The organism is Psychrobacter sp. 1044 (assembly GCF_904846525.1).
Taxonomy (GTDB): Bacteria; Pseudomonadota; Gammaproteobacteria; order Pseudomonadales; family Moraxellaceae; genus Psychrobacter.
Map to the genome: position 1 here is coordinate 1 of NZ_CAJHAZ010000013.1, position 57,671 is coordinate 57,671.

Sequence of the window (57,671 nt, forward strand, 5' to 3'; positions counted from 1 at the left end):
GGCTCGTAATTATAAGTCTATGCTGTATCTAGCTTGTACTATGATTCATTGCAAACTGAATTAGGGACACGCCCTAGGCATATCTGGATATATTCCTTTATAAAATTATTTAAATATTAAGTTTTGGTTCTAATTGCCTAATACCCATTCATCGTTCACTTGATAAACTTTGAAATTGGTCTTGTTAGTGCGGCTCTCCCCCGCGATTGTCTGAGTGATATCAGCGGTACACATATAAGTATTGTCGCCCTCGACAGTGTCACAGTTGATATTCTCGACGCGTTCAAGCTTTGGCATCATACCCTCCATCATGCCGCTCATCGCCTTTGCCATCTCATCATTGCCTGCGTTCGCCATCGCATCGTCCATCATACTATTCGCTTGCTCGTATTGTGCCTCGATTAACGCTTCAACTGTGCTTTCAGAAGGTGCATTAGAGCATGCGACAAATAGCGGTGTTAGTAATGCTATGACTGCCAGTTTTTTCAGATTAATCATCTCAATCTCAATGTATCTATAATGTTACTTCACTATACAGAATTACTTCTAAATACCCAACTTAATTTTAGAATACAAGTTTAGATTTATGATGAATAGCTTTTATAATTTAATGAGATGAAGAAATTAACGTGCGGGGCATACTGACAGTACCTTCACGATACTGCTATGATGTGGTATTCAAAACCGTTGCGAGATAACTGTGTGGCAGGTGTACTTTTTTATATTACCGATTGGTCTGGGAATTATGACCTTGGCAGCAAGTTTGTTATTTTTGTTTGCTTATCTGATGTCTGATGATAATGCCACGCGCTTGCCCGCTTTTAACTGGTTCAAGCGCTTAATTATCGTGGCATTTATACTGCTAAGTGTTGGGCTGTTTATGACCTTTGGTCATTTTTGGGGTTAATAAAATCAGCCTTTAAACATTCAATATTCTTTAATGAACCATTTTTTCTAACTCCAATAATTCTAAATCTTCACGCTTTGGCTCACCATTATTGCCGTCATTTGGAAATGGCATTTTATTACCATTTAGCTCATAACCTCGGCGCTGATAGTAAGCCAACAGCTCAGGACGATGACTCAAAATGGACATGGTCAAACGCGCAGTATTTTTAGCTGCTGCTTGCCCATCTGACTGTAGATGACGAGTAGCAAAGGTTTCTGCCGCTTGCAAAATCACATTGCCAACGCCATGCCCCTGCAGCTCTGGATCTACCGCAAACATACCGATGTAGGCTTTGTTATTTGAGTCAGCATCGGTTTTGATATCGACAGCGATACAACCAAGTATCTCACCCGTTTCCTCTCCATCACGGTCGCCCGTTGTCGTTTTTGGATAGACAAAGTAATAGTGATTAGGGTCATTAATCACGGCAGCGAGCTCGGCTGACGTGGTTCGAATACCGCCAATTAAATCCGCCTCATTGGTCCAACCTGCGGTCTCGCGATAACAGCGATTTAATAATTGCTCAAGTGCACTAATATCATCGGCTTGCGCTTGTCGTAAAAACACAGACTCTCTATCCAAGTAGTTTTCATCATTCATATTATAATTTTTCCTTTCCTTGTTTGTATTAAAAAAACTGACCCAAATCGATAGGTCAGCCTTAATAGTAATATGTATCCATCTTGAGTGCTAGGGCGATAAAGCCTGTGCTTGATCGATAATATTAAATCCTGCCTTAAGCTGTGCACGCGTTGGCGCATGACCACGGCGGAGCAGCTCAGAAAAGGCAACCAATTCTTTATCACGCCCTAAAGTGCTAGCCGCACTAGCACGTGTGTCTTCCCCATCACCATCAAAGTAGTATTCGATATAATCTAATGTATCTGGCGATACCAAATAAGATATTATGATCGGGTGTCGCCGCATGTCCACTATAGCGTAGGCTTTTACCATATTGCATCGTCCAAAAGAAAGGGATGCGCGCGGCGAGCGAGCTGACACTATCATCATTTAATATCGCAGCCGCAGTCACTAAGCCATGTTGCAAGGCCACGCGCCAATGTTCAATGCGCATGCGCCCCATTTGCCCAGAAGCTTTTGCAATATCACCCAATGCATAAACCCCATCACGCAGCTGTAAATACTCATCCACTTGCACGCCATCTGGCGCGTTTACTTCTTCGAATAGTTCTATACGTGGTGCTACGCCAGTCCCCAAAATCACAATATCTGCATCAACTTGCTCACCATTCGCCAGCGTGACACCGCCCACTTGTGAAAAGGTTTGGTTTTCTTCTTCATTCTCAGACTGATTAACAACCCTTTTGACCTCAGCGATTTCATTGACCGTGGCATCAAAAACAAACTGAATGCCTTTTTCTTTATGCAGCTTGATCAGCGCATTACTGACGGTTTCGGAGACAATATTTCCCATGACGCGATGGTCTTGTCCGATGACCGTAATAGAAGCCGTCGTGCCTGCTTGTGCCAATGCGGAAGCGACTTCCATACCGATAAAGCCTGTACCAACAATCACCACACGCTGATCGTGACTGGCCGCTTTTATCAATTTGGCATCATCCATACTGCGCAGCGTATAAACGCCATCAAGCTCAGCCCCTTTAAAAGGCGGTATCTTTGGCTCAGCGCCTGTTGCAACCACTAAAAAATCAGCGGTTTGTCTGTCACTATGACCATTTTTATCTTTAATGATAATGGTACGTTCATTGGGCGATACTTCGCTGACAGTTTGATTCAAGCGCAAATTAATATCGTATTTGCTCGCCCAATCTGCGCCGCCTAGTAGAAGCTTCTCTTCAGGCATATTGCCCGCTAAAAACGCTTTGGACAATAATGAACGGTTATAAGGAGCTTTATCATCAGCACTAATCAAGGTGATTTTGCCGCCATAGCCAGTGTTACGAAGCTGATGCGCTGTCATAAAACCTGCTGCGCCGCCGCCCACGATGAGCGTATGCGTATCGATCAGCTTATCATTTGCAATCTTTTTGTCTATCTTCGCTGAAGTATTTACCGTCAAGCTGTCGCCATTATCGGTCACTTCATATTGAGTCAATCCTGCTATCGCTACTGGCTCTAACAGCGTGCCATCACGGCTATCAAAAGTCGCATGATGCCAAGGACAGACCACGCGATTGCCACAACGTAAGCCTGTGCCTAAATCTGCGCCTGCGTGCGGGCATTTGCCATCGAACGCCTGAAATTCATCGTCGTCGCGGGTAATCAAAATGATACTATCATCATCTTGCTTGTAAGATTTCATGCCGCCACTGGCAATATCAGCCTTATTAATAGTTACTGTATCAATCGTTGCATTGGTCATAAGTCTTCCTTAACAGTTATAATGGTTCCCTGAATCAAACGTGTTGAAAATAACCCTATTGCATCAGCCAGTTTCAACGAAAAATACCATTCTCGATACGTTTGTTTAAATGCTTTTTTAAAACGCTATCCATTGATAGTAACAAGACACTTTCGCACACGCTGTTTTTTTTGTATGTTTCCTGCGTTGCAAAACGTAATCGTTAACTGTTAATCCCTATGCTTACCTATTTTTTTAAATCTTATCCTCAAAATAAAAGATAACTTTATGACTTCTCGTGATGACATGACCGATATTAATGCTAGCCCTCAATCCGCTCTTGAAAACAATCAATTTGATAATGAGCAGTTTGATACGGCAAGTATCGATATTACCGTAGCGACGGATACTGCGCAGTTACCGCAGCCTCTTCAACCACCTGTGCAGCAAGCAACCTATAAAGCCCACGCAACAGACTTTATCGTTAATGAGCTATTGCCGCTCGAATTCACCGGTGAAGGTGAGCATTTATGGCTGCATATCCAAAAATTAGGGATGAATACCGCTTATCTTGCCAAACTGCTGTCAGAGTGGGCAGAGATTCCTCTGCGTGATGTTGGTTATTCAGGTCTTAAAGATCGCCATGCATTGACAACCCAGTGGTTTAGCTTGCGAATCCCAAAAAAACAACTGCCAGCTGCTGAGTTTGCACCAGTCGATATCGGAGCTGATGAATCGGTCACTATCCTCGACCAGCAATGGCACAACAAAAAGCTCAATCGCGGCACGCATCGCGCTAATCAATTCATCATTACCTTGCGTGATATCCAATTTGCTGATTTTGACACAGCATTGCCAGCACCTGAGCAATTATTGTCGGCGAAACAAGATGTCGAGCAGCATTTAGCAAGCATCGCTATAGCTGGCGTGCCCAATTATTTCGGCCCTCAGCGTTTTGGACGTAATGGCAATAATATTAGAGAAGCATTATCGCTGTTTGCGCTCCCACTACAGCAAAGTCGAGCACAACCCAAAAAGAGCAAACGCAAGCACGCGCCACGTGAGCAGAATACGATGGAGCTGTCTGCCGCACGTAGCTTAATTTTCAATGAGATATTGGCAGTACGAGTGCGTGATGGCAGCTGGAATACTGGGCTGGCAGGCGAAGTGTTTAACTTAGAGGGTTCAGGGTCAATATTTACTAGCGAAGCCATAGACGACACGTTGCGTTCACGCCTTGAGACGGGTGACATCCATCCCACTGCTGCATTATGGGGCAAGGATAATGATAAAGTCAGCGGCATGGCGGCAAATATTGAGAAAAATGTGACTCAGCAAAATCCGCTACTGGCTCGCTTAGCCGATGGCTTAGAGCAGCGCGATGTAAAAGCACAGCGCCGCGCGCTGCGCCTACCTATTGAAGCGCTGTCTTGGGAATGGCAGAATAAAGATAATGAACAGACATTGGTGCTCAGCTTTACGTTAACGACAGGTAGCTTTGCCACCAGTGTCTTGGCAAGCTTAGTAAAACAATTAATACACTAAAGCATAATTAAACCTTCGACTATGGCAGCCAGCTATATGCCATAGAGCGCCTCAATATTATTATTTTTTGCTGCCAACATCTCGTTGGCACTCACCACTTGATCACGGCCACAGCCTTTGGCTTCATACAAAGCCTTATCTGCCATACAAATTAAGCGCTGGCAAATATCGTGAGGTAGCTGCACTGCGGGAATTTTACGATTCACGCGTTTGCTACTATACGAGGGGATTCTCTGCGGTTTAGCAAGCGACTGCGATGCATCCTTTTTATTCAGAGTTTCGCAGGCTTGTTGTATACAATTACGCTCACCATGGGTCAGTGTATATAGCCCCAAGCTGGCAGTCACACTAAAGATTGTATCGTCATCGAGAATGATGACGTGTTTGGCGATAACGCGCCGTAATTGTTCAGCAATTATCATAGCTGTGTCGTGCTTCGTATCTGGCAACACAATCAAAAACTCCTCACCGCCATAGCGACTCACGATTGTTTCATCAGTTAAAGACTGCAAGAGCGTCTGTGCGACCTCTACCAATACTCGATCCCCGATCTCATGACCGTAACTGTCATTGACCTCTTTAAACCAATCCAAATCCAATAAAATAACGCTGATATCTTGATGGTCTTCTACTGACTTCAGCACCTGCTTCATTTGCATCATCCCGTAACGGCGACTTTTGAGTTGAGTTAGCTCATCTTGATTGGCATGCTGTAGAATTTCCTTTTTACTGTCATCCAATATTAGTAACAAAGTACGAAACATATAGATAATAAAAATAGCTTTTGGTAGCGCCATATAAATATGTGTAGAACGCCAAAAAAAAGCGGAAGATCGGCGCAATTGATCAACACTGTCCCAATTTAGTGTGCCATTTTGAAAAATAGAGGCAGAGATGGCATTTTCTATTGTCGTAATTTCACTGTAATTGATATAACTATAATAGGTATCAAGAGGAATGACCGTGAGCGTCATTTGACGCAGATTGGGTAAAGTAACGCCAAGATAAGGAATAAATGTGACTGCCAGAATGACGGCTGCGTGCCCTAAAAACGCTCTCCATACATAGCGCCGACGTATAAGCATCATCCCCAGTATCGCACCGCCGACTAAAGAGACGCCCGCGACCAAGCTACTATGTCCTAAAACTAAAATAACCATTGCAATATAGGCACTATAAACCGTAATTAGTATGCCTTGCCATTTATACAAATTGCTATTGGCTTTTTTGACAGGTGAAAAACGACTGGTCATCCATAATAAAAACAAAGCTACCAGTGTCACGCCGAACCATAGTGGATACAGCAGGGCTATATCGACATAGGTGTCATAAATATCGCGGCGCCACCAAACAAATAAACACCATAGCCAGTGTAAAGATACCTCCATCACCATAAATAAAGCCAGTAATGACGTTTTATCAGCAGCTTGCCACTCAAAAATTGCTTGAGATAGCTTGGTGTAGCCTAGATGAGATATCGATACAGCCATAGTAGGGCTACCGCAAATATTGAAAGTTATTAAGTCGACATTAAAACCATTAAATAAAAATCAAAAGCCTGAATCAACAATAATAAATGATATGACTTTTTACCTTATACCATTCCCAAAAACTTAAGTAGATAAGAATGCGAGTGTCGGTACTACATTTTTTAAACTAAATGGGAGTTAACATCGACGATTTCATTTTTAAAAATAAATCCCACTTATCTAGTGTGGCAATTTCTGTCGCAGTTATCAATCTATTTAGTGCCTTCATGCGTCAACATATGACGCATGATTTTTGGATAACCTGTCAATTGATATTTCAGCTGAGTTAACATTCAAAACTGTACTCAGCAATGAATTCTTGGCTACGAAAACATTGCAAAAGACTGCCAAACTCCCTGCTGCTCAGGGTTCATTGTCGGTACATCACCCAAACGACGCCACGGCATATTGCTACCATGAAAGTCACTGCCGATCGAGGCGACAAGATTGTGGGCAGCGATACTGCGATCGACCATTCTGCGAGTACTAACCGGTTCGCTATTCGACGGCAGCTCACAAGCATCGCCACCAAGACCAGCAAACTCTTCAATCAGTTTACGGACTCGTGTTGCTGAAAGCTGATAGCGCGTGGGATGCGCCAACACCGCCTTGCCACCACAAGCATGGATCAGCTCAATGCCATCAGCCATGCTCAGTGCATCAATCGCCACATAAGCAGGCTTATTATCTGCCAAATACTTATCAAAGGCTTTTTGTACTGTCTTGACTTCACCGCGCTCAAACAATACTTGACCAATATGCGCGCGCCCGACCGCTTGTGGATTGCCGCCAGCTTTATCAAGTACGGCTTGCCACAGCTCATCATAGTTAATATCCAATAGCGCGCTGAGTTTTTCAGTGATTCGCTGACCACGCGTGGCACGGCTATCCTGTAATTGCTGCAGCGTTGCATGCATTTTTTCGCGATCGGTAAAATCTAACCCCAGCACATGGATGATTTTATTGGTTGATTTATTTTTGCCATACCCACCAATAAGTGTGTGCTCACAGCTTATCTCGACCCCATTAATCAGCTGCATATCGCAGGCAATGGCAGCCTCACGCGCCTCATCAATTCCTGCCAGCGTATCGTGATCGGTCAATGCCAATACATTGACGCCGGCCGCATGGGCGCGCTGCACTACTTCCGTTGGTGCATAAGTACCATCAGAGCAAGTGCTGTGACAATGTAAATCGAATTTCATAAGAGAAGCCTTAGCATTAAAAATTAAAAGTGTAGAAAATAAAAAAATGAGCACATTGCCAATAAGCCGTTATATTTGGCAGTTGTCATGATTATGAGTCATAATCATGAGATATTGCTACGCAGGCCTGTGATATAGCATGATTATCGTGTTGATTGCTTTTTTTTGGCGCAGTAGACGTGTAAACTACCCCATACGTTTTTGTCGGACATCCCCTTTGCTATGAAAGCTTTATTAGACTTTATTCCCTTAATTGCCTTTTTCATTGCTGCTCGCTACAGCGGTATCTTAGCGGGGGCAGGTGCGTTGCTCATCGCCACTATCATTGTTTATGCCATTCATTTTATTCGCCAAAAAGGCACTTTTGATAAACAGCAATGGGTTGTCTTACTATTAACCATTTTGTTTTGTGGTGGTACTTTATTATTGCGTGATGATATCTATCTGCGTTGGAAGTCACCCATTATCAACGGTATCTTTGCACTAACACTTTTAGTCAGTGCTGCGATTAATAAGCCACTGATGCAATTGGCGATGAAAGATGTTTTTTTGCTGACGATGAGTGGCTGGAAAAAACTCACTCTCGCTTGGGCACTATTCTTCGCCTTTATGGGCATACTGCATTATATCACAGCGTTTACGATGTCAGATGAGGCATGGATTAACTTTAAAACTTACGGCTGGATTCCGATTATGTTGGTATTCGTCATCGCCCAGTTTGCCGTATTAAAAAAGCACCTCAACCCTGCGCTCACGGATAAAACCGTCAAATAATACTCAATTTATCATTTTCTATCATTTTATAATAAAGCCAATGCTATTTCTAAATGCCAATAGCGACAATCATTAATCGCAATTAGCTCAGGCGCATTAAGCAAAACACTTTAAATTAATCATAATTTTTATTAATCGAGGAAGTCTCATGTCCTTATTTGCCATTATTGGTCATGACGTGGCCAATAGCAGCGCACAACGTCAGATTACCCGCGCTGAACATGTCGAACGCTTGCAAGCTTTAGATCATGACAATCGACTGATTATCGCTGGTCCCACACCTATCGAGCATGGCAAAGGCGAGATGTCAGGCAGCTTAATTATTGCTGACTTTGACTCTGCAGAAGCAGCGCAATCATGGGCAAATGATGAGCCTTACTTACGTGATGGCGTGTACAGTCACGTAGATATCAAACCCTTTATCCATACATTGCCAAAAGCGGATGACAGCGCATCAGTTAAAGTAGCAAAATCGTGATTCAGTGCCTATCTTTGTTAAAAAGTCGCTCTTATCAGCGTAGCATTGTTAGTATGATTTTTATGGCTACTGTTTCAGCACAGGCTGCGCCGACGGTGACAGCTATCGATGTGGCTGATCCAACACTCACGACACCCGTGCCAGCTCAACCAATATCGACCGCTCAACCAACAAAAAACTCAGTGATGAATATCAGCGATACATTGGCGGCGCAATTACAACCATCTGATAAGGCGTTATCCGATGCCAATCAGCAGCTATTAAGCCGTAATGCACAGTTGCAGCGCGAGTTGAATGACTTGCAAACTCAAGTAAATGTTTTGGTCTACGAGAGCAAAGGTCAGCTTTTTTTATACGGTGCATTTACTGTGTTAATTAGCTTGCTAGTCGGTATTTTTGTTTCTTGGTTGGTGTTTGTCCGCCGTGAACGCTGGTAACTAGTACCACGCGCTTTTTATTGATTTATCTTATGTGACTGTCTATGTCTAAATCCATGTTCGAATCAAAAGATACTGATACCTCGTCGATATCCTCTAAAAACACTCAGTCATTAAGCATTCACTCATCAAATATCACCCCTGCCAAGATTGATTGGCAGATGGATGATACGGGTAATAAAGTGCCTGTATCGGGTGAGTTTGGTGATGTTTACTTCTCAAATGCTGATGGTTTAGCGGAATCGCGTCATGTGTTTTTGGCGCACAATCAATTGCCTGAACGACTGACCAATCTTGCACCAAAGCAATGCTTTACGGTTGCTGAATTGGGCTTTGGTACTGGACTGAATTTTCTCGCTACATGGCAGCTATGGCGACAGCTGCGAGATATACACCCTCAATTAGCAACTGCAAAACTGCATTTTATTACCACTGAAAAGTTCCCGATACCCCTTACCGACCTTACCCAAATACTTGCCTTATGGGGACAGCGCGCGCCTGAATTGACAACACTGATTGAGCTATTATTAGCGGCCTATCCGCCTCTTATTGCGGGCTGTCATCGTTTGAGTTTCTTTGATGATAATTTGACCGTTGATATATGGTTGGGTGACGCAGCTGAGAGCTTAGCCAAACTATCAAGTAACTCTTCTAGCTCGCATGCACCTTATGTTGACGCTTGGTTTTTAGATGGTTTTGCGCCCTCTTGCAATAGTACCTTGTGGGCGGATAGTATTTTTGCACAAATGCAGCGTTTATCACGCCCCAATACAACTGCCGCCACCTATAGCTGTGCCGGTATCGTCAAACGTGCGCTGCAAGATTGTGGCTTTCAGATCAAAAAAGTGAAAGGCTTTGGTCGTAAGAACGAAATGCTAACGGCGGTCATGCTAGATACCATAAATTTAACTGACAATAATAATGAAAACAATAGTAAAGACATAAATAGTAAAGACATCACCTTTTACAATAATGCTAGCACCGCCGCGCCCGACAACGATAGCCAATCAGCCAAACCCACTGACAACCTGCCCGCCCATAGCATTGTCATTGGCGCTGGCGTTTCGGGGCTATTAACGGCTTGGTCATTGGCCAATCGTGGTATTCAAGTGACTTTGCTAGATAAATCAGCACCGTTGGCAGGCGCATCAGGCAACCCTCGTGCCCTGCTTGCTCCCAAGATGACGCCCATTCATCATGTCGACGAACATTTACATACTATGGGCTATCTCTATAGCAGCAGGCTATATCGATGCTTAAATGTAGACGCTAAAAAATCAGCATTAGTGCCAATACTTGAACCAACGGGCGCTCTTGATCTGCTTATGAAAGCCAATATTGGCACAGAGCAAATCGCTGATTATCCCGATGAGATGGCCACCACACTATCCCATGAGCAGGCGCAAACTGTCAGCGGGTTAAAAACACAAGATTTATCAGAGAATTTGTATTTACCACAGTCTGGCTTGGTCAATCCACAAGCATTAAAAGATACTATCCTAATGCATCCGCTCATCCACTTTCAGCAAGTAGACGTTAAGAGTATTAGCGAAACAGAAGAAAGTATTTGTGTCGCAGGCAGTAATCAGGATAAGCAGACGATATCCATTAGCGCTGATAATGTGGTCATTTGCGCAGCTTTTGAGAGTCATCAACTGGACAAGCGTATTTTTGATTGTCGTAAAATTCGTGGTCAGCTTTCTTGGTTTACGCCCACAACCGAACAGCTCACCATATTACCCAAAATACCGCTTAAATACAGCGGTTACTGTGCGTTATTTACCGCGCAAACAGATGATGCACAATTGAACGATGTTGTAGAACAGCAATCTCAGTTTTTATTAGGCGCAAGCTTTATACGTAATGATACCGACATAGATATCCGCACAGAAGAGCATCAGATTAGCCGCGACAAACTAGTGACTGCCATTCCTGAGATGGACTCGATTATTCCAACAGATATTAGTTTGTGGCAAGGACGGGCGGGTATTCGCACGCAAACACCTGATTACCATCCTATCGTTGGCGTACTAGCAGATAGTAAACGAACTTGGGTAATGAGTGCCATGGGAGCTAAGGGATATGCCATCGCACCAATATGTGCTGAAGCATTAACAGATATGATGTTAGGAGCATTTACCCCCTTATCAACAGCGATGCTTGCGCGCCTGTCGCCAAATCGTACGCGTTTACAAACACCGCTTACTTGAGATTTTTAGTCAAAGGTTTAATCACTGCCTTCCATTCTAGATTTAACCGCACCAAAAAGTGATTTTCCAGTGTCAGAGTCGCGGGACTCTTGATGACCAATTTTAGTACTACTTTGAGTATCAGTCGTAATCATTGGGGCAGTTAAAGTCCGAATCTGTGCTTCGTCACGGGTGTTTTTTTGAATGGTCACTGCAGCAAATAAACTCATGGTAAATGCCATCATATAAAAGCCTTTTTCACTTAAGCTTAAACTTCCCGCATTCATCAAACCAATAGCGATTAGCGCAATGGATAATCCAAGAGCCGCCCAGCTGATTAGATAATACATATTGGTTGTTGGAATACCTTCACTACGATCACGAAGGGTTTTTTGCAAGCTAATTGCTGAATAAAGACCTAGCGCCAACACCGCTATATAATAGCCTTTTTCATTTAATAACATACTCTGTGCATTCCATAAGCCAAGTAAATACGCTAGGACACCCACCAACATCACCGCCCAAGAAGTCCCGACATAAGCAGTAGTTGGTTTATAAGCGGCTAGCTGACTCTTCGTAATCGTGTCATTATTCATCATCTTCCTTAATTAGAAATAGGCAAGCACTTAGTCGTAAAATATATAGTGGTAAGATACATAATAGCGAGATAAACAGTAGCGAGATACAACTTTTATCGACCACTATTTTGCCTTAACATAACACAAGCATGTTATATTGTAATCTAAAAAATTTTTTTAGATAAATAGCATTTTTTATGACAGAGCCTCGACATGTCTTTTTTTACCTTACTCATTTTGCTTAGCCTAATTGTTATCGTGCCCATATTTTTTGTGATGAAAGAAAAGTCTAAGCACACACAGATTGCGTCTATACAGCGGCATCAAGAATACTTGGCTTCTGCGAATCTTGTTGCTACCCAGTCTAAAGCAGATATGGCGGTAAACAACGAGGTAAATCATGAGCGAGCTAATGGGCTCAGCATGATTAATTTTTCAGCTCGACATCCTTTTATCAAGCTACTTTATGACGAGCAAGTACCTAAGGCGTTTCGAGTGACTATGGACAATATTGGACAACAATATGAGTCTACCCATCATGAAGAAATCACTGAATCACAGCTATTTACCCTCAATAAACTCATCACCACACGTGTTCCAGAATTGATGGGCGACTACCTTAGCCTCGATCAACATTATGCCAAAACAGTCATTATCGATACCGACAAACAAAATACCAGCTATGACATGGTATTAGATCAATTAGACTCGATTTTAGACTTTTCTCAAAAGCTCAATATCCAAAGCCAAAGTGGCGTTGTAGATAAGCTACTTGCCAGCCGTCGATACTTAGATGACGTGTATAAAGAAAGCGGTATGGCAGCCGACAATCTAAAACTGAAATAATAATGCGTGTAGATAGTAAGCAAGAAATTGATAGTAATAGCAAATGACGGTCATATTTGACTGTGAGGGATAAATAAGTCTACGTCGTTCACTATACTTTAAACAAAAACTCTGCCAATGGATAGCCGTATGATCATGAAAATCGATGCTCTTACAATTGCAAAATCAAAGCCCTATTTTCAGGCGATTTCTGCTATTTTTTTAAGTATCTCACTATTGAGTGCTTGCCAAAAAACACCAGAGCCTGAGACAGATAACGAAACAATCTCTGCAGCGGCGGTACAAAGCACACCCGTGACTACCAATATTAATGTTGATAAGACCGCTAATAATGGTGATGATATCGCAAATTCTGAAGTAAGTTCAGAACAAGATGTAAGCTTAACTGAGCTAGAAAATGACCTTGGTGCAACAGACTCGGTAGCAAACAATACTGCCATAGCACCAAATCCAGAACAAGCCATTAAAGGCGCGCAAATTACTGATGTCCGTTATAAAAATGCAGCTGGTGAATCACTCTCGGTCGTTTTTGAAACCTCAGCAGCAGGCGTACTCAACGCTATCGTTAGCCTACCTAATAAACCAAAAATGACACTAAGTGCACCAGAAGGTCAAGGCAATAACCCAACTTATCGATCAACCGATGGCAGCATCGAGCTGGTCAGTCATGCTGGTGGTGGTACTATCGACCTTGTCCAAAATAACAAAATCACTAGCTTTGATGCAGTCAGTGCCGAAGCAGAAGTCATCACTGAGTAATTGATTAAAAAATACAGCTTAGCACCTTTAAAAAGTTACATAAAAGAAATCTCTTAAGCATTAAAAAGGCGGCAAATATTTATGATATTTGCCGCCTTTTTAATGCTATTAACTTTTCTCTAGCCAAATCCAGTTACTTTGCCAAACAGACTAACCAGCCAACTGATTACTGCCCACAGTCCCCAACCAATCACTACAATAACGATCAATCCCAACAGATCAGGAATGTGCAAATACAGCCATGCAATGATAGGATTGTGCCAAAAAGCGCCAAAACGGCTACGCTGTTTGTCTTCTAGCGATTGATGTAAAAATGGTCGATCCATATGCATCGTTTCAGTAATGCCATATTCATCGTGCAGATGCTCATGCACGATGCCTAAAGTCTTACGACTGGGGCGAATAAAAATATCGAGCAGCGTGCCAATACCCGGTACGATACCAACGACCATATCAATGAGTGCCAGTCTGACCGCAGGCGTCATTTTATGCGCTGGCACACCTAGCTGACGCCCTAATACAAAAGCATAGCTGGTTAAAGCCAGTCCTGCTAAATCTCCTGCCAGCGGAATCGTCGAAAGCGCCGCATCTGCACCCATGCCTTGTTTGGTAAAAGGCACACGTACCAGCGAATCCATCGTATTAGCAAACTTAGCCAATTTACGCTCGGTGGCGATCACTTGTTCGCGTGTTAATCCGTGCTCAGCTAACTTTGCTTGATAATCGATAACAGGTGCATTGGCATCAGAAGATTTTTTCGCTTTTGACTTTGAGAGCTTTTTGAAGTTATCCATTAAAAGTCGTCCATAGGCAAGCGATTGCGATGAGAGCAAAGACGTAACGCCCTACCCATATATTGGCTAAAAACGCCTGAAAACAGGCTCTTGCATTACGAGTAGCACAAGCGCTATTTTGCTTAGCAAACATCATCGCCACTAACGCCAAGCCAAATACTGGCGTCAGGCCTAAGCTTGTCGGTGCAAAGTAATGCCAAATGGTCGCGCCCATAATAAGCAAAAACAATGTTTGTAGCAGCGAGATAATAATCACATCATAGCGACCAAATAATATCGCCGTTGATTTGACCCCAATTTTTAAATCATCCTCACGGTCAGCCATAGCATATTGGGTATCATAAGCCACGGTCCAACACATATAAGCAATAAACAACAACCAACACCAGATATCAGGCGCGCCTTGTATCGCCACATACGCCATCGGTATCGCCCAACCAAAAGCCGCTGCTAAAAACACTTGCGGCAAATGGGTAAAACGCTTCATAAATGGATAAATGAATGCCAATAACACTGCGCCAAGCGACCAGTAAAATACGGTTATCGGCAAAAAGAACAGCAAACTGGCACTGAGTAATACCAATACTAAAAAAGCAGCGATTGCTTCTTTAGCAGACAGACGCCCATCAGCTAATGGACGGCCTTTGGTGCGGGTCACATGACCATCGACCTTACGATCGGCAAAATCATTGATCGCGCAACCTGCCGCCCGCATAAAAATCGCGCCCAGCGCAAAAATCACCAACATCTTAAGACTTGGTAGACCTGCACTTGAACCTTGCTGTTGCGCTTGACCCATCGCCGCCAGCATTACGCCCCATAGCGTTGGCCATAATAATAGCTCAATACCTACTGGTTTATCAAAGCGCGTCAGCTGCAGGTAAGCTTGTAGTTTGTCGTTAAATGTCATGGCTTTTTATTATCATTAATAGAAGGTTTTTTTGTGCGTGTTTGCCTACTTTTTCGGCAGCTCTTATATGAAGTGCTATTACATTGAATTATTAATACATTGGCGAGCTACTGAATTTGCTGCCACAGTTTATTTGCTTCGATGAGCGACAGCTCAGGATATTGTTTACGTAAAGCTTTAATAGCAGGGATTTTGTCTTTTTGTGCGGCTTGTTGACGCAAAAATGCCACATAATCTTCAGGACGACTGAACTCTTTTAAACGAGCTTCTAGCCTTAATATTCGGGTGCGCAACATGATATTTATTAATAATAATCCTGCACCCATGATCCAAATAATTAACGTCGACATTCCCTGCTCCTAAATCCAATCACTCTAAATTTTACAAATATGAAGTTGCTAACTGCGCGCTCTAAGCTCAATAACTGAGTCAAATAACTTAGTTCAACAGCTAAGTTCAATCGCTAGGCGCATTTATTATGATGAGAAACGGCTATTAAACAAAATAACCATCAAAGCGTACGGCTTCGTTATGCCAGCTCTCACTTGGTTGTTGATGCGCAAGTAACGGCGCAAATTGCGGACGCTTAACGACCACGCGCCCCTGTATGTTTGTGTTCTGTCCCTTTTGACGGATGACTGCTTGCGCACTTTGTAGCAACTGTTCTTCTTGTTCTAGCGTTGGTGGGCTAGCCAATTGGTGTAAGGCTTGCATGTGCTTGCCCACTTTAGCGCCTTTACCCGTTTTGCTATCTTGATAACTGTCTTCCGGAAACATAGGATCCAGATAAACCACATCGATTAATTTCTTATCGATTTCTTTAGTGTCATCTATCGCATCCGCTGCTAGACTTGCAAAATAGCCAAGCGCATTGGTATTGATAATATGCAGACGGCTCATCAGCTTTTGCCAATTTGCTAGCCCACTCATACGCTGCTGCTCTACTAACAATAACAATGCCATTAAGGGCTGCTGCTCGAGCATAATGACCTGTGCACCCGTACTGGCTAATATCAAACTGTCATGACCAAAGCCTGCTGTGGCATCGATAACCTGACTGTCAGATGTGATTTTGACTGCTTGTAATAATAACTCAGACTTACGCCCCGCACTCACCACACGGCGTTGCAGCTTATCCCATTCTGGTGCAACGCTTAACCCATCGCTCAGCCATGATAGCTTGTTTTTTTCATCCAACAACAATATAGGTTGGGTAGCTATCTGGCTTAACTGCTGGCGACGTTTTTGACTAAGCTTATCGGTAAACAGCTCAAGGTGTAAAATAATGGGCAGCTGATGTGCAACTATCAACGCTTGTATATCTGCAACCTGACTATGCTGCGACTCGCTGACATAGTATAGTTGGCAGTGCATAATGTTACTACTCTCTTTGAACCCTTGGCGTGAAGCGGTCATCTCTACTTTCCTATTCGCGGCTTATAGACTCATCCCACAATCGGCTCTAGCCTGCCATTTGATAACCAAAACCCCAAGCCGCTATTAATACAATGATGCCAGTAATAATGCGTAACCACGCAAATATTTTAAAATCACGACGACTGACCCATTCTACTAGCAAACGGATACAGAGTAAGGCGACGATAAATGACACTACCGTACCTATACCTAATACCAGCCAATCCTCGCTATTGGTCAATACATCATGGTGCTTCAGCAAATCCAATAATGCCGCGCCCACGATGACTGGAATACCCAAAAAGAAAGAAAATTCAGCGGAAGCTTTACGTGAGACGCCGAGCCATAGCGCGCCGATAATTGTCGCGCCTGAGCGTGATGTTCCCGGTATCAATGCCAGACATTGCAGCAGACCAATCATCAACGCGGTTTTTAGACTGACGTCTTCTGCTTCTTGCGCAATAATCGTTTTAGGGCGATTTTCTACATAGAATATCAATAAGCCACCGATAATCAGCATAATTGCCACGACGATAGGATTAAATAAATATGATTTAATCTCATCGGCGAAGGTAAAACCAACGATCATCACCGGAATAGTCGCCACAATCAAGCTAAGTCCTAGCTGGCGTGGATTACTCATGCCTTCAGCTTTGCCTGTCAGCAGACCCATAAGCGCTTGCCATAGTCTGTCCCAGTAATCATAAATGACCGCTAAGATAGCGCCAAGCTGCACCACTACCACAAATAAATCGACTTTTTCTTTGGTCCAAAAGCCCATCAAATCCGCTGATAAAATCAAGTAGCCAGTGCTAGAGATGGGTAAAAATTCAGTGATACCTTCAACGATACCCATGATAACAGCTTGAATTAATAAAATGATATCCACGATGGCTTTCCTAAATATGGATCTATTGGCTAATAGCGTTTTAGAGTGTTTTTATATTTTATATAGCACTGATAATGGCTGGCATTAATATGATGGTTACGCCTTACCTTGTTCTTTAAGTGTTTTCCACGCTTGATTGCGCAGATACTTTGGTAACGCTTGCGAGGCTTCTGTGCCGCCTGTCTCCATAAATTGAGCAATACCAAGCTGCCCTATCACAGTAGCGTCAGGGTGAATATCTGCCTGAATGATCTGACCGTCATGTAATGTTAATAACGGCGCACCATTGCCAGCAATGGGAATATTAAGCACGGTCTGGCTGTCATAATCGAGCAACTGCTCGGTATCTTCGCCATTTTCTTGATTAACCGCCTGCATAAGGTTGTCTATTAGCACATATTGCCCAAAATACACTTGCTGCATACGCGCATCAAGGGCGCTATACACTTCGGTCACACCATATTTTTGATACGCCGCTTGCGCAATCGCTTGTAGGCTTGAGACTCCGACACAAGGAATATCATGGGCGACAGACAATGCTTGTACTACTGCCGTATTAATCCGTATGCCGCTAAAGGCACCAGGACCACGGTTAAATATCAAGGCTTGTAAATCAGCAAGGTTGAGCTTAGCCTCGGACAAAGCGACGTCAATCATCGGTAGAATTTGCTGGGTTTGCTGGCGTTTACCCGTATCCGTATGACTCGATAGCACTTGACCACTGGCATCTAAAATCGCGATCGAACACTGATCAAACACGGTATCCATTGCTAAAAACATCATAACCTCGGCCTATTGACTTAGCATTATAAAACAGCGCCTATCATAGCATTTAGGATAGGCAAATTTTATTAATTTATAAATTTTCACATTTAATCCATCAATATTTATGGGAACATGACAGGCATAAAAAACCCCAAAGTGACTTGCACCTTGGGGTTTTCATTAAGAATTCAATACTATAGCAATCTAAGCATCTATCAATTAAAAACGGGTTTTAAACTTTTTTGGCGCTTGATTCTGTATTTCCTGCATTTGTTTTTGCATCTCTTCGGTGCTTGGCATGTTGTTTGGATCCAAACCCATCTGCTTAGCCATTTGTTGTGGATTCACATCCTTGACGCCGCCTTGCTGACCGCCGCCACCAAATAAAGGACCGCCACCGCCGCCACCAGCACCGCCGCCACCCATCAACCCTTGCATCGATTTCATCATTTTACTGATGCCTTCAGGCTTGGAAATCATTTTCATCATTTTTGCCATTTGCTTGTGTTGTTTAAGCAAACGATTGACGTCTTGAATCTCACGTCCCGAACCTGCGGCAATACGGCGCTTACGGCTTGGGTTAATTTTATCAGGATTTTTGCGCTCAAATGGCGTCATCGAATTAATCAACGCTTCCATCTCACGTACTTTTTCTTCTGGCTTAGCGTCTTCGACCGCTTTTTGCATATCCGAGCCGCCCATACCTGGCATCTTATCTAAGAAGCCTGCCATGCCGCCCATGCTTTTCATTTGTTGGAATTGGGTCAATAGATCCTCAAGGTCGAAATCACCGCCCTTTTGCATCTTTTTAGCCATTTTTTCGGCTTTATCACGGTCGATTTTTTGTTCAACTTCTTCGACTAGGCTTAAGACGTCACCCATACCAAGAATACGCTGAGCGATACGTTCAGGATGGAAAAGCTCTAACGCGTCTAGTTTTTCACCGCGACCTAAAAACTTAATCGGTTTGCCAGTAATCGCACGTACAGAAAGTGCCGCACCGCCGCGCGCATCACCATCGGTCTTGGTTAAGATAACACCGGTTAATGGCAGCGCATCATTAAAGGCTTTGGCAGTATTTGCCGCATCCTGACCCGTCATCGCATCAACGACAAATAGCGTTTCAGAAGGATTGACCGCTGCAGTTAACGCCTTAATCTCAGCCATCATAGTCTCATCGATAGCCAGACGACCAGCGGTATCAATAATCAAAATATCTTGATATTGAATTTTAGCTTCTTCGATAGCACGCAGCGCGATGTCTATCGGGTTTTCGTCGCTACTTGAATTAACAAACTTGGCATTCACTTGACCTGCCACTTGCTCAAGCTGAGCAATCGCCGCTGGACGATAGACGTCAGCGGATACTAGCATCACCTTTTTCTTATGACGCTCTTGTAAAAACTTTGCCAATTTACCGGCCGTGGTGGTTTTACCTGCCCCTTGCAAACCAGCCAGTAAATAAACAACTGGTGGCTTACCCGTCATCTCAAGCTGCTGATTGGCACTGCCCATCATTTCGGTCAGCTCGTCATGGACGATTTTGACAAAGGCTTGCCCCGGTGCCAATTCTTTCAGCACTTCCGCGCCAAGCGCTTGCTCTTTGACGCGCTTTACAAAGTCACGGGTGACGGGTAGCGCGACGTCGGCTTCTAGTAGCGCCATACGCACTTCACGCAGGGTATCTTTGATGTTGTCTTCGGTCAACTGCCCAGTTCCTGCGATATTACGCAGGCTCGACGATAAGCGTTCTGTTAAGGTATCAAACATAAATAACTCTCAGTTAAAATAATTCTTGGTGAAAACAATATTTACTTAAAATAATGCTTACTTAAAACAATACTTAGCTAAAACTGGCTTCAGCTTAAATGGCGGATAAATATTATTAGGGAATACTGTAAAGTATTTAATCGTATCTTCATAAAAACAATGATAAAAAACAGTCTATTATCAACACTATAGCACCAAGAAGACGCCAAAATTATAATGATTTTGCAAATACAGCATTACCAAAGCTTGGCGCGACACTTTATGACTTATAGACAATCACTTTATAAGCTAGGCATATGAGCGCTTATTCAAGCAAACTTGGCCAAGCATTTATAAGGAATAAGCAAGTTGGTGCTCAATTGGCACCCATTTTATGATAAATTGGACGATTATTCTAATCATTCCGATAATACCACTTTAGCATTAAATTGAGCGGCTATTTTACGCTCAGTATGAGATGAGGCATTCTATCTGTGCACTTTGCATTCTTACTTGCTAGCCTAGCCTATATCTTAGTCAGCGCTTACCTTAGTTGGGCGCTGACTCGGGATAAGCCTATCCATAAAGGCATCAGTTTGGGATTATTGATGGTCGGCATGCTCGCGCATGCGGCGCTACTTTATCCTTATGTTGTGACACTTTACGGGCTAAACTTTAATCTTTTTAATATCATCAGCCTAATCAGCTTGTTCTTTTTGTTCTTCTATTTTTTATTTTGCTTGTATCGCCCCATTGTTAGTCTGGGCATACTGGCAGCGCCAACAGCATTGGTAGGGTTGACAATTGGCTATATTGGCCGTGCGCCTTATCAACCTATTACAAATATCAGTATTGGGCTTGAAGCTCATATATTACTGTCACTTGCCGCCTATTGTGTGCTGCTGATGGCAGCGGTGCAAGCGCTATTTTTGCGCCTACAAATACGCGAACTCAAGCACCACTCTATTCATCGTTTTTGGGTGAATAAACTACCGTCACTACAAAGTATGGAGAGTCTATTATTCGATATGCTATTGGTCGGTTTTGTCCTACTAAGTATCGCATTGGGCATTGGCTTTATCTATGTAGAGGATTTGATGGCGCAGCATATTGTGCATAAGACCGTATTTAGCCTGCTGTCTTGGTTATTGTTTGGGGCGCTACTAGTCGGTAATTGGCGTGCTGGATGGCGGGGCAAACGTGCCGCCAATATGACTATCTATGCTTTTATCCTATTAGCCATTGGCTTTGTGGGCAGCAAGTTTGTGTTAGAGATGCTGATATAAAATCAGCGCTGCAATAGCAATAGGTCCAGAAAAAAGCCGTGAGTATTAATGAATAATACTCACGGCTTTTTTAACCTTCTGTTAACGAGCACTTCTCAATTTGAAATCGCTCTAATTAAAGGCTAATTAAAAACCACGGTTTTATTACCCGCTACAATCACGCGGTTTTGTACATGCCAGTTCACGGCGCGTGCTAAGACATTGCGCTCGATATCACGACCAATAGCGCGCAGCTCGGTCACACCTTGACGGTGAGTGACTCGGTGTACATCTTGCTCAATGATAGGGCCTTGATCAAGCTCAGCGGTGACGTAATGCGCGGTAGCGCCGATGAGTTTCACACCTTTATCATAAGCCTGACGATAAGGGTCAGCCCCCACAAATGCAGGCAAAAATGAATGGTGAATATTAATAACTTGCATCGGCCAACGCTTGACAAAATCTGACGACAATATCTGCATATAACGCGCCAACACTAGCAAATCATTACCTTCCATCAACTCATGAATTTGCTCTTCTGCCTCTGATTTATTGTCTTTGGTCACTGGCACATGATGGAAAGTAATACCGAAGTTCTCTACCGATTGGCGTAAGTCTTCGTGATTACTAACGACAGAGGTAATCTCGCAATCAAGTAAACCTCGCTGATGCCGCCATAATAAATCCAACAATGCATGATCAAACTTTGATACTAAAATACCAACTTTCGTCTTAATCGCATTATCATGTAAACGCCAAGCCATGTTATGGCGCTTGGCTACCGTATGCGCAAAACTGGCTTCAAAATTCTCAATGATCTCGCTCAATCCTGCCAAAGCAAACTCTAAACGCATAAAATATTGACCACCCTCATGAGCAGTTGAATACTGATCGAGAGTGATAATATTAGCGCCATAGCGATGAATAAACTCAGATACCGCTTGCACGATACCGGCTTGGTCACGGCATTTAATCAATAGCGTGGCAGTATCGATTGTCGTCTTGTTAGGCAGGTTATTAGATAGTTTATGAGATGAGTTTTTTGCTGAAGTAATCGTTACAGTGTCTGACATAGTGCGCCCAATCAAAAAATGAAACTTGCTACTGACTTTCAATACGGTCATTAGCATAGGAAACCGACTATTCTAATCGCTTTTACCTAACTTTGCTGATTGAGTTGGTTGTATTTCGTTATTGAGATTATAAATACAAAAACCCCCAACGCGTGGTTGGGGGCTTACATTATAAAATATATAAACTAACTTTTAAAAAATTTGTACTGTGGTTGTTTTTGAAGTTGGCGCTGGTGTCGTAACTGATAACTTAATACTGTCACCACTTGCGCAGCCAGAAGTTGACACTGTGTATAGAATATCGTTACTACCTTCAAAGAAGTTTTGATTTGTAGTACCATCTACCCGATTTAGATTTACAAGTTTAGGTACTGTTATATTACCACTGCTAATTTCTGGCTCACAACTAACATCATTCTCTGTATTATCCTTAGCCGTAAGACTTAAAGCTGTTCCAGATGGCATAGATACAGTTCTGACGTTATTACCATACATCTCAAAAGATACAGCACCTGGTATTATTTTATAATTGTAGAAGGTCGGCGTATCATTAGCGAAACCCATGATAATTTGTTTACGTAATACTGTTGCCAATGCATTATCACATACAGTCGGAGTACTCATATTTTCAAGTACAAAATTTGGTAGGTTAGGTTGAGATAGAGTACTTGCAGCACAAGAGGCTTGTTTAGCATCCTGTGGGAGCGCTCCTCTTTTGTAAACAAATTCACCGGGATTATATTTCAGATCCTCATTGTCATCACGAAAGAAATTACCAATATTATCTAACAGACTATCTATGCCTGCCGTATAAACGTTATCCCCATTCAAATCTGAATACGCTTTATCACCTTCTACGTATGCAATTACACTAACTCGACCATTTGCAGGTCTCGGATTCTGCGAAGTAAATGTTACAGAACAATTTCCTCCAACTGTTGCGCAATTTGGAGTAATTGTACCACCCTCAGCCACAAAACTAACCACTGTACCATCGGGAACAAAGTTGCCTTGACGATCAGTCAAATAAACTGAAACACCTGAAGTATCAATAGCGTTATCAGCTAGAACATTTTTTTCAAGTGCTAGAGTAATGCCTTTCTGCGTAGGTCTACCTGTAGCAACGGCTATATTCTTAGCGGAAGCAGAGATAGTCTCATCTGCTTTTAGTGTGGCTTGAATCTCTACTGGTCCAGGAATGTTACCTGGATATAGGTTTACAGTAACCTTTCCTGATGAGTCGCTGTATAAGGTATCGGAATCTCTATTACCTAGTGAAATAAAATTAAAATCGACTGGCGATTTAATCAAATCAAGTATTACTTCTTGGTTAGCTGCTGGCACACCGTTAGAGTACACTGTAAATTCAATCTGACCAGAAGATGAAGAACCACTATCTTTTGCACCTAGTACCACTGATTCGCTGGTGGTGTATATAATATTACTAGCCTTTATAGCTTTAATATTAACTTCAACACTTTGAGAAGAAGATGTATTATTCGCTGTTACTGCAGTAATGGTTTGTTTATCTTCACATAAATTACCATTACTATCTATTGCCTTATAAGTTGCAGTAACATTGCCCTGATTTGAGGAAACAACACTGGCAGGATCAAATGAACCACAGGTGGCTGAAAAATTTACAGTAACATCATTCTGAAATTTGCCAGTACTAATATCTTTTGTCTGTAAAGTAACTACGGTTGATGCACCTGACTCTAAAACTGTTTCCCCTGTTTTTAAATTAATTAAACTAATATCAACAGCTTGTAAAGAGTAGTTATATTCAGCAGTAGTATCAGTCATATCCTCATATTTAGCTGTGGCAGATAAACTATAGCTACCAGTGTCATTAGGGGATAATGGCACTACAGAAGTTGTTGCAACTCCTTCAGCATTAGTCAATACTGCGCCGTTAGTTGTTCCAAACTTAACGCCTTCACCATTGAAGGTAACTAAAGCTCCACTAACTCCATTCCCTTGAGCATCGGTAACAGTTGCTTTTGCAGTTGCGCCTGACATTGAAAGAGTACGAGTTAGATTACCATTAGCGTCTAATAGTGACATAGGGCTGATCTTCAGCACATTTCCAATATCACCATTGCCTATACCACCATCACCCGTACCCGTACCCGGCTGCTCTACACCCAAATCAGGTGCAGGTGCAACAGAATCTACAGTATCACCGTCACCACCACCACATCCAGCTAGAGTTAGTGATATTGATAACGCCGTAAGCTGAAATAATTTAGAGGTAAAAGGTAATGAGCTATATGACATGTTTTGGACTCCGCGTCAGCAGTAATTTATTCGAGCAAATAAGCGAAAATCATTACACAGAATCATAATAGATTGGTAATGATACATAGATTTACATTAACACCCGTTGTATTAACAGATTGTATTAAATATATAACAGCAACTTTACTGACTTTTGTCATAACTTACAACTAAAAATTAATTTTTACTATTAAATAATCAACAACATAGCCAGTGAATTTCAGGGTATAATAGCCATCCTTTAGATCGACAATAATCATAAAAATATTTGAGTATTCATCACTTTTATGGTATAAATGTCGGCTTTAAAATTTTCTGAATTGGTAAGCTTGTTATTTGCCTTTAGATAACAGCAATATCAACTCAACATTCATATAGTTTTGTTTGGTGCAAAGCTGCCGCTTGCTGTGTCCATGCCGCAAAAACGTGCAACTTGCCCAGACTGGTATGAGAAAAACTCATACCTCATAGATTAGGAGTTCGCCATGTCTCGAGTTTGCCAAGTGACTGGAAAGCGCCCTATGGTGGGTAATAATGTTTCGCACGCAAACAACAAAACCCGTCGTCGCTTTCTACCAAACCTTCATAACCATCGTTTTTGGGTAGAGTCTGAAAATCGTTTTGTACGTCTACGTGTGTCTACCAAAGGTATGCGCACTATTGACAAACTTGGTATCGATAAAGTGTTAGCAGATATGCGCGCACAAGGTCAAAAAGTATAAGTTAAGACTGGCAGCTTAATATCTCGATAATTTTCGTCATTTAAGCTGCTTTTCTGCTGCATCTTATGTAGCTACTTAATATTTTATATCCGTACCTATCGTTTGAAGACCCCTCATTTACAGGAAAGCTATCATGAGAGATAAAATTAAATTAGTATCAACAGCTGGTACTGGGTATTACTACACCACTACTAAAAACAAACGCACTATGCCTGGCAAAATGGAAATGAAGAAATTCGATCCAAAAATTCGCCAGCACGTGATGTTTAAAGAAGCTAAAATCAAATAATTGCTATAATTTATAGAATATATTTTCATATATACTTTCTATAAATAAGTTATTTGAGAAAAAGGGTATATCAATTGATATACCCTTTTTTATGCTTACTACTTTTCATGATTATTATTTTAATTAACGACTACTGGCCATCCTAACAGCAACTCATCTCATCACTAACTATAGTGCGTCGGCTCTTTGTCATAAACATGCGCATGCCATTGGCTCATCTGCTTTTGCATAATCACCTGAATCGCGGCATGAATCATATGCTGACCTATTGCTTGGGTGTCACTACCGAGCAGCTCTTTCAGCTTTTCAGAAAAATCAATGGTCATCAGCGGCGCTTCGTCTTGTTCCGCGTCACGTAACAATAAGCGACCATCTTCTGCCTCTACCAACTCAAGGGTAGTCTCTTTGGCAAATCCTGCAAATTGATCCGTACTTTCGTTATCTACTTCTATATCATTATCGATATCGTATGGCATGAATTGCTTCCTCATTGTCCCGTCTAATACTTGCAAGAAAAATCACGCGTCGCAACATTATTGTTTTACAGTAATACGGGTAAAACTATCTTAGTCATACAATGGACGCTTTGGTCTTGAAATTCAAGGCTTGTCACATAAGTCTTCTACATAAAGGCTTTTTGGGTGTGCTATCACTGATAGTATTAGCGCCAGTAGCGTAATTTTGCCACAGTAAATAAGAAGGCAACAAACATACCGAGATAGTACATAAGCTTTAACTCTAATGTCGGATCTCGATATTTAAACGGTAAGGCTACAGTGGCGGTGGCGGTCGGAAATATCAACAGCATAAGCAGCCAGTTTTCGATGACATTGAGCCAGCCTTGTAAATCAGTACCGTTACGTAATGATGCCAGCCCTAGCAGCAAACAGGCGATAATTAAGCTCGTGAATAAGCCATTGGGTAGGTCTTTTGGATAGATGATATTGGCAATCTTGGTCGGTATGATTCTCATGTAAAATTCCAGTCACGCTTGCAGCGCGTGACTTAATAATTAAAAATTGTATAAAAACAGCCTATCATAAATATTGCAGTGCACTATTTACTAAACAGCTTTATCTCTGCTCATAAGACTCTAACTGTAAGTACCCATTAACCAAAGCATCGATATACAAGAGGTTAAATAACCCAAGCTAATGGCATTCCAGCTCTCTATATGCATGCCTTTAACTTTGTTAAGTATCTTCGAACCTAGCCAAAAAAACAGGGGAATGCCCAGCATAAATGCAGGCACAATGACCGCAGCATGACGTAATACTTCACCAGTATCATCACCCACCATTAGCCGAAAGCCATAACCCGCCAGACTTAGAACCAAGGCAAATACAGCCAAGCCAATAGTAATACCCTTTGGCACCAAGCTGCGTTGCTGTGTCTCATTCTGAATTGGCTGCTCAGTGCTTTGCTCTGACTCAGGTGATTCTGACGAATTGATTGAGTTTTTTGTGTCCATATTTCACCTTTACGTAACTTGCCATTATGCATCGTTATCCGTTATACAGCACATTTTGCTACTATTCTTTTATGACGAAAATGACTGATGAACGTATTTACCAGTCACATAAGACCGTGGTTATTCGTTACCATTAGCCAAAGCCAGCTCAGCACGCATAGCATCAATAGCCACTTTATAGTCATCTTGGCTAAAGATCGCCGACCCTGCCACAAACATATCAGCACCCGCTTCGGCAATGGCTCGGATATTACTGGCTTTGATACCGCCATCTACTTCTAATCTGATATCACGACCACTGGTGATGATGCGCTGACGGACTTGGCGCACTTTTTCTAACGTCCCTTCAATAAATGACTGACCGCCAAAACCTGGGTTGACGCTCATCAATAAAATTTGATCTACCTTGTCCATCACATAGTCTAAATAATGTAATGGCGTTGCTGGATTCAATACTAAACCACATTCAGCACCGCCATCTTTGATCAGTTGTAAAGAGCGATCAATATGCCCACTGGCTTCTGGATGAAAAGTGATAACACTCGCACCTGCTTCCAAAAACTGCTCAATCATGCCGTCAACTGGCGAGACCATCAAATGCACATCGATTGGTGCATCAATCCCATAATCACGTAGCGCCTTACAAATCATACTGCCAAAGGTGAGATTGGGTACATAATGGTTGTCCATTACATCAAAATGAATCACATCAGCACCTGATTCCAACACCCTTTCAACTTCTTCACCTAGACGTGCAAAATCAGCTGAGAGTATTGATGGGGCAATAAGATAAGGTTTAGAAGGAATAATCATAGTTGAGCTACCTGATTCTGTTGAAATAAAATACGAATAAAATAAAAAGAAACTAAGGACTGGCTTAAAAAACTGAGCCTTTAAAGCAATAATATTAAGAACTCAAACCACTAGCGCTGCTTATACTGGGTTTTGCAATAAGCACGACCGACATCGAAGCCTCGCTTAGCTTGATGTTTGGTCGTGCGATTACTGACACGCTGACGCCATAAGCGAAAAGATGACGGCTTTAGCGTTTGGCGCATCAGCTTAATCACGCCTGCTTCATTGAGACCATAGCTATGCTCTATCGCCGCAAACGGTGTTCTGTCCTCCCACGCCATTTCTATCACTCGTGAGACGTGCGCGTCATCTAGCACTTTATCACCCGACTCATTGACTACAGTTGCGATAAGCTCATCTGAACGTGTCTGTCTGTCATTTGATTCAGTACTAATATCAGCATGCTGATTATTTTTTAGAGCCGCGGTCATATCGGCTTGCATGGTCGCAAGCGATGACTGAACGGTTTGCTGCTTACAAGCCAAACCATCGGCTACTAATGCTGTCAGATTACTTACCATAAAACCTTACCTTTAAAGAGGCTTAACAGATATTCAGCCAACTTCTATTTTATATGAATCTATTTTATATCAATAAGTACGCTTGACTAAATAATCAGCGTAACTGTCTGTCAATTTATCGATCAGATCATCATTCTAATACTGGACTTAGCTCATTTGTGCCATATGCCAGTGATGTTCAATATGATCGTTAATCACCGTTTGAATAAAGTAGTAGCTATGATCGTGACCCGCCTGATAACGCAAGGTTAAGGGCTGATTGGCTTTGTCACAAGCGCGTTGTAATTTAGTGGTTTGTAGTTGACCCTCTGCTAAAAAATTGTCAGCCGCGCCTTGATCCACTAAGATACTTGCATACTGCTGCCCTGATTTTTCAATCATCTGTGCAGCATCTGCCTGCGCCCATCGTGACTTATCATCGCCGAAGTATTCTGTATAAGCAGCTTGCCCCCATGCCGACTCACTGGCCGCGCACACAGGCGATAAAGCTGAGACACTCACAAACTTGCCTGGAAACTTAAAGCCTAATAGTAATGCTCCGTGACCGCCCATCGAATGCCCTGTCACGCCGATACTATCAATAGGAAATTCTGAGCGTAACAAGTCATATAACTCATCAACGATGTAGCTTTGCATATTAAAATGCTCTGACCAAGGTGTTTGCGTCGCATCGACATAATAGCTGGCACCCTGACCGACAAAATAGCGGTCGTCGTTTGGCACATCGCTGTCATCACTACTTCGAGGTGATGTATCAGGCGCGATAAGTATCATGCCAAGCTCGCTACATTTTTGTTGAAAATGTGCTTTGTGGGTGACATTATCAGCATTGCAAGTGAGACCCGATAAATATAGAATCGCTGGACAACGGCGACCAGCAAGCGCTTCATCTGGCAGATAAATGCTAAAGGTCATCGGTGTTTTGGTCGATGATGATTGATGGCTATAGTAATGCTGCTCACCATCGAAACAGCGGTTGACGCTGATCTGCGTGATTTTTGAGTTGGTAGATAAACTGTGTTTATAAGAGTTGTTCATAAGCGATATCCTTTTTATCCAAAGTAAAGTACACGATGACTTATAAAAAGCATTGGTAAAGTAATACTAGTACTTCTCCAAACTCACTTAGTACTCAATCATTATACCATTCACAAGAATTAAAGTAGTAAGGAAAGCGAGTGTCAGTATTACAGATTCTAGACTGAACGAGCTTAATACGGCTCATCGTGATTTTTGGGTTGCGGGTTTACTGTTAATTGTTAGTTGTTAATTGGCAGTGATCGCAGTATTAGCCACTGGCTGACCAGAAGCACTATCCTCTGCGATATTAATGGCGATAGAATCACTGTCATTAATAATGCTGGCAACTGGTGGTCGGGTTTTATCAAACAATACTTGTTCGAATGCTGGCAAAGCAGTCTCCATCAGACTACCAATCACCATCTGCGGCTCTGAGGGTTCAAAACCCATCGCACTTTCACGCTCATTCACACGCAAACGGGCAGCTTTAAAAGCAGATTCAAAACTGGTATTGCCACGCAGGCTTTCAGCAAAAAACGCTTGCCCAAAATAGGTCATCTCAGCAGTATTGGTACAGCCAAACGATGCCTTATCCGCCGCTGATGCGGTAATCACCACCGTGGTTGGGGAGGCCAATTCATCGATAAATGAGCCTGAATAGCAAGCAGATACCACAATCACCCGCCAGCGAATACCTGAAGCGTCTAGCGCCTCCCGTAACCATGCGGCATCTAGATTCTCCATTGCTAATGGTGGATTTGCTAATTGAATGATATTTTCGTTGCCGTGTGAAGACAAGGTTAGGAATAACACATCTTCATCGGCATTCATCTGCTGACCAATTTTCTTTAATCCACGCAGAATGCTGGTTTTGGTAGCGATTGGCTCATCAAGCCAACTATAAGTATTGTTGATCAACGAGAGTGAATGTCCACTAGTACCAAAACGCACATCGAACAGCTCACGCACTTTATTAATCTCAGAGCGAAAGACATCTTGACCAGAGAAGCCTGCCACACCCATAAAATACCAGTCGGTCTTGCCCGAAGTGCTAGGATCGATACTATTTAATGCTTGCTGTAACAAACGAGGTTGCTCATATAATGCTGCTTCTGCTAAAACAGGCTCTACCGGAATCTGCTTAAATATAGGCTGGTCCGCGACATTACGCTGCCAAATCGTCAACAGTGCGACTGCACCTACCAATACAATGACCCGCTCCCACCACGGTATGCGTAGACGACGAGAAAAAATCCATAATAATGCCAACGTCTGCCATAAAAACAGCACCAAAAACAGTATGGGTAAAAGTGAATAGCTCCAATCTGGCAACCAACCATAACTGCCTAAAAACTGCACCAAACTTTGTAATAGTGCAGATAAGGTATCAGCCACTAACCACAATACCACAGGCACAAACACCAACGTTTGATTGCCAGAACGCCGTGCCAAAATAATGCCGCCCAATAAAATTATCATCGGCCAAATCAAGTAGCTGACCAACCCTTGCTCATTAAAGATACTGCCATTTTCCGCGGCCAACCAAGAAAAAAGCACGTTGCTACCGAGCGCTAAGAGTGCAAATACGGCAAACTGGATAAAGGTAGGTTTTACCCAAGAAAACGCGCGCGTCGACCCTACTAGCATCCACAAGGTTGCAATAATATTGGCAGCGAAATTGAGCGAAAAACGCTGAAGCGATACGGTTTTTAACGACGCAAGTGACAAAGACTTAAACCTCTAGCCAGTCGAGAAAAGAAAGTGAGTTGATGATGATTTTTGGTGTGGCAGCTACCTACGAAATGTCATTAATTCACATTTTTTATATAGCATATAGACATCAAGATTACATGCAATTCACAATGAGATAATTTTAAGAGACGAATAGCAAAGACTAAAAATATGACTAAACAGTTTAGCTCGCTAATATAACGCGATTGTAACGGATTGTCGGTCAAGAGGATAAGGCTGATTTGTAAAATTCGCTTAAATTTGGCTAAGAACATATAAAAAAGGAGGTCTTGAATCCAAGACCTCCTTTTATCTCAATAATGACTGTATCAGAGACTCACTACTATCTCATCAAAAGCTCATTCACACGTTTTAGATAAGCGGCTGGATCATCTAATTGACCGCCATCTGCTAGCAATGCTTGGTCAAAAATTACTTGCGCCAATTTATCAAAATCGACGTCAGATTGCTCGCTAATCTCTAACTTTTTAATCAATGGATGATCAGGGTTGACCTCTAATGTTGGCTTGCTTTCTGGCACATCTTGACCCATTTGCTTAAGCATCTGAATCATTTGTGGTGATAGCTCACCTTCCCCAACGACCAAGCAGGCAGGACTATCAACCAAACGCGTTGATACTTTAACGTCTTTGGCACGTTCGCCTAACGCCGCTTTAAGTTTATCAACGACTGGCTTCATGGTTTCTTGCGCTTTTTCAGCTTCCGCTTTTTCGGCTTCGTCTTGCAAATCGCCCAAATCAACGGCACCTTTAGCGATGTTTTGTAGCGGTGTCTCATCAAATGAGGTCAAGAAGTTCATCGCCCACTCATCAACACGACTAGTCATCAAAATAACTTCGATACCTTTCTTTTTAAACAGCTCAAGTTGTGGGCTATTTTTAGCAGCTGCTAGATTGTCAGCCGTTAGATAATAGATGGCTTTTTGACCCTCTTTCATACGCGCTTTATAGTCTTCAAAGCTGGTCGTCACACTATCCTGAGTACTGGTCGCATAGCGGAGCAATTTGGCAATACGTTCTTGATTGCCCATGTCTTCGCCAACGCCTTCTTTGATAACATCACCAAATTCAGCGTAGAACTGCGCGAATTTTTCTTGCTTATCACTGTCTTCACTGTTGGCAAGACTGGCTAGCAAAGTCAAAATGCGACGGGCGTTACCATCACGAATAGACTTCACATCACGCGACTCTTGTAATAGCTCGCGGCTCACGTTCAATGGCAAGTCTGCTGAATCAATGACCCCTTTGACGAAACGCAGGTACATTGGCAATAATTGCTCAGCTTCATCCATAATAAAGACGCGCTTCACGTATAGCTTTAGACCATGCTGCTGGTCACGAGTATACAAATCGACAGGGGCTTTTTTCGGAATATACAATAGCTGAGTATACTGAACACGACCTTCGACACGGTTATGCGTCCATGCTAGTGGCGCATCCATGTCATAGGTGATATTTTTATAAAAATCGATATACTCTTCATCTTCAATCTCAGATGCCGTACGTGTCCATAGCGCGCTGGCTTTATTGATAGTTTCCCATTCATCGGTCAATACCATCTCGCCGCTGGTTGGAGCGCTGTTTTCTTCAGAATCGTCGCCCTCTTCTTTGACATCTTCTTGCCAAACTTCTTTACGCATCTGAATCGGTAAGCTGATATGGTCTGAGTATTTATTAACCAACTGCTTAATTTTGCCACGGTCTAAATAGCTGTCTTCACCCTCACTATATTGCTCTTTTAAATGCAAAGTAATGACGGTGCCACGAGTTTCTTTCGTGATAGGTTCAACCGTAAAGCTACCGGTACCATCTGATACCCAGCGTACACCTTTATCCGCAGTCTCGCCCGCTTTGCGTGTTTCGACGCTAATCGTGTCAGCAACGATAAAACCTGAATAGAAGCCAACCCCAAACTGTCCGATTAATTGACCATCTTGCTTTTGTGATTCAGACAGCTTGTCTAAAAATGCTTTGGTACCGGACTTGGCAATTGTGCCTAAGTTTTCGATGGCATCGGCTTCATTCATGCCAATACCGTTGTCGGTAAAGGTAATGGTTTTGGCCTCTTCATCGACCGCAATGCGAATTTTTAGCTCACCATCGTCTTCATAAAGGCTGTCATCATTGGTCGCTTCAAAGCGCAATTTATCACAAGCATCAGAGGCGTTTGAAACCAGCTCACGCACAAAGATATCAGAATTAGAATAAAGCGAATGCGTGACCAAATGCAGCAGTTGCGCCACTTCCGCCTCAAAGGTATGTTTTTTTAATTCAGGGGTGCTTTTATTAACATTGATGCTATCAACTTTTTGGTTATCAACTGGGGTCTGTTCACTCATAAAAAACTCCTTTAATTTATGTCAAAAACGTATCATAAAATAGCAATCATTTGACTGTCTCTACTCAGCTACAAATTAAGCAGTTCAATTTCGAATATCGCTAAGCTGTTTATACTAATAGGGGCGCAGCAGAAAATTTCAAGCTGAAAAGCACAATTCAACAAAAACACCGCCCTAGTTTCCTAAGGCGGTGTCGTTATATCGATAATAGGTTTAGCAAGTATATTCAGCAAATAGATTTAGTAATACGTTTTTAGATAGACCTATCAACTATAAGCAGCTAGGCAAATGCAGCGCTGGATCTGACTCACGAGCATTCATCGCATCTTCAACCGTTAAGCCTAGTGCTTTGGCAACGCCTGCGCCATAAGCAGCATCACACCAGTTACAGTTGCGAATGTGGCGATACTGAATAAAGTCCGGCACACCAGCCATATTATTCGCTGTGTTTTCGAATAGCACTTGTTGTTGCTCAGCACTCATCAAATTAAACAATGCGCGAGGTTGGCTAAAATAATCGCTATCGTCTTCACGGAAGTCATAATGCGCCGCATAGCCGTCAATTTTTAATGGTGGCTCAGCATAATCAGGCTGCTCTTGCCACTGGCTAAAGCTGTTTGGTTCATAATGCGGGCGACTGCCATAGTTATCATCGACACGGCCTTGACCATCACGATGATTGCTCATCACAGGGCAACGCGGCTTATTTACCGGAATCTGTTGATGATTGACACCGACACGATAACGCTGAGCATCGGCATAGTTAACCAAGCGGTTTTGTAGCATTTTATCTGGTGAAACGCTGATACCCGGTACCAAATTACTTGGGGCAAATGCAGCTTGTTCCACATCAACAAAGTAGTTGTCAGAGTTTTTATTTAATTCAAACTCACCCACTTCAATCAGCGGATAATCCCCTTTTGGCCATACTTTGGTCAAGTCAAACGGATGATAAGGAACGGTATCCGCCTCAGCTTCTGGCATGATTTGCACATACATTTTCCATTTAGGAAAATCACCATTTTCGATGGCATCGTACAAGTCTTTTTGATGACTCTCACGATCAGAACCAACCACCTCTGCCGCTTCTGCATCGGTCAAGTTCTTAATGCCTTGTTGCGTACGGAAATGGAATTTTACCCAAAAACGTTCTTTGGCTTCGTTCCAAAAACTATACGTGTGCGAGCCAAAACCATGCATATTTCTGTACGAGGCTGGCAGACCGCGATCACTCATAACGATAGTAACTTGATGTAAGGCTTCAGGTAATAAAGTCCAAAAGTCCCAGTTGTTGGTCGCCGAACGCATATTGGTACGTGGATCACGTTTGACGGCTTTGTTTAGGTCTGGGAATTTGCGCGGATCACGTAAAAAGAACACAGGTGTATTATTTCCCACCATATCCCAGTTACCTTCTTCGGTGTAGAATTTCAAAGCAAATCCGCGAATGTCACGCTCGGCATCAGCTGCGCCGCGCTCACCTGCTACGGTACTAAAGCGCGCAAACATCTCAGTCTGCTTACCCACTTCGCTAAAAATATCCGCACGGGTATATTTAGTGATGTCATTGGTCACGGTAAAAGTACCAAATGCGCCAGAACCTTTGGCATGCATACGGCGCTCTGGAATCACTTCACGGACGAAATTTCCTAACTTTTCATTGAGCCAAACATCTTGCGCCAATAATGGGCCGCGTTTGCCTGCAGTCATGCTGTTTTGATTGTCTGCCACTGGTGCGCCATTGCCCATGGTCAATTGGGTCGGTGCGTAAGGACATTTTTTATCGCTCATATCGTTGTTTATGTCGTTGCTCATAGTCATACTCCTGTGAATAGCAAATGGATTAAAGTACAAAACCTATTCTGAATACGCTTCTATTAATAGTTCCAGAATAGTTGTCAGCTTGTTCGAAAAACGGTTTGTTTTTTTCATAGTAATGTCTAATGACAGTCATGTTCTGTGGTTAGATACTATTACAACCCATTACCATTGATTTGTATAATTAATTAATTACATGCTTTCGTTTTGTTTTTCATAACCACTTAACTTGTTTTCTACTCATCCAAATACTTTATTCCTTAGGATGATTGTTATTAACAACGATAAATATTAACAGTGCAACTACTCTCTATGAGCCTTGCTATCACTTTTTTAAAGCGAATTGACCATATTAAATAGAGCTTAATTAAATACCACAGAGCCATTAACGCGGCATCGGACGAATGGTCAAAATTTGCTCACTACGACCAAAAGGGCCATTGATGTCATGCAACACAGCGCTCGTTAAGCCAATGCCATCATTGCCATACTGCTGCACCGCTTCGATGCCAAGCCAGCGACCTTGCGGCGCGCGATGCATATGAATTTGCAAATCCGTATTGGGAAACATCCATTCTAATTCTGACAAGCCAAGCCCAAGTCGCGGCACAACGCCATTGGCCGTATCGACCATGCCCAATAGATGCACCAAGTCATCAGTTGGCTTGCCCTCGATCATATCCACATCGTTAGTAATCCAGACCATACCGCGTCCTGGGCGACGCTGCGTATCATCAGCGACCAAGCGCACACTCTCAATAAACCCGCCCGGCCAGCCTTTCATGTCTTCCCAGATGGGCAATTCTTCGGGCTTATGTACCGCTTTTTGGTCTTCAGTACCTGCAATCTCGCTGGTATCTTGGGTCATTAGACGCCATGCCCGCGCAATAATTGCATCACGACCGCGACTGCTCATGACTGCTTCAATCAGCTCAATGGTCTTGCCCGGACGAATACAACGCGTGGTAATGGTAAAGTCATCAAGCGGTATTAATCCTAAAATGTCTAGGCTAATGCGAGCGATACGCATGTTTTCTTGCGGCGCATAACCGTTGAGCTCAGCCGTGAGCAATCCTGTCGCTGGCGCCATATGCTGTTCATGCTCATTCCAAGCGCCTTGGGCATGCTTGGTTGGCTGATAATGTGCGACGTTGACGCCGTCTTCTCGCTGTTCGCGTTTGATAAAGTTATAATAAGCTGACATGACTGTCCTATGATTTATTTGATAAGCTCTTGTTGTTTTAACTTAAGAACCTGTCGACTCTTAATGACAAAAAATAATGCAACGACCATCGCGGCAATTAATACGCCATAAAAAACATTCTTTTCTCGCATAAAATGCAGAATATTACTGCCCAACACGAATCCCACCACCACGATGACAAACAAATTCACTTTCAATTGTTTGTTAACCTCAGCGAGAGTGGCTTCTGCCAATACAAATCCTTTTTTTTGCTTTTTCATTTTGCGTTACCTACTATACGTTACCTATTAGATGTCTTGTACAAAGCCTTATCTACTTACCCATTTGGGTGACTGGGATACGCAAGGCTTTAGGCAGACTGAAGGTGACATTTTCTTCGATCCCTGATAGCTCACTCGGTAAATCGCCACCCCAATCTTGCAGCTGCTGTAGCACTTCTTGAATCAGTACTTCGGGTGCTGATGCGCCAGCGGTGACGCCGATACTCTGCACACCATCCAACCAGCTTTTATCCATCTCACTGGCATTGTCGATTAAATACGCACGGCAATTCATCCGCTCAGCCAGCTCACGCAGACGATTAGAATTGGATGAATTGGGCGAGCCAACCACCAAGACCACCTCACAGCGACTGGCTAAGTCTTTTACCGCATCTTGGCGGTTTTGCGTGGCATAACAGATATCGTCTTTGCGCGGACCTTGGATACTAGGGAATTTTTCACGCAGTGCATCGATGACGCGCGCTGTGTCATCCATAGATAAGGTCGTTTGGGTAACAAATGCCAAACGTTCGGCATTTTGTACGCTCAATGCTGCCACATCGGCTTCGTTTTCAACCAAATGAATGTGACCGCCGTGGCGACGGTTAAAGCGCCCCATCGTGCCTTCCACTTCGGGATGTCCAGCGTGCCCAATCAATACCGCATCCATACCCTCTTGCGCAAATTTAGCGACTTCGATATGTACCTTAGTGACCAGCGGACAAGTGGCATCAAATACGGTCAAATCGCGGCGTTCAGCCTCATCTTCGACAGCTTTTGATACACCATGAGCAGAAAAAATAACGATAGAGCCATCTGGCACTTCATGAAGTTCTTCCACAAAGACTGCACCGCGATTGGCCAAATCAGAGACGACAAATTTATTATGCACCACCTCGTGACGGACATAAATGGGCGGTTCAAAACGTGTCAATGCTTCGTTCACAATCGCAATCGCGCGATCCACACCAGCACAAAATCCACGTGGATTGGCAAGATAAATTTGCATAAGAGGGCCTATCATTAGATAATTTATTATTAAAGCTTAAATACACAACATTACTGTCAAAAGCTTTAATTCAAAAATTGGGATGAATTCATTACGCTACTTTAGCATAATTTACTTTTATTGCCTTTGAAAATAGCACGGTACTAGAGGCTGTTTTAACTAGAAGCACACACATATTCATACGTTCAAAGTATTTATCCATAGTGGCAGCGTTAACTGCACTTAATGCACCAAAAATGTGATTTATACTAAGTCGCCCTATACCATCTTTACACCGCTTCGATGATAACGACTGGTCAAAGGCGGCTTTAATTAAAATAAAAACCACAAAAGCAGTTTATAATAGTGCATCGATGACAATGTCTATCGCCATAAATGATGGCGATTTTTCTTTTTACCAGTTTTGAATTGTTTACTAAAAAAGCTTTGGCTCTTTTACTCGCACAGATTTGACTAGCACACACTCCATTAGGACACATTGTATGACAGGTTCATTATTTATTATTACCGCCGCCTCAGGTACGGGCAAAACCTCACTGGTAAAGCAGCTACTTGCCACGACTAATGACTTAACCGTCAGCGTATCACACACCACGCGCACGCCACGTCCCGGCGAGATTGATGGTCACCATTATCATTTTACCGACGTCGAAAACTTTGTGACTGCCATCGGTGAAAACAAGTTTTTAGAACATGCTGAGGTCTTTGGTAATTACTATGGTACCTCGGAGCAAAGTGTGCGGACGCAGTTAGAAGCAGGCGTCGATGTTATTTTAGAGATTGATTGGCAGGGCGCACTACAAGTCAAAAAAATCTTTACTGACGCCATTATGATTTTTATTTTACCGCCAAGTATTGCCACTTTACGTCAGCGTCTATCGACGCGTGGGCAAGATACTATGGAGGTAATAGAGCAACGTCTGGCTGGCGCAGTGACTGAGATGGCGCAATATGTCCATTTTGATTTCGTGATTATTAATGACAATTTTGAGGTCGCTTTAACTGAGCTAAAAGCCATTATCGTGGCGGACAGGCAGACGCTTAAGCGTCAACAGCAGCGGTATCATCGCACCATCAGCAATTTACTTAGCAATAAAGTAGAAGAGTAAAGCAAGAACGAAATACTACTGTCAACTCAGTCGATGAGCGCTTATTAATAGATACGTTAATAGACACGTAAAAAGCAACTACGCGGCTGGGCAAAAAATGCTATAATGTCTCGCTATCCCCCTTTATATTTTGATATTATTTTTATTGAGTGGCGGGCAAGCTCCGTGACTAATAAAAACAACCGAGGTAGCTACATATGGCACGAGTGACGATTGAAGATTGTTTGGATAATGTTGATAATCGCTTTGAACTGATTTTAGTGGCAAGCAAACGTGCACGTCAATTGGCTAAAGGTATCGCTGAACCATTGGTTGATGTGGATAATGACAAGCCTACGGTATTGGCATTGCGTGAAATCGCTGCTGGTAAAATCACTCGCGATATCCTAAATCAGCCAGAGCACAACTTTGCCACCAGTTCATTAGATTTGGCACTGTCAGGCGATCATGGTTTTTAAGACACTGTATTATTAAGATACAGCATTGAAGGTTTGTCGTATGAAGCCTATAAAGCTAACCACTGCCTTATAAGACAAATCTACACAGTGATGACATATTGACGAGAGACCACAGCATAGGCTGTGGTTTTTTGGTTGTAATAGCTGGTTGCTGTGATATTGCTTTGATTGTTTTAGTCACCATTTATACCTGAAAAACTACCATTGAGTTAGAATTTCTAAATTTTTATAGCACCTGTTCGCTTAGCAGTTGACATTGAATGCGATTTACGATTAATTAGAGGATGGTCTACCTATTTTTATCTTTTTTCTCGAGATTTTTTATATTTATAGTATTCCAGCATTCATTCAGTCACCATTTACCCGATAGACAGTCAGGCAAACAGGTAATGGAAAATAGGATCGTTACTTTATGAGTCAAACCTTACCCAAACTCAGCCATCATTTAGTCGATGAGGCTCAATATAATTTACTGCGCTCAGTAGGTTACCTCACTGCTGCTGAACGCCGTGATATTATTGATGCCTGTGAGTTCGGTGATATTGCGCACATCAAAGATAAGCGTAAATCAGGAGAGCCTTATATCACCCACCCGATTGCGGTGGCCGAGATACTGGCAGGTTTTCGTTTGGATCGAGATACGATTATTGCAGCGATTTTGCATGATACGGTCGAAGACACCGAGGTTAGCGATGAGCAGATTGAGCAGCGCTATGGCAAAATAGTGGCGAGACTGGTCGACGGTGTGACTAAGCTAAAGTCGTCCTCACATAATAAACAGCAAAATAAAGCAGCCACCTTTCATAAAATTTTGACAGCCACCCTTGCTGACCCACGCGTATTGATTATTAAGCTTGCTGACCGCTTACATAATATGTCGACACTAGATGCGGTACGCCCGGAAAAACAACGCACTACAGCACAAGAAACGTTGGATTTTTATGTACCGTTTGCACGGCTGATGGGGCTTAATGATATTGCCGATTATATTGAGGTGCTCTGTTACCGTAACCTTGATTCTGACATGTACAACAAACTTTCTGACAAGCTACTACAGCACGGGCTTGGGCGTAACTTTCAAAGAGAGGCCATCCATCGCTACTTGAGTATTGTCCTCAATAATTTGGGGTTGAATGGTCTGGTCAAAGTTTTAGACAATCGCGTGGTCATCTACCGTCAGTTTTTTCGCAATCGCGGTGAAATCAATGCTCTACTCCGTCATTATGCCTTTGAGATTGTCCTCGATAATGTCGAAGCCTGTGACAAATTGGCCTATTACTTAATTAAAAAATACCAGATTGATGACTCTCATATCGCTGATAATATTCGTCGTCCGCTACCGGGTGGCAATCAATCACTCACGCTTATCTATGAGCGCGATAACGATGTCGTCAAAGTGACGATTTTGACCAAGCAAATGCAAAGCGCAGCGCGGCTTGGTGTCATCGGTGCAGAGCATGCCTCAGACGTTAGCCAATCGGTTATCCAAGCGTCATTACGCAATATGAAAGACTTAGTCGATGAAGACAGCTTAGATGAAAATAGCCCAGACTTTTCAGCGGCAGTCTCTACCATTAATGAGCTGATGGATTACCTACACTCCAGTAAAATCATCTGCTATAGTCCAAAGGGTCGCGCTTATGAGCTACCACAAGGCGCAACCGCGCTAGACTTTGCTTACGCTGTCGGACCGATGGTCGGCAATGTAGCCGTTGGCGCCAATATCGATGGTAAAAAAGCCAAACTTGGCACAGTCGTTAAGAATGGGCAGCTGGTTGAAATAGAAGTCAATAGCCACTCAGAACCAAAAGCAGAATGGCTGGGATTTGTCGTGACCAATAAAGCGCGTGAAGAGATTTTGCGTTGGTTTAAAGACTTGTCTCCTGCTGATAAGCAACACCATGGTCAACAAGCCTTAGATCGGGCGCTAAAAACCTATCAAAAAAGTCTCGATGACTTAACTGATAGTGATTGGAAAAATCTCACTGAATGGCGTGGCTTGACCGAAAAATCCGAACTATTTGAGCAAATAAGCTCTGGTACGTTACTACCACAGCTGGTGGTAACTCGCTTGTTTAGCGATGAAGTCAATGATTTACAAGCACAAGAACACAGCGATGATATGACCCAACCACAGCAGCTGATAGTCAATGCGTCTGGGGTTGAGCTTGATTTTGCCAATTGTTGTCATCCTATTTATGGTGATCCTATCGTCGGTCATTTGTCCCGTCACGGTCTGGTTGTTCATCGACACAAGTGCTTTTCACTTGACGATATTCGTAAAGACAATCCTTATCAGGTTATACAACTGCGCTGGCGTAATGACAAGGCTGTAAAACAAGGTGACGCTGGCGAACATGACATAAAAAATACCGGAAAGATTCGCTTTCCAGCCTATTTAAAACTATCTATTGCCCTCAGCGACGAACAGATTACTGAAGTCATCTATCATTTACGCCAACTAAATATAGGGGTAGAAAAAGTAGACGTGCGCAGTAGTGACACCATCATCCATATCATCGTTCGCAGTCGCAATCATCTAGCACAAGGCATTCGCGAGCTACGCTCCTTGCTAGGTTTTCCAAATATCATCAGGCTGTATCAGCTGTAGTGCTGGTAATAAGGTGTAGTGCACGTGATACATTGCCACCAACACTCACTCAATAGAACATTGAATAATGGATTTAGAAAATTTTAGAAAGACCTGAAATAATGATAAACTGTGTTTTTTGATTTTTAGCAAATAAACGTAGAGCGTGTCATCATTTGCACGGTGAAAAATGAAATGTAAATGATGAATAATGCGCCCTTACCTACCAAACCAGAAAAAGATAAAAAGGATATATAATATGACTCGTCAAACCATTCAAACTGATAAAGCACCTGCTGCCGTTGGTACTTATTCACAAGCCGTCAAAGTCGGTAACACCGTCTATATTTCAGGACAATTGGGTTTTGACCCTGATACCATGGAATTAAAAGAAGGTTTTAAAGCACAGGCTGAGCAAGTGTTCGAAAACATCAAAGCCATCTGTGAAGCGGCTGGTGGCAGCTTAAATGACGTAGTTAAATTTAACGTGTCATTGACTGATTTGAGTGATTTTGCGGCACTAAACGACGTGTTTGTTGCCAATTTGAGCGAGCCATATCCTGCCCGTGCAGCCGTCCAAGTAGCGGCGTTACCTAAAGGCGGTGTGGTCGAGATTGAGTCAATTTTATATATTGAGTAACTTAAGCCGTATCATCATATAAATGGTAAGGCTTAATACATAGACGTACTTAATTCTCAAGTCGTTACGTCAAAAAAGCTACTGCTAAAAGGTAAGGCCAGAGTAAGCCCAAATATCACTATTTGGGCTTACTGCTATTATTCTTATCAATATTACGATCTAGTTATCTAAAAGCTGGTTATCTAAAGTCCATTTACCTAAAAACTGTTTATCCAAAAACCATTTACCTGAAAACTAGGAACGCATTCTATGTTGGTACAAGTTGCTCTACCCGTGCCCCTTTATCGGGTATTTGACTATAGCGTACCAGCAGATATAAACAACTTATCAAGCCCTTCTTTACCCCCTATTGGCTGCCGTGTCGAAGTATCCTTTGGTCGTCAAACTTTAATCGGTATCGTCGTCGCTCATATTCCAGAAGCAAATAGCAGCGTGCCACTTAATAAGCTAAAACCTATCAATAAATGCTTGGATGCTGAGCCTATTTTAGAGACCAGTATGCTAAAGCTGGCACATTGGCTAGCGCGTTATTACCACTACCCGCTTGGTGACGTTTTAGCAGTCATGCTGCCAACTCTCGTTCGTCAAGGTAAGCCGCTGGATTTACTGATTACCCATTGGCGAATTTTGCCACATGTAAGCGACAATGACTTTCGTGCCAATGCCAAAAAACAAAAACAACAATTCGATATGCTTAAGCTGCATGGTGAGCGTGGCGCGAGTGAAGATGTTTTATTGCTAGAGGGCATGGAAAGGAGTTTTTTAAAGGCGCTCGAAGACAAAGGTTTAATCGAGCGCTATATTCAGACCATACAATCACCTGCGCCTGTTAAATTAGCAAAAATGCCCCTTGATCTCAATGACGAGCAAAAACTCGCCGTTACCGCCATTATTGCGGCTCATGAAGCCAATCGCTACACGGGGTTTTTATTAAATGGCATCACTGGTAGTGGCAAGACAGAAGTCTATCTGCAAGCGATGCAAGCCGTATTGGAAGCTGGCAAGCAGGTATTGATTTTAGTACCTGAGATTGGATTGACGCCGCAGACGCGCGCGCGTTTTGCCAGTCGCTTTGCCGCTCATATTGTCCTGCTACATTCTGGCATGAATAATACCCATCGCCTGCACGGCTGGCAAGACTGCCGTACCGGTCATGCTCAAATCATTATTGGCACGCGCTCAGCGGTGCTATATCCTTTTGCAGATCTGGGCTTAATTGTCGTGGATGAAGCGCATGATGGTTCTTATAAGCAGCAAGATACCTTGCGCTATCATGCCGCTGACGTCGCGCTGTATCGTGGACTACAAGCCAATATCCCTGTCGTACTCGGTACGGCGACGCCATCTCTTGAGCATTTAAAACTGGTCGATGACGGTAAGCTGGTGGAGTGCCAACTGCAAACTCGTCCCGGTAATGCGAAGCTTGCAACCATGCAGCTGATTGATGCGCGCCTGCAAAGTACTCATCAGCAAACGACGGACGACGGTGCGCGCTATGATACTGGGCTGACCGATGCGCTTATTGGGGCGATACGGCAAACGCTAGAAGCGGGCGATCAAGTATTAATATTTTTAAACCGTCGCGGCTATGCGCCAGTTTTGCTATGCGAAGCTTGCGGTTGGCAGGCAGATTGTCCGCGCTGCGACGCGCATTTAACCGTTCATTATAATAGCCATTCCCAACACAACGCTTATAGTAGCTCCTATTTAAAATGCCACCACTGCGACTGGCAAGCTTATATTCCAAAAGTTTGCCCTGATTGTGGCAGTCAAAATTTGGATGCCAAAGGGATGGGCACGACAAGGCTCAGCGAAAACCTGCATGCGATTTTTGCCAATCCGCAAACCAGCAAAGAGCTTTACCCCATTATCCAAATCGATCGCGATACCACCAGGCGTAAAGACAGCTGGGAGAATATCTATCAGCGTATCAATCAAGGCAATCCTGCCATCTTGGTTGGCACGCAGATGGTCGCCAAAGGTCATCATTTCCCCAATGTTACGCTTGTCTGCTTGCCAAACGCCGATCGTGGTTTCTTGTCCGCCGACTTTCGCTCGCCAGAACATACTGCGCAATTGATGATTCAGGTCGCAGGACGTGCCGGTCGCGGTGATAAATCTGGTCGTGTACTCATTCAAACGCTGCAACCAGATAATGAATTACTATTAAAACTGGTCAAAGACGGTTATTTGTCTTTTGCTCGCGAGCTATTGCAAGAGCGTAAAATGATGGGTTTACCGCCACACAGTCATGCTGCCCTGATACGCTGTGAGGGCAAAACCCTTGCTGCCACGACGCAAGCCCTTAAAGATGCCATTGCCATTCTACCAAATGGACATAATCTCGCCGTACTCGGGCCTATCGATGCACCAATGAGCAAAAAGAATAGCCGTTACCACGTACAACTGCTACTTTTAGGCAAAAATCGACAACAATTACACCATGTATTAAATCAATGGTGGCAGCCCGTATTGACCTTGCCAAGTACCAAGTGCCTTAAACTCACTTTGGATATCGACCCTGTTGGTTGGTAGCCGCCAATTACTAACCATCACTTTTTAACTCAGATTATTCTGTCCGCTACTAGGCCGTGTCCCTATTTAGAGGATAATCGATTGAACTGAGGATACGCCCTCAAGAACGTTATTCTAAATAGTAACCAATGGTTTACTGCCTAGATACAGCAAGCATTTATTAAATATGCTAAATTCTTTATATCTGGCTAGTCCGCGTACAGCAAGCCCAGCCTTATAAGCAATCAAATTTCCTCTTCTGTCATTCTGAGTGTTGTTATGAGTCAAAATAAATCAAACGCTGAACAAGGCAATCATTCTCATCAGAATGATACTGTTGATGTGGCTAACCATCTGCATAAAGATGATGAGAGCAACTACACTCATGACAATCAAGCCTCTCACGATCACGATGAACACTTAGAGCAAACAACAGCACCGCGAGATACCAAGGGCTATCAGCGTACTTTGCTGTTCAGCTTTATCATTATCACAGGCTATATGTTTATTGAAGCCATCGGTGGGTGGCTGACTGGCAGTTTGGCGCTATTATCTGATGCAGGTCACATGCTCAGTGATGCAATCGCACTTGGCGCGACGTTAATGGCATTTAAAATTGGAGAAAAAGCAGCCACTCATCAAAAGACGTTTGGTTATAAACGCTTTGAGATTTTAGTCGCAACAGTCAATGGTGCGACGCTAGTCATTATTGCGCTAATGATTTTTTATGAGGCGATTAAGCGCTTCAATTCACCGCCTGAAATTGCTACCCAAGGCATGCTTATCGTTGCTACTATCGGTATGTTCGTCAATATTTTGGTCGCTTGGCTGATGCATCGAGGCAGTCGTGGTGGAGATGCACATGGACACAGTCATGCTGGTAGTCATAAAGACAGTCTTGAAGACACTCAAGGAAAAAATGAGAGTAAAGCTCCAGTCAACCTTAATATGCAAAGTGCTTACCTGCATGTATTGAGTGACTTAATGGGTTCGGTTGCCGCTATTATTGCCGCGCTTTTGATGATGAGCTTCGGCTGGGTTTGGGCGGATGCAGCGGCCTCGGTGATTGTCGCGATACTGATATTATTTAGTGGTTATCGCGTCGTGCGTGATTCCGTACATATTTTGATGGAAGGCACACCAGAAGGTATATCCTTAGTGGATGTCGAAAAAAAACTGCTTACCCATCCGCAAGTACAAGAAGTCCATGATTTGCATGTTTGGAGTATTACCAGTGGTCTAAATGCCTTATCTTGTCACGCCGTTGTCGATGGTGAAATGAGTATTCATGAATCCAGCATATTGATTGCCAATTTAGAACAAAGCTTGCTTACGCTTGGTATCCATCATGCGACCATTCAGGTAGAAAGCGCATCACATCCGCAAACTGAGGCACATAGCGATGCGCTGGTCTGCGATATCTCAGAACAACAAACAGAGGGTAATAATCATATTGGTCACAACCACTAAGCATGAAACATGGAAAATCAGACTTTGAAAGTCAGAAATTAAACATTGAAAAGACCATTCTTTATTCAAATATCAATTTAAACGTTGCCTATGGTTGGCGACGTTTTATCAAGTGGTGGAAATCATAACGTCATATGCACCAAATTAGCCAAAGCGTTGTTATTGACCAAATACCCAACCCCAACGATAAGAATATGATTCGAATCCAAAAATCTCATGCGTCAGTCCTGATGTGCGTTACATAATCCTATGTCAAATAATCAGATGCCATATATAACGCAAGCAGCAACCAAAATCCAAATAACAGCGCCAGTCCTGCCCCGAAAACCCTTAAAATTATTTTGCTAAAAATCTTCAATAATCCGCGCAACTTACTATAAGTTGGCTAATCATCGTGCATGAATTTAACTTCTTATGCGCCGACATAAACAGGCTTTATTTTAAATAAGCTTATATCACGCCGATTTTTAGCATTGTAATAGCATGTTAAAAATGATGGGAAATTTAGCCTCGCCGCCATATTTTTCATATAAATTCTGTATACTTAAAGCTGAAACAACCAATTTACCATTAATGGATTATTTTCTGCCATGTCGAGACGCTCAGCTCCTTTTGTTGCTCCAAGCTACATTGATAACCCTATCTCAGCAGAGGGTAAAAAGCATGCCAAAGCATTGTTATCGACATTGCAAGAAGACATTGCTAGCTTTCGAGATGAGCAGTTTCCACCTGATATTTTGCGTCAAATTCGTGATATGCCAATTTATGAAGGCAATATCGCCGAAGTCCAAGCCTATCAGCAGCGTTGGCATAATCTGCTTGAGCGCGCCATGGCGTTTTATCCTGCGGCCAACCTACCGCCCGATCATCTGCCGCTACCAGCCAGCCTTGAGATACCGCAATTTATCTATCATGTGCAAAGGCTACATTTGACCAAGACCCGTGCAAAAGAATCAAAAAGCTTCGGTTCGGTCGGTGCGCTTACTGATAAGTGTGGTGACTATAGTGCTGATGAAATTGCGCGTATGAGTGCAGTATTTGATAATGATGATGAGGCGCGTTTGGTGGCGCATCGTGAATTTATTGATTTGCGCGCCTATGTATTTTGTCGTGATAGCAAGGGCGAGATGCTGGAGCCTGAACGCGTACGTTTTTATCGAACGGGTCTTATCGTCCATGCTCTGCCCGATTTAAAAATCGTAGACAGTCGCCAGACCCCGCGTAAACGCCGTAACGATGCTTATAACAATCCACTTGCCGATAATGGTGTGTGGAAGATTTATCGTAAAAAATAACGTATGCTAAGATTTTTTATTTTTACCATGCCCATATTGTACCGCTTATTTTATCATGATTGCTAAGGATTCCAGATGTTCGCTGCCGCCACCGGCTCACCAAATTTAATGTTACAAGCTACAATCTTCTTAGGAGCAGCCCTGCTCTTTGTACCCCTTGGTAAACGTTTTGGCATTGCGACGGTCTTAGGTTATCTCATTACAGGATTGATATTGGGGCCCAGTGGTCTGGACGTCGCAGGCGATGCTGAGAGCTTGTTGCACTTCTCTGAGTTTGGCGTGGTCATGCTGCTGTTCATTATCGGGCTTGAGCTGCAACCCTCACGATTATGGGCACTGCGGCGTTCGATATTTGTACTCGGTGGTTTGCAAGTCGGTCTGACTGGCACATTATTAATGGGGCTGTTACATCAAATTTTTGGCTTACAGCTCGATACTGCTTTTATCGTCGGTTTTGGCCTTGCCTTGTCGTCCACAGCTTTTGTACTACAAATACTGACGGAAAAACAGCAGCTTTCTAGCACCCACGGTCGTGAGGCGTTCACGATTTTATTATTCCAAGATATTGCGGTTATCCCTTTGCTAGCCGTCATTCCTTTCCTATCAGGGGTGCGCGAACAAAGTTATGATTTGATTTATTTTGGCAAAGTTTTTGCGGTTTTTGCTGGACTGATTTTTGCTAGTCGTTATGTCGTTCGTCCCTTCTTTAAGTTTGTAGCCTCTAGTGGCGCATCAGAACTGCTGACCGCCGTTGCGCTATTTATCGTGATGGGTGTATCGATTTTGATGGGTCAAATTGGTTTATCGATGGCATTAGGTGCTTTTTTAACAGGGGTACTACTCGCAGATTCTGAGTATCGCCATGAGCTAGAAGCCAGTATTGAGCCATTTAAAGGGTTGCTACTTGGCTTATTTTTTATGTCGGTCGGTATGCTGACTGATGTCAAACTTATCTTGGCAAAACCTATCTTTATCATCGGCTGTGCAATGGCATTGATGGCTATCAAATTTGGTGTCATTACCGCCATTGCAAAGATATCAGGCAATCGCTGGCCAACCAGCATCAGACTGGGTGTGACACTCGCTCAAGGTGGTGAATTTGCCTTTGTTTTATTCAGTGTCGCTACTGCTCAAAATGTCTTGCGACCTGAGCTTGCCAACACCCTGAACCTTATCGTCACTATCTCCATGGCGCTCACACCGCTGGCATTTTTGTTACTTGAGAAAATCGGTGAGCCGTTATTTGCCAAAAGCAAACCCAGCCGAGAATACGATGCCATTCCCGATCATGAACATCAAGTCATTATTGCTGGCTTTGGGCGCGTCGGTCAGATTATCGGTCGTGTACTACGCATGCATAACATCGAATTTACCGCCATTGAACGCTCAGCAAATCGTGTCGATTTCGTTCGTAAATTTGGTAACCAAGTCTATTACGGCGACCCAAAAAACCCTGAGATATTGCGCGCGGCTGGTATCAAAAAAGCCCGTGTGTTTATTTTGGCCATCGATGATTTAGAGCGCTCTATCACCACGGCTCAATACTTACGTAAAAACTATCCAGACTTGATTGTCTTGGCACGGGCACGTGACCGTCAGCATTATTATCGATTGCGTGAGGTCGGTGTGCGTCATATTTGGCGTGAGACTTACCTATCATCCTTGGATATGTCACGTGAGTCTCTACAACTGCTTGGCATCTCACCAGAAAAAGCGCGTGAGACGGTGCAAACTTTCCGTGATTACGACGATGACTTGATTGAACGTCAGCAAGCGATCTATGATGATGAAGCCAGCATGATTGAATCCGCACAATCAGCGATGGCAGAGCTAGAAAGCTTGTTTGATGAAGACATTGATAAAGCCCGAAAAATGGACTTAACGGATTTTTATGACGCGTTGAAAAGTAAAGCAACACCCGTTGATAAAAAGGACGACGTTGCAACTGACTCTAACACCTAAATATTTATATATTTTAAAGCGTGTTTGATGATTCACAAATAGGCACTGTCAGTGTCATCGTTAAATCATTCAACATGCCCTAATCAGGCATACAGCTTGCAGGTGCCAGATTTTTATTTAGCGAACTCGTACAGCTCCAACTATCGCTGTCTGGCACATGGTAAAAAACCAGTGTCTGTTGATTTAGATAGCGGATAGGGAACTGAACATTTTGTATGGTCGCAATGACTGCACAATCCGTTTCTACTATGCCAGCGGCCTTTTTATCGATATCAATTCGTATCTGCTGAGTGCCTGTATCGATAGGCAAATGAATCGGACATTGCCCTGTCTGTTGATAAATCAGTGCCACACGATTTTGTGCCGTTTTGGCTGTATCATACGCATCGAATAGCACTTCATTGGCTTTTGGCTTGGCAATAATTGGTAAAAACTGTATCTTAATAACCATTAAAGCAAAGGCAAAAATACCAAACCCCAATCCTAACCCAAATAAACTGACCCCACCTTCTCGGCGCAGATGCACCTTTTGCGCTGCTTCATCACGCGGATAATCATCGATAGCATCTGCAATCTCACGTCGCGCCATGCGGTAATAATACGCATCCGTCCAACGCGCCACCATGAACGACCAAAATAACCAAATGATCGCGGCAATGCCTATGCGTGTCGCCATCTGGTAAGCATCAGGGATGAAGGACATCGCCAAAAATTCAAACGCAACCAATACCAGTGCCACATTGAGCTGGATAAACGACCAGCCTGCTACGCTATAGACAATCGCATCCATATAGCGTTTGCGATAGAGGAGCCAAGGAAACGTCACAAAAAATGCTGCCCAATGCCATTTTGGCGACAGATAACCTTGCGCATCGAACTGCTCAAAGCGTTTTAGATAATAATGCTGGCTACGGTGACCGATAAACCATTTATCAAGTTGTGTACGCTTAGCAGGAGTCAGCTGTTCTTGATAAAAAGGGGGCGGCGAATCCGTCTCGATAAATAGCATAGATGACCCCTATTAACGATGAAGAAAAATTTAAATCCATTACTCACTTTATATGATAACGCCAAAACCGATGTGCAGAACAGTAAAACGACAGATAAATACCGCTAATTCAATGTAAAAGAGCGTCAAGGCAGCCGAATGCCAATCTATATGTGATACGTCAAACAAGATCAACACTTTCACTTTTTTATGCTGAATAAACGATAACAATATTAAAAAAGCATTGTCCGTTCACAGCTGTATAGATTTAACTTATAATAAGCGTACATCACCCATTTTATGAAGCCTTGTCAATCCTATGAGTCAACATCCTGATATTAATGATAACATCGATAGTACGAGTACTACTGATGAGCAAAAAGTCCTCAGTACTAACACCGAAAGCAATACTAATACTGACATTGAAGCCCGTATTAGTAATGAGAGTGAGCCTGAAGAAAGCAAACATCTACGTATCGTCAATACCTTTATGAAACGACGTACGCACATGAATAAAAATGCCGAACTGGCACTGACCGCGCCAGAATTTGCTGAGTATCTGGTCAATAACAGTTTCGGTGATGGCAATCTTGATAGTATTGACAATCTACGAACACTATTCGCTGATAGCCCTAACGGTAGTGAAGCACCGCTTACCTTAGAGATCGGTTTTGGACTGGGTGATTCGTTCATTGAGATGGCAGCAGCAGAACCTAGCCGCAATTTCGTTGGTATCGAAGTGCACGAACCAGGTATCGGTAAATGCGCCTATATGGCAGGTACTCAAGCACTAACCAATGTCAAAATCATCAACGGTGATGCCATCCAATTGCTCAAGCAACTACCAGAAAACCATATCGATCGTATCCAGCTTTACTTCCCTGACCCATGGCAAAAAAAACGCCATCACAAACGCCGCTTCGTCAGTGCTGAACGCATGGCGATTGTGACTCGTAGTCTAAAGCAAGGCGGCTGGTTCCATACCGCAACCGACTGGGAGCATTACGCCTTTTGGATGGTTGAAGTTTTAGACGGTTTTACTGGTTTAACCAATCAAGCAGGCGCAGGTAACTTCACCGACCGCCCTGACTTTCGTCCAATGACCAAATTTGAGCGCCGCGGTATAAATAGTGGACATGGCGTTTGGGATTTAATCTATATCAAAGACTAGATTTGGGTCACTTATCTTCGATGACTTCTGCATAGCGGCTAAATTATTTAGCCGCTTTTTTTGTGCTTGCAAATTATCTAATGACAATATTATTTGATTTTTTTCAGCTACAACCCTTAATAGACAAGCTATAAGTATTTTTATTAAAAATAATAAATTTTTTTTAATACGTGAAACATCGTCTATTTTCATAGAATTTTTAAATAAATAACGCTACATATAGCGGTAAAAAATATATTCCAGCGCCACACTCACAGGTCACCTACCTACTCAAACATTGATAGTATAAGGGATTCATGAGTTCTCCCCATAAGCTGTGGATAACCCTGTGCATAAGTACGCACTTGACAACAATTTCCCTAGATAGATCAAAGGATGAGGTAAAATCGTTCATTTTTTATACAATTTAAAAAACCTTTTAAATCAGCAGGTTAAACGGTATTTCATAATACTGTAATTTATTTTTAATATATTTTTAAATTAAATTAATCCTCACTGATGTTTCACAAAAGCTAAATTTAGACGCTTTATTTCTTGTGGACAACTTTTAATGCTATTGACAAAGGGCGACATTATCCTATCCAAAATTAGGATGTATTCAGCAACTAGACTACACAAGTTATCACTTATATACAATGCGACAGTTAGTGTCGTTTAGCATCATTGAATCCTCTATATGCTCCTTGGTTTTTGTTATAATCACCTTATCTAATCAACCGTACTTTAGAAAACAGTTAAGGCTCAACGAGCATAATGTTACCTACAAATTATATCTGTTGGCGCTAATTATGAACTTAATTTTACTTTTATCGTTATTTGATTTTACTGTATAGTAGAGTGATATATCCTATATTACTGTCTACACCATCGATACCCTAACCCATTCATCCTAGATAGACATTGAACGAACGCTGCTTATTATGTAGATAGCCATCAGCACTATTGAGCCGTTAACCTTCATAGCTACAAACATTTTATTTATCATACCAAATTTATAGTTTTAACCAATGATTGAAGACAAGGAATCCAGTATGGACGACAATAAAGCCAAAGCCCTTAAAGCAGCACTCGGTCAAATCGAAAAGCAGTTTGGTAAGAATACCATCATGCATTTAGGTGACGACTCAGCTATTATGGATGTCGATGTAGTATCAACAGGTTCTTTGGGTCTGGACATTGCACTTGGCATTGGTGGTCTACCAAAAGGCCGTATCGTAGAGATTTATGGTCCAGAAAGCTCAGGTAAAACGACCATGACGCTACAAGCTATTGCAGAATGTCAAAAACAGGGCGGCACCTGCGCCTTTATTGATGCTGAGCATGCACTAGATCCAGTTTATGCGCGCAAACTTGGCGTAAACACTGACGAGCTATTACTTTCTCAGCCTGATAATGGTGAGCAAGCACTTGAAATCACCGACATGTTGGTGCGCTCTGGTGCTATCGATATGATCGTCATTGACTCAGTTGCCGCCCTAACGCCGCGCGCAGAGATTGAAGGCGAGATGGGCGACTCACATATGGGTTTGCAAGCACGTCTGATGAGCCAAGCACTACGTAAAATCACAGGTAACGCCAAACGCTCTAACTGTATGGTGGTATTTATCAACCAAATTCGTATGAAAATTGGTGTGATGTTTGGTAGCCCTGAGACCACGACTGGTGGTAACGCACTGAAATTCTACGCCTCTGTACGTATGGATATCCGCCGTATCGGTGCGGTCAAAAATGGTGATGAAATCATCGGTAACCAAACCCGTGTCAAAGTTATCAAAAACAAAATGGCACCGCCTTTCCGCCAAGCAGAGTTTGAAATTACTTATGGTGAAGGTACTAACCATTTAGCCGAAGTGATTGACTTGGGTGTTGAAATTGGTGCAGTTGGCAAAGCAGGCTCTTGGTATAGCTATGGCGACGAAAAAATTGGTCAAGGTAAAGCCAATTCTGTGCTGTTCTTAAAAGAAAACCCTGCGATTGCGCAAGAAATCGAAGCCAAAATCCGTGAAGAAAAGCTTGGATCAAAGAAAGAGACCAAAGCCGAAGATAAAGCCAATGAAGCGTTGGTTTCTGACCCTGTACAATAACGGCGCAATGATTAACCGTTATCAATAATCATGACTTGTTATGAAAATTAAATTGTTATGAACATTAAAACCTTAGCTGAAATACTCGCTGAATCCGATGCCGATTCAGCGAGTAGTCCTACTATCAAATCAAAAAAACCGTCCAAATCTTCCAAACACTCTGAATCCTCCAAATTTTCTCAGCATTCCTATCAAGGCGATCCTAAAAAAACGGCTAAGACACGTAAGCATTCAACTTACTATCATGAAGACCATTCATTATCTGACGATGCTGACTTTTCAGTAGAATCCGTTGACGCACCCCCTTCTACCAGCAAAAAATCTCCTCGATCCAAAAAGCGTAAAAAACGCTTTCACCCAGCGGCTGACTTTAACCCTGAGCCTAATGATGTGCCCGCTTATCAACCACCAGCAGCACAAAGTATCAAAGAGATGCTAGCAGAGGTTAAACAAAATATTCATAGTGAACCAGATAATAGTGCGGCTACTGATGATGAATTTAACAAAGAATCACAGTATACAACCGATGCTGCCATTACGAACACTTCTGTGCATAGCACAGTCGACAGTCAGATGGATAACCTACCCGCTGCTCTTAAAGCCTATTTGCGCACGCCTGAACAACGACAAGCAGAAATAGATGAGGTCAAAGCCGAAAGTCGCTTGCGTTGGTTGGCGTTTTATTATTTATCGCGCCGTGAGTACGGCAAGGCTGAGCTTAAGCAAAAGCTTATTGATAAAGAGCAAGCCCCAGATAAAATTGATGCGCTACTTGATGAGTTTGAAGAAAAAGGCTACCAAAGTGATTATCGCACGACGCTCATGCTCATTCGTGAAAATATCCGTAAAGGTCGGGGACGCGGACGTATCAAGCAGGAGTTTTATCGTAAAAAAATTGCCCTGCCCAGTAATATCGATGAGTTAATCGATATGGCAAATGCAGAGTCAGAAGAGTTTAGGGAGTTTGTAGATGATAGCGCAGATAATCTGGTAGATGGTATCGATTGGCTCAAACTGGCGGTCACAGCGCGCACTAAAAAGTACGGCGATGACATCCCCACTGAACAAAAAGACAAAGCAAAGCAGCTACGGTTTTTGCAATATCGAGGCTTTCAGAGCGATATCTGTTTTGCCGCGCTCAATTATACTTTAGACACATTAGATGAGCGCTTTTAAGCCACCCTCACCTTTTTTAAAAACACCCATCTGCACATAAGACAATATGACTTGAGCGATCTATTAATAATAGCCGAGCACTTTCCACCAAATCAAACCAGCACCGATCCAGATGACCAAATTGACCACACTCATTATTGCGCCAATACTCCACCACTCTCTTAACGTCACATAGCCAGAGTTAAAAATGACTGGCGCAGTACCAGTTGCATAATGCGTAAGCGTCATCATGATATTGCCCGCTGCGGCTAAGATAAGTGCATATAACATCGGCGGTGCGCCCAAGCTTAAACCCACCGCATAAAATGCTGCAAATAGTGCAGTAATATGAGCCGTGGTACTAGCAAAGAAATAATGAATATATAAGTACACTAGGGTCAAAATAGTCACAGCGCCTATCCAGCCAAGCCCAGTCGTGCTAATCATCGATTCGATATTGCCAGAAAACCAGCTTATCAGTCCAAGCTTATTAAGATAAGCGGCCATCATAATAAGGGCGCCAAACCAAATAATGGTATCCCATGCTGACTTCTCTTTTAAAATATCGTCCCAAGTCAGTACCCCAGTCAATATTAAGGTCGTCAAACCAATAAATGCTGTGGTGGTAGCATCAACGCTATATTGCTCACCTAACATCAATACGGGAATATTCGCCCACAATAACAGCATCAGAGCAAATACTCCGAGCATGATTTTTTCTTGGCTACTTATTTTTCCCATTTCTGCCAAATTTTCCTTGGCAAAACCTTTTGCATCGGGCGTGATTTTAACATCAGGTGGATAAATTATATAAATGACTAACGGCATCACAAGCAGGCATAGCATACCAGGTACAAACATCGCCACTGCCCAAGTGGTCCATGACAGCTGAATATCACCGCCTGTGGCTTTATTCACTAAATCTACAACCAGAGGGTTGGGCGCAGTAGCCGTGATAAACATCCCAGAGGTAATAGGATTGGCGTGGTAGTTCACCATCGCCAAATAGCGACCAATTTTGTTTTGAGTGCCTTCTTCTGGCGTCGAATGAAAGCTTTGCGCGATAGACTTCATAATAGGATGAATAATACCGCCGCCACGCGCCGTATTAGAAGGCGTAATGGGTGCTATCATCAATTCAGCCGCAGTCAAAGAATAAGCCACGCCGATGGTTTTTTTACCAAAAATAGAAATAAAATAATAGGCAATACGTCGACCCAAACCCGTTTTTATCAAGCCACGCGATATCATGACTGCAATACCAATTAGCCAAATCAACGGACTTGAGTAGCTTGATAGTGCATCACTAATGGCTTGTGCTGGGCTATCACTAGTCACGCCTGTCAGTGCGACTAGGGTGACGGCAATGATAGCAATGGCGCCAATGGGTAATACTTTGCCGATGATGGCGACAATAGTGGCGATGAATAACGCCAGCATGTGCCATGCTTCAGGCGTAACGCCAGTAGGCACTGGTATCACAAACCAAATGATCAAGCCGACCAAAATGGCAACCGCTGCTTGAATAGGCTTAAATGGCATGATTAAGTATCCTTATAAATGCTTATACCATCACGCAGTCATATTATATAAAGGATCATCAAAGTAGCCACTGCGACAAAAGACTCAATGAATCATATGACCATCTTATAAGATTTATAGAATTATTTTTCTATTATTCACCATTTTTAACATATCTATTTAGAATAAAGAGTAAATATTCAGTAATTGAGCACCAATAGTAGGGTTAAACTAACAGCCATAAAAAAGAGCACGTTGGATAACGTACTCTTTTTTATAGTATTCACTTTGTGGCATTAACGATTGCGACTTTCTTTAAAAAATAAATTTATTTTAGCGCACCTAGTCGACTAGATAGTTGATTAATGATTTGATCAATCTCTTCATTGGCTTCAGATTCATTATCCAAATTACCACTTGGTGTCAGCTGATTCATTACTTCTGGCAGCAACTCAGCAAGACCTTGACGGACTTCTACGTCATTAGCACCAGTATGTGCTGCAACCTGCTGAATCTCATTGTCATCGAATAACTGACTGATATCATTTGGATCAAGATTGTCATTGTCTTGCTGGTTACTCATCCAAGAACGCGCTTGGTTTTCATAACCCATGCCTGTGATTTTCGATAATGCACCACTCAAGCCGCCATTGCGTTTGATCCAGCTTAGTACCATTGGCATAAGTGCAGCGATTAGCATAC

At 42.8% G+C, this 57,671-nt stretch carries 53 protein-coding genes (1 of these 53 running past the window's edge); 22 read left to right on the forward strand and 31 right to left on the reverse strand.

What is annotated here, in order from left to right; translation table 11 throughout:
* Positions 1-129: 129 nt before the first annotated feature.
* Complete coding sequence (locus JMX82_RS10115; RefSeq protein WP_201540452.1) at positions 130-498, reverse strand: hypothetical protein; 369 nt, start codon at positions 496-498, stop codon at positions 130-132.
* A gap of 247 nt (positions 499-745) precedes the next feature.
* Here JMX82_RS10115 and JMX82_RS10120 point away from each other — a divergent pair, with 247 nt between their 5' ends.
* Positions 746-907 carry a hypothetical protein gene (locus JMX82_RS10120; RefSeq protein WP_227676031.1) on the forward strand — a complete coding sequence of 54 codons (162 nt, stop codon included), beginning with the start codon at positions 746-748 and terminating at the stop codon, positions 905-907.
* Between the two features lie 30 nt (positions 908-937).
* On the opposite strand, the gene JMX82_RS10125 is transcribed toward JMX82_RS10120, so the two are convergent.
* The 3 genes from JMX82_RS10125 to JMX82_RS10130 all read right to left on the reverse strand — a co-directional run bounded on the left by JMX82_RS10125 (position 938) and on the right by JMX82_RS10130 (position 3,293).
* Positions 938-1,549 (reverse strand): GNAT family N-acetyltransferase, encoded by a 612-nt coding sequence (locus tag JMX82_RS10125; RefSeq protein ID WP_201540453.1) that lies wholly within the window; start codon positions 1,547-1,549, stop codon positions 938-940.
* A gap of 90 nt (positions 1,550-1,639) precedes the next feature.
* Positions 1,640-1,846: a hypothetical protein gene (locus tag JMX82_RS14260; protein WP_227676590.1), complete on the reverse strand. Its 207-nt coding sequence runs from the start codon at positions 1,844-1,846 to the stop codon at positions 1,640-1,642.
* A complete protein-coding gene (locus JMX82_RS10130) occupies positions 1,803-3,293 on the reverse strand; it encodes an FAD-dependent oxidoreductase (protein WP_227676594.1) in 1,491 nt (496 codons plus the stop codon). Before JMX82_RS10130 ends, JMX82_RS14260 begins: the two co-directional genes overlap by 44 nt.
* A gap of 267 nt (positions 3,294-3,560) precedes the next feature.
* Here JMX82_RS10130 and truD point away from each other — a divergent pair, with 267 nt between their 5' ends.
* The gene (gene truD, locus JMX82_RS10135; protein ID WP_227676596.1) at positions 3,561-4,817 is read left to right on the forward strand and encodes a tRNA pseudouridine(13) synthase TruD; all 1,257 of its coding nucleotides are present in this window, start codon (positions 3,561-3,563) and stop codon (positions 4,815-4,817) included.
* Positions 4,818-4,849: 32 nt separating this feature from the next.
* Here truD and JMX82_RS10140 read toward each other — a convergent pair whose 3' ends face one another.
* Positions 4,850-6,307 carry a sensor domain-containing diguanylate cyclase gene (locus JMX82_RS10140; RefSeq protein WP_201540454.1) on the reverse strand — a complete coding sequence of 486 codons (1,458 nt, stop codon included), beginning with the start codon at positions 6,305-6,307 and terminating at the stop codon, positions 4,850-4,852.
* Between the two features lie 362 nt (positions 6,308-6,669).
* Complete coding sequence (locus JMX82_RS10145; RefSeq protein ID WP_060491734.1) at positions 6,670-7,551, reverse strand: PHP domain-containing protein; 882 nt, start codon at positions 7,549-7,551, stop codon at positions 6,670-6,672.
* 222 nt (positions 7,552-7,773) lie between these two features.
* Between JMX82_RS10145 and ispZ the strand changes: the two genes are divergently transcribed.
* From ispZ to mnmD, 4 genes are all read left to right on the forward strand, one after another.
* Positions 7,774-8,325, forward strand: a complete 552-nt coding sequence (ispZ, locus tag JMX82_RS10150) for a septation protein IspZ (RefSeq protein ID WP_045444273.1) — start codon at positions 7,774-7,776, stop codon at positions 8,323-8,325.
* A gap of 148 nt (positions 8,326-8,473) precedes the next feature.
* Positions 8,474-8,803, forward strand: a complete 330-nt coding sequence (locus JMX82_RS10155) for a YciI family protein (protein ID WP_109589571.1) — start codon at positions 8,474-8,476, stop codon at positions 8,801-8,803.
* A 62-nt stretch (positions 8,804-8,865) separates the two neighbouring features.
* The gene (locus tag JMX82_RS10160; protein WP_227676597.1) at positions 8,866-9,240 is read left to right on the forward strand and encodes a hypothetical protein; all 375 of its coding nucleotides are present in this window, start codon (positions 8,866-8,868) and stop codon (positions 9,238-9,240) included.
* 44 nt (positions 9,241-9,284) lie between these two features.
* On the forward strand, positions 9,285-11,450 hold the full coding sequence (gene mnmD / locus JMX82_RS10165; RefSeq protein ID WP_413786768.1) for a tRNA (5-methylaminomethyl-2-thiouridine)(34)-methyltransferase MnmD: 2,166 nt from the start codon (positions 9,285-9,287) through the stop codon (positions 11,448-11,450).
* A gap of 17 nt (positions 11,451-11,467) precedes the next feature.
* Here the strand turns inward: mnmD and yiaA are convergent, their stop codons facing one another.
* Entirely contained in the window at positions 11,468-12,025 is a 558-nt protein-coding gene (yiaA, locus tag JMX82_RS10170) for an inner membrane protein YiaA (protein WP_055124683.1), read from the reverse strand.
* Between the two features lie 195 nt (positions 12,026-12,220).
* Between yiaA and JMX82_RS10175 the strand changes: the two genes are divergently transcribed.
* Positions 12,221-12,853: a hypothetical protein gene (locus tag JMX82_RS10175; protein ID WP_201540456.1), complete on the forward strand. Its 633-nt coding sequence runs from the start codon at positions 12,221-12,223 to the stop codon at positions 12,851-12,853.
* Positions 12,854-12,982: 129 nt separating this feature from the next.
* Complete coding sequence (locus JMX82_RS10180; protein WP_227676599.1) at positions 12,983-13,612, forward strand: hypothetical protein; 630 nt, start codon at positions 12,983-12,985, stop codon at positions 13,610-13,612.
* A gap of 119 nt (positions 13,613-13,731) precedes the next feature.
* On the opposite strand, the gene JMX82_RS10185 is transcribed toward JMX82_RS10180, so the two are convergent.
* The 7 genes from JMX82_RS10185 to ffh all read right to left on the reverse strand — a co-directional run bounded on the left by JMX82_RS10185 (position 13,732) and on the right by ffh (position 20,156).
* Positions 13,732-14,406 (reverse strand): DUF4112 domain-containing protein, encoded by a 675-nt coding sequence (locus tag JMX82_RS10185; RefSeq protein WP_227676601.1) that lies wholly within the window; start codon positions 14,404-14,406, stop codon positions 13,732-13,734.
* Positions 14,399-15,316 carry a 4-hydroxybenzoate octaprenyltransferase gene (ubiA, locus tag JMX82_RS10190; protein WP_201540458.1) on the reverse strand — a complete coding sequence of 306 codons (918 nt, stop codon included), beginning with the start codon at positions 15,314-15,316 and terminating at the stop codon, positions 14,399-14,401. The genes JMX82_RS10185 and ubiA overlap by 8 nt, the downstream gene beginning before the upstream one ends.
* Before the next feature lie 107 nt (positions 15,317-15,423).
* Entirely contained in the window at positions 15,424-15,666 is a 243-nt protein-coding gene (locus tag JMX82_RS10195; RefSeq protein WP_087815087.1) for a hypothetical protein, read from the reverse strand.
* A 145-nt stretch (positions 15,667-15,811) separates the two neighbouring features.
* A complete protein-coding gene (locus JMX82_RS10200; RefSeq protein ID WP_227676602.1) occupies positions 15,812-16,732 on the reverse strand; it encodes a class I SAM-dependent methyltransferase in 921 nt (306 codons plus the stop codon).
* A 46-nt stretch (positions 16,733-16,778) separates the two neighbouring features.
* The gene (locus tag JMX82_RS10205; protein WP_109589588.1) at positions 16,779-17,621 is read right to left on the reverse strand and encodes an undecaprenyl-diphosphate phosphatase; all 843 of its coding nucleotides are present in this window, start codon (positions 17,619-17,621) and stop codon (positions 16,779-16,781) included.
* A 96-nt stretch (positions 17,622-17,717) separates the two neighbouring features.
* Positions 17,718-18,401 (reverse strand): tRNA (adenosine(37)-N6)-threonylcarbamoyltransferase complex dimerization subunit type 1 TsaB, encoded by a 684-nt coding sequence (gene tsaB / locus JMX82_RS10210; RefSeq protein ID WP_201540497.1) that lies wholly within the window; start codon positions 18,399-18,401, stop codon positions 17,718-17,720.
* A 204-nt stretch (positions 18,402-18,605) separates the two neighbouring features.
* Positions 18,606-20,156, reverse strand: a complete 1,551-nt coding sequence (ffh, locus tag JMX82_RS10215) for a signal recognition particle protein (RefSeq protein WP_201540459.1) — start codon at positions 20,154-20,156, stop codon at positions 18,606-18,608.
* 473 nt (positions 20,157-20,629) lie between these two features.
* Here ffh and JMX82_RS10220 point away from each other — a divergent pair, with 473 nt between their 5' ends.
* Complete coding sequence (locus JMX82_RS10220; protein ID WP_055124689.1) at positions 20,630-21,421, forward strand: inner membrane protein YpjD; 792 nt, start codon at positions 20,630-20,632, stop codon at positions 21,419-21,421.
* 122 nt (positions 21,422-21,543) lie between these two features.
* Here the strand turns inward: JMX82_RS10220 and purU are convergent, their stop codons facing one another.
* Positions 21,544-22,473, reverse strand: coding sequence for a formyltetrahydrofolate deformylase (gene purU / locus JMX82_RS10225; protein WP_227676607.1), 930 nt, complete (start codon positions 22,471-22,473; stop codon positions 21,544-21,546).
* A gap of 192 nt (positions 22,474-22,665) precedes the next feature.
* On the reverse strand, positions 22,666-24,753 hold the full coding sequence (locus tag JMX82_RS10230) for a hypothetical protein (protein WP_201540460.1): 2,088 nt from the start codon (positions 24,751-24,753) through the stop codon (positions 22,666-22,668).
* A 485-nt stretch (positions 24,754-25,238) separates the two neighbouring features.
* Here JMX82_RS10230 and rpmB point away from each other — a divergent pair, with 485 nt between their 5' ends.
* Together rpmB and rpmG are read left to right on the forward strand one after the other, a co-directional pair.
* A complete protein-coding gene (gene rpmB / locus JMX82_RS10235) occupies positions 25,239-25,475 on the forward strand; it encodes a 50S ribosomal protein L28 (RefSeq protein ID WP_010201401.1) in 237 nt (78 codons plus the stop codon).
* A 133-nt stretch (positions 25,476-25,608) separates the two neighbouring features.
* Positions 25,609-25,764: a 50S ribosomal protein L33 gene (rpmG, locus tag JMX82_RS10240; RefSeq protein ID WP_045444249.1), complete on the forward strand. Its 156-nt coding sequence runs from the start codon at positions 25,609-25,611 to the stop codon at positions 25,762-25,764.
* 164 nt (positions 25,765-25,928) lie between these two features.
* Here rpmG and JMX82_RS10245 read toward each other — a convergent pair whose 3' ends face one another.
* From JMX82_RS10245 to ispH, 12 genes are all read right to left on the reverse strand, one after another.
* On the reverse strand, positions 25,929-26,240 hold the full coding sequence (locus tag JMX82_RS10245) for a hypothetical protein (RefSeq protein ID WP_045444246.1): 312 nt from the start codon (positions 26,238-26,240) through the stop codon (positions 25,929-25,931).
* A gap of 185 nt (positions 26,241-26,425) precedes the next feature.
* Positions 26,426-26,737: a hypothetical protein gene (locus JMX82_RS10250; protein WP_045444243.1), complete on the reverse strand. Its 312-nt coding sequence runs from the start codon at positions 26,735-26,737 to the stop codon at positions 26,426-26,428.
* Positions 26,738-26,857: 120 nt separating this feature from the next.
* The gene (locus JMX82_RS10255) at positions 26,858-27,235 is read right to left on the reverse strand and encodes a hypothetical protein (RefSeq protein ID WP_227676610.1); all 378 of its coding nucleotides are present in this window, start codon (positions 27,233-27,235) and stop codon (positions 26,858-26,860) included.
* A gap of 120 nt (positions 27,236-27,355) precedes the next feature.
* Positions 27,356-28,048: a ribulose-phosphate 3-epimerase gene (gene rpe / locus JMX82_RS10260; RefSeq protein WP_060491744.1), complete on the reverse strand. Its 693-nt coding sequence runs from the start codon at positions 28,046-28,048 to the stop codon at positions 27,356-27,358.
* Positions 28,049-28,158: 110 nt separating this feature from the next.
* Positions 28,159-28,440: a TIGR03643 family protein gene (locus JMX82_RS14430; protein WP_413786771.1), complete on the reverse strand. Its 282-nt coding sequence runs from the start codon at positions 28,438-28,440 to the stop codon at positions 28,159-28,161.
* 318 nt (positions 28,441-28,758) lie between these two features.
* Positions 28,759-29,649, reverse strand: a complete 891-nt coding sequence (gene fghA, locus JMX82_RS10270) for an S-formylglutathione hydrolase (protein ID WP_201540462.1) — start codon at positions 29,647-29,649, stop codon at positions 28,759-28,761.
* A gap of 228 nt (positions 29,650-29,877) precedes the next feature.
* Positions 29,878-31,359, reverse strand: a complete 1,482-nt coding sequence (locus JMX82_RS10275) for a C13 family peptidase (RefSeq protein WP_201540463.1) — start codon at positions 31,357-31,359, stop codon at positions 29,878-29,880.
* A gap of 346 nt (positions 31,360-31,705) precedes the next feature.
* Positions 31,706-33,721 (reverse strand): molecular chaperone HtpG, encoded by a 2,016-nt coding sequence (gene htpG / locus JMX82_RS10280; RefSeq protein ID WP_227676619.1) that lies wholly within the window; start codon positions 33,719-33,721, stop codon positions 31,706-31,708.
* A gap of 270 nt (positions 33,722-33,991) precedes the next feature.
* Entirely contained in the window at positions 33,992-35,512 is a 1,521-nt protein-coding gene (locus JMX82_RS10285) for a catalase (protein ID WP_193008674.1), read from the reverse strand.
* A 412-nt stretch (positions 35,513-35,924) separates the two neighbouring features.
* Complete coding sequence (locus tag JMX82_RS10290; RefSeq protein WP_201540464.1) at positions 35,925-36,743, reverse strand: thioesterase family protein; 819 nt, start codon at positions 36,741-36,743, stop codon at positions 35,925-35,927.
* A 14-nt stretch (positions 36,744-36,757) separates the two neighbouring features.
* Positions 36,758-37,003, reverse strand: coding sequence for a hypothetical protein (locus tag JMX82_RS10295; protein ID WP_087815097.1), 246 nt, complete (start codon positions 37,001-37,003; stop codon positions 36,758-36,760).
* A gap of 52 nt (positions 37,004-37,055) precedes the next feature.
* Positions 37,056-38,012, reverse strand: a complete 957-nt coding sequence (ispH, locus tag JMX82_RS10300) for a 4-hydroxy-3-methylbut-2-enyl diphosphate reductase (protein WP_201540465.1) — start codon at positions 38,010-38,012, stop codon at positions 37,056-37,058.
* 482 nt (positions 38,013-38,494) lie between these two features.
* Between ispH and gmk the strand changes: the two genes are divergently transcribed.
* The 8 genes from gmk (at position 38,495) to JMX82_RS10340 (ending at position 50,050) form a co-directional block, all read left to right on the forward strand.
* Positions 38,495-39,121, forward strand: coding sequence for a guanylate kinase (gene gmk, locus JMX82_RS10305; RefSeq protein ID WP_045454143.1), 627 nt, complete (start codon positions 38,495-38,497; stop codon positions 39,119-39,121).
* 197 nt (positions 39,122-39,318) lie between these two features.
* The gene (gene rpoZ / locus JMX82_RS10310) at positions 39,319-39,579 is read left to right on the forward strand and encodes a DNA-directed RNA polymerase subunit omega (protein ID WP_045444217.1); all 261 of its coding nucleotides are present in this window, start codon (positions 39,319-39,321) and stop codon (positions 39,577-39,579) included.
* 412 nt (positions 39,580-39,991) lie between these two features.
* Positions 39,992-42,190, forward strand: coding sequence for a RelA/SpoT family protein (locus JMX82_RS10315; RefSeq protein WP_045444214.1), 2,199 nt, complete (start codon positions 39,992-39,994; stop codon positions 42,188-42,190).
* Between the two features lie 238 nt (positions 42,191-42,428).
* Complete coding sequence (locus JMX82_RS10320; RefSeq protein ID WP_055124699.1) at positions 42,429-42,809, forward strand: RidA family protein; 381 nt, start codon at positions 42,429-42,431, stop codon at positions 42,807-42,809.
* A gap of 249 nt (positions 42,810-43,058) precedes the next feature.
* Positions 43,059-45,344: a primosomal protein N' gene (locus JMX82_RS10325; RefSeq protein WP_201540466.1), complete on the forward strand. Its 2,286-nt coding sequence runs from the start codon at positions 43,059-43,061 to the stop codon at positions 45,342-45,344.
* A gap of 258 nt (positions 45,345-45,602) precedes the next feature.
* On the forward strand, positions 45,603-46,793 hold the full coding sequence (locus JMX82_RS10330) for a cation diffusion facilitator family transporter (RefSeq protein WP_201540467.1): 1,191 nt from the start codon (positions 45,603-45,605) through the stop codon (positions 46,791-46,793).
* A 590-nt stretch (positions 46,794-47,383) separates the two neighbouring features.
* A complete protein-coding gene (locus tag JMX82_RS10335; protein ID WP_201540468.1) occupies positions 47,384-48,088 on the forward strand; it encodes a hypothetical protein in 705 nt (234 codons plus the stop codon).
* 75 nt (positions 48,089-48,163) lie between these two features.
* A complete protein-coding gene (locus JMX82_RS10340; protein WP_055124702.1) occupies positions 48,164-50,050 on the forward strand; it encodes a monovalent cation:proton antiporter-2 (CPA2) family protein in 1,887 nt (628 codons plus the stop codon).
* A gap of 79 nt (positions 50,051-50,129) precedes the next feature.
* On the opposite strand, the gene JMX82_RS10345 is transcribed toward JMX82_RS10340, so the two are convergent.
* The gene (locus JMX82_RS10345) at positions 50,130-51,059 is read right to left on the reverse strand and encodes a pilin (protein ID WP_201540469.1); all 930 of its coding nucleotides are present in this window, start codon (positions 51,057-51,059) and stop codon (positions 50,130-50,132) included.
* A 298-nt stretch (positions 51,060-51,357) separates the two neighbouring features.
* On the opposite strand from JMX82_RS10345, the gene trmB reads away from it, so the two are divergent.
* The 3 genes from trmB (at position 51,358) to JMX82_RS10360 (ending at position 55,469) form a co-directional block, all read left to right on the forward strand.
* Positions 51,358-52,209, forward strand: a complete 852-nt coding sequence (trmB, locus tag JMX82_RS10350) for a tRNA (guanosine(46)-N7)-methyltransferase TrmB (RefSeq protein WP_201540470.1) — start codon at positions 51,358-51,360, stop codon at positions 52,207-52,209.
* 1,031 nt (positions 52,210-53,240) lie between these two features.
* A complete protein-coding gene (recA, locus tag JMX82_RS10355) occupies positions 53,241-54,293 on the forward strand; it encodes a recombinase RecA (protein WP_055124705.1) in 1,053 nt (350 codons plus the stop codon).
* Positions 54,294-54,350: 57 nt separating this feature from the next.
* The gene (locus JMX82_RS10360; protein WP_201540471.1) at positions 54,351-55,469 is read left to right on the forward strand and encodes a regulatory protein RecX; all 1,119 of its coding nucleotides are present in this window, start codon (positions 54,351-54,353) and stop codon (positions 55,467-55,469) included.
* A 63-nt stretch (positions 55,470-55,532) separates the two neighbouring features.
* Here the strand turns inward: JMX82_RS10360 and JMX82_RS10365 are convergent, their stop codons facing one another.
* Together JMX82_RS10365 and JMX82_RS10370 are read right to left on the reverse strand one after the other, a co-directional pair.
* Positions 55,533-56,990: an anion permease gene (locus JMX82_RS10365; protein ID WP_201540472.1), complete on the reverse strand. Its 1,458-nt coding sequence runs from the start codon at positions 56,988-56,990 to the stop codon at positions 55,533-55,535.
* Between the two features lie 307 nt (positions 56,991-57,297).
* A protein-coding gene (locus JMX82_RS10370; RefSeq protein ID WP_201540473.1) for a YidB family protein crosses the window boundary here: on the reverse strand, positions 57,298-57,671 show its 3' portion. Its footprint extends 361 nt past the window's final position; only the last 374 of its 735 coding nucleotides appear in the window; its start codon lies beyond the right edge, outside the window; the stop codon is at positions 57,298-57,300.

Bases quoted from the DNA above. Each gene is read 5' to 3' on its own strand.
- JMX82_RS10115 (WP_201540452.1), bottom strand. From the start codon at position 498: ATGATTAATCTGAAAAAACTGGCAGTCATAGCATTACTAACACCGCTA.
- JMX82_RS10120 (WP_227676031.1), top strand. From the start codon at position 746: ATGACCTTGGCAGCAAGTTTGTTATTTTTGTTTGCTTATCTGATGTCT.
- JMX82_RS10125 (WP_201540453.1), bottom strand. From the start codon at position 1,549: ATGAATGATGAAAACTACTTGGATAGAGAGTCTGTGTTTTTACGACAA.
- JMX82_RS10130 (WP_227676594.1), bottom strand. From the start codon at position 3,293: ATGACCAATGCAACGATTGATACAGTAACTATTAATAAGGCTGATATT.
- truD (WP_227676596.1), top strand. From the start codon at position 3,561: ATGACTTCTCGTGATGACATGACCGATATTAATGCTAGCCCTCAATCC.
- JMX82_RS10140 (WP_201540454.1), bottom strand. From the start codon at position 6,307: ATGGCTGTATCGATATCTCATCTAGGCTACACCAAGCTATCTCAAGCA.
- JMX82_RS10145 (WP_060491734.1), bottom strand. From the start codon at position 7,551: ATGAAATTCGATTTACATTGTCACAGCACTTGCTCTGATGGTACTTAT.
- ispZ (WP_045444273.1), top strand. From the start codon at position 7,774: ATGAAAGCTTTATTAGACTTTATTCCCTTAATTGCCTTTTTCATTGCT.
- JMX82_RS10155 (WP_109589571.1), top strand. From the start codon at position 8,474: ATGTCCTTATTTGCCATTATTGGTCATGACGTGGCCAATAGCAGCGCA.
- JMX82_RS10160 (WP_227676597.1), top strand. From the start codon at position 8,866: ATGGCTACTGTTTCAGCACAGGCTGCGCCGACGGTGACAGCTATCGAT.
- mnmD (WP_413786768.1), top strand. From the start codon at position 9,285: ATGTCTAAATCCATGTTCGAATCAAAAGATACTGATACCTCGTCGATA.
- yiaA (WP_055124683.1), bottom strand. From the start codon at position 12,025: ATGAATAATGACACGATTACGAAGAGTCAGCTAGCCGCTTATAAACCA.
- JMX82_RS10175 (WP_201540456.1), top strand. From the start codon at position 12,221: ATGTCTTTTTTTACCTTACTCATTTTGCTTAGCCTAATTGTTATCGTG.
- JMX82_RS10180 (WP_227676599.1), top strand. From the start codon at position 12,983: ATGATCATGAAAATCGATGCTCTTACAATTGCAAAATCAAAGCCCTAT.
- JMX82_RS10185 (WP_227676601.1), bottom strand. From the start codon at position 14,406: ATGGATAACTTCAAAAAGCTCTCAAAGTCAAAAGCGAAAAAATCTTCT.
- ubiA (WP_201540458.1), bottom strand. From the start codon at position 15,316: ATGACATTTAACGACAAACTACAAGCTTACCTGCAGCTGACGCGCTTT.
- JMX82_RS10195 (WP_087815087.1), bottom strand. From the start codon at position 15,666: ATGTCGACGTTAATTATTTGGATCATGGGTGCAGGATTATTATTAATA.
- JMX82_RS10200 (WP_227676602.1), bottom strand. From the start codon at position 16,732: ATGACCGCTTCACGCCAAGGGTTCAAAGAGAGTAGTAACATTATGCAC.
- tsaB (WP_201540497.1), bottom strand. From the start codon at position 18,401: ATGTTTTTAGCAATGGATACCGTGTTTGATCAGTGTTCGATCGCGATT.
- ffh (WP_201540459.1), bottom strand. From the start codon at position 20,156: ATGTTTGATACCTTAACAGAACGCTTATCGTCGAGCCTGCGTAATATC.
- purU (WP_227676607.1), bottom strand. From the start codon at position 22,473: ATGTCAGACACTGTAACGATTACTTCAGCAAAAAACTCATCTCATAAA.
- JMX82_RS10230 (WP_201540460.1), bottom strand. From the start codon at position 24,753: ATGTCATATAGCTCATTACCTTTTACCTCTAAATTATTTCAGCTTACG.
- rpmB (WP_010201401.1), top strand. From the start codon at position 25,239: ATGTCTCGAGTTTGCCAAGTGACTGGAAAGCGCCCTATGGTGGGTAAT.
- rpmG (WP_045444249.1), top strand. From the start codon at position 25,609: ATGAGAGATAAAATTAAATTAGTATCAACAGCTGGTACTGGGTATTAC.
- JMX82_RS10245 (WP_045444246.1), bottom strand. From the start codon at position 26,240: ATGCCATACGATATCGATAATGATATAGAAGTAGATAACGAAAGTACG.
- JMX82_RS10250 (WP_045444243.1), bottom strand. From the start codon at position 26,737: ATGAGAATCATACCGACCAAGATTGCCAATATCATCTATCCAAAAGAC.
- JMX82_RS10255 (WP_227676610.1), bottom strand. From the start codon at position 27,235: ATGGACACAAAAAACTCAATCAATTCGTCAGAATCACCTGAGTCAGAG.
- rpe (WP_060491744.1), bottom strand. From the start codon at position 28,048: ATGATTATTCCTTCTAAACCTTATCTTATTGCCCCATCAATACTCTCA.
- fghA (WP_201540462.1), bottom strand. From the start codon at position 29,649: ATGAACAACTCTTATAAACACAGTTTATCTACCAACTCAAAAATCACG.
- htpG (WP_227676619.1), bottom strand. From the start codon at position 33,721: ATGAGTGAACAGACCCCAGTTGATAACCAAAAAGTTGATAGCATCAAT.
- JMX82_RS10285 (WP_193008674.1), bottom strand. From the start codon at position 35,512: ATGAGCGATAAAAAATGTCCTTACGCACCGACCCAATTGACCATGGGC.
- JMX82_RS10290 (WP_201540464.1), bottom strand. From the start codon at position 36,743: ATGTCAGCTTATTATAACTTTATCAAACGCGAACAGCGAGAAGACGGC.
- JMX82_RS10295 (WP_087815097.1), bottom strand. From the start codon at position 37,003: ATGAAAAAGCAAAAAAAAGGATTTGTATTGGCAGAAGCCACTCTCGCT.
- ispH (WP_201540465.1), bottom strand. From the start codon at position 38,012: ATGCAAATTTATCTTGCCAATCCACGTGGATTTTGTGCTGGTGTGGAT.
- gmk (WP_045454143.1), top strand. From the start codon at position 38,495: ATGACAGGTTCATTATTTATTATTACCGCCGCCTCAGGTACGGGCAAA.
- rpoZ (WP_045444217.1), top strand. From the start codon at position 39,319: ATGGCACGAGTGACGATTGAAGATTGTTTGGATAATGTTGATAATCGC.
- JMX82_RS10315 (WP_045444214.1), top strand. From the start codon at position 39,992: ATGAGTCAAACCTTACCCAAACTCAGCCATCATTTAGTCGATGAGGCT.
- JMX82_RS10320 (WP_055124699.1), top strand. From the start codon at position 42,429: ATGACTCGTCAAACCATTCAAACTGATAAAGCACCTGCTGCCGTTGGT.
- JMX82_RS10325 (WP_201540466.1), top strand. From the start codon at position 43,059: ATGTTGGTACAAGTTGCTCTACCCGTGCCCCTTTATCGGGTATTTGAC.
- JMX82_RS10330 (WP_201540467.1), top strand. From the start codon at position 45,603: ATGAGTCAAAATAAATCAAACGCTGAACAAGGCAATCATTCTCATCAG.
- JMX82_RS10335 (WP_201540468.1), top strand. From the start codon at position 47,384: ATGTCGAGACGCTCAGCTCCTTTTGTTGCTCCAAGCTACATTGATAAC.
- JMX82_RS10340 (WP_055124702.1), top strand. From the start codon at position 48,164: ATGTTCGCTGCCGCCACCGGCTCACCAAATTTAATGTTACAAGCTACA.
- JMX82_RS10345 (WP_201540469.1), bottom strand. From the start codon at position 51,059: ATGCTATTTATCGAGACGGATTCGCCGCCCCCTTTTTATCAAGAACAG.
- trmB (WP_201540470.1), top strand. From the start codon at position 51,358: ATGAGTCAACATCCTGATATTAATGATAACATCGATAGTACGAGTACT.
- recA (WP_055124705.1), top strand. From the start codon at position 53,241: ATGGACGACAATAAAGCCAAAGCCCTTAAAGCAGCACTCGGTCAAATC.
- JMX82_RS10360 (WP_201540471.1), top strand. From the start codon at position 54,351: ATGAACATTAAAACCTTAGCTGAAATACTCGCTGAATCCGATGCCGAT.
- JMX82_RS10365 (WP_201540472.1), bottom strand. From the start codon at position 56,990: ATGCCATTTAAGCCTATTCAAGCAGCGGTTGCCATTTTGGTCGGCTTG.